Source organism: Streptomyces sp. NPDC007164 (assembly GCF_040634135.1).
Taxonomy (GTDB): domain Bacteria; phylum Actinomycetota; class Actinomycetes; order Streptomycetales; family Streptomycetaceae; genus Streptomyces; species Streptomyces sanglieri.
In genome coordinates this window covers 170,539-227,199 of record NZ_JBEYFB010000007.1, presented here as the reverse complement: position 1 = coordinate 227,199, position 56,661 = coordinate 170,539, and the positions used below count along the sequence as shown (strand labels likewise).

Sequence of the window (56,661 nt, the reverse complement as noted above, 5' to 3'; positions counted from 1 at the left end):
GCCCTGCTGGTGCACGAGGTCGTGGTGGAACAGGTCGCGGAGCTGCTCGGGCTCGCCCCGGAGTCCGTGGACCCCCGGTACGGGCAGGAGTAGCGGGGCCGAAACAGGGCACGGACGTACGGAAGGGGCCGGTGTTCCGGTCCCGCCCGCACGTCCGTTGCGTCGCCCTCGTCCTGGACTGCGTCGCCCTTGTCCTGGACTGCGTTGTCCTCGTTCTGGGCTGCGTTGTCCTTGTCCTGGAATGCTCAGTCGTCCAGGACAGACAGGTCCTGTTCGGCCGCCGGCACCTCGACCGTTCCGTTGTCGTCCGACAGGGTCTGCACGGTGAACATCTGGATGCCGCCCTGCGTGACGGTGAGCATGCGCGAGGCGTGGACCGGGCCGCCCGACTCCGTCTCGACCGTCAGTGCGTAGCCGCCCTTGAGCCCGGCCGGTACGGGCGGGGTGACCGCCAGCGTCGTACCGCCCTTGACCGTGTACTTCTTGACGGTCTGTTCGCCGCCCCCGCTGCCCGCCGACGCGGTGACCTTCACCGTGGCGGTGGCCCCCGGCGCGGCGAGCGAGAGGATCGAGCCCTTGTCCCGGTTGTCGGCCACGGTCGCCCGCGCGCCCACCGGGCCGGTCGCCGGGATGTAGCCGACCTCCTGCTTGTCGCCGGTGCCGCGGACCACACGCAGTGCGGCGACCACCGGGGTGCCCTTCTCGCCCTTGGCCGGGGTCAGCAGCAGGGAACCGGCCTCGCCCTTGGTGATGTCCTTCAGGTCGACGCCCGCGGTCATCCGGGACTTGACGTGGAGCTGGTTCTGCCCGACCGGCGAGAACGAGCCGGTCTTGCCCATGAGTTTCACCGTCAGGTCGGCGTCGGCGTCGCCCGGTGCGAAGGCCACGAGACGGACCGAGGTGGCGTCCGCGGGGATGCCGGGGAGCACCAGGGTGCCCGTCGGGGTGGCGGAGGCGGCCAGCCAGTCGCTGCCGGTCTTCTCGTCCGCGGTCCTGATGACCGCGCCGACACGTCCGGTGCGGGTGGTGACGTGGACGGTCACGTCCTCGGTGACCTCGCTGGTGAGCGTGGAGATCAGGACCGGGACGCCGGACCGGGCCGGCACCGTGATGCCCTCGCCGACGTCCGACTTGAGCGAGCCGTCGGGGCCGTACAGCTCGACGTCGGCGACGGCCGCGGTGTCGTCCGGGTTGGTCAGCTGTACGTAGTCCTCGCGGGACTTCGATGTGCTCGCGGCCGGGAACCAGAAGTCGGTGTCGGGGGCGGTGCAGCTGACACCGAGCAGGCCGCGGGCGCTGCCGGCCTCGACCATGGTGGTCTGCTGGGTGGTCCAGCCGGGGGCCAGCCGGCCGGTGGCGGTGCCGACCAGGGCGGGGGTGTCGGCGCCGGACTCCTCGGCCGTGACCGGTTTGCCGGTCTCCTTGAGCGAGACGACCGGCTTTCCGGGATCCGCCTTCTTCCCGCCCTTGTCGTCCTTCTTCCCGTCCTTGTCGCCCTTGTCGCCCTTCTTCCCGCCGTCGGCCGTGGTCGCGGTGGCCTTCTGCAGTTCGGCCGCACCGGCCTCGCCGCCGCTGCCCGCCGGGGTGAAGGAGGTGTAGGTCGTCTCCGCGAGTTCCGAGAGACCGGGGGCCGGGCAGAGCAGGCTGGACCGTTCCACTGGCAGCTGTGCGGCGGTCTTCGCCTCTGCCGTGCCCCCGTCGCCGGGCGCGGTGAGCGCGGCGAATCCGGTGACTGCGGCGAGGGCGACGGCGCCCGCGATGAGGGACAGGCTGCTGGATTTCACTCGGACTCGCCTCGCGATGCGTTACCGGTCGGCCACGGGTTCTGGCCCGGGGCGGGGTTCTCGTCGGGGTTCTCGTCGGGGTTCCGCGGGTCGTACTGGGGCTGCTGCCCGTACTGGGCCTGGGGGTCGTACGGCGCCTGGGGGTGGGCCTGGGGGTGGGCCTGGGCCTGGGCCTGTGGGTCGTACTGCTGCTGGGCGTAGCCGTACGGGTCGTAGACGTTCTGCTGGTACGGGTCGGCGGCGAGGTGGTCCTGCTGCGTGCCGTACTGGCCGTCCTGGTACTGCTCCCCTTGGTACTGCTCTCCCTGGTACTGCTCCTGTTGGTACTGCTCCCCCTGGTACTGGCCGTCCTGGTACTGCTGGTAGCCGGTGCCCTGGTACTGCTGGGTGTCCCATTCGCCGTACTGCTGCTGCGGGACCGCCGCGTACTGGCCGTCGTCGGTCTGCGGGGCGTAGGCGGCCTGGCCGTCGTCGGCCTGGTGCGGCTGTTGCTCGGGGATCTGCTGGTCCGGGGCCTGCTGGGCGGGGTCGTACTCCTCCGTCTGCTGGGCGGGGTCGTACTCCTCCGTCTGCTGCGACGGGGTCTGCCGACCCGGGTCGTAACCCCCCACCTGCTGCGACGGAATCTGCTGGGGCGGGTCATACTCCCCCGCCTGCTGCGACGGGATGTACTGCCCCGGCGCCTCCGGCGCCCCCGGTGCCTCCGGTGCTTCCTCGGTCTGTTCGGCCTCCGTGCCCGCATCCGTCTCCGCCTGGGCGGCCGCGCGGAGCCTGCGGGCCCGGCGGCCCTCGCCGGCGACCGGCTCCGCGGGGACCGGCACGGTCTCCTCGGGAAGGTCGTCGTCGATCTCCCGGCGTCGGCCGGGCAGCGCGAGGACCAGCAGGACCACGGCCAGCGCCGACTGCGCCCAGATCCAGGCGGTATGGGTGAACGGGGTGTCGTACGTGAGGTCCAGCGTGCCGCCCTCGGCGGGGAGGTCGAAGCCCTGGGCCCAGCCGTCGACGGTCTTGCGGGTCAGCGGCCGGCCGTCGAGCGTGGCCTGCCAGCCGGGGTCGGCGGCGTCCGCGATCCGCAGCACGCGGCCGGAGCCGCCCGCCGGGACCTTGGTGTGCGCCTCGACCGGGAGGGAGCCGACGGGCAGCGGTTCCCCGTCGGTGCCGGACGGCATGATCATGACCCGGGCGACCTGGCGGTCGACCCGCCACAGGGCGCTGCCGTCGAGCTGGCTCAGCCGGCTGAGCCCCGGGGTCGCGTCGAGGACCCGGCTCATCTGCTTCGGGGCGCCGTCGCGGACCAGTACGTAACGGATCGCGAAGCCGCTGAGCTGGCTGCCCTGGTCGGCGCCGGAGCCCGCGACCAGGTTGGCGACGACCTTGTCGAGGTGGCTGTTGCTGCCGCCCGCCTCGGTCAGTTCGGCGTCGCCGAGCCGCGCGCCGGAGCCGCGTACCAGGCTGTACGAGACGCTGGCCGGCGAGGTGCCGCCGAGGACCAGGGTGCGCGGCTGGTCGCGGGTGGTGCTCTCCTCCGCCACGAACGCGGGCACCTGTACCGGGTCGCGGCGCTCCAGCGGGCCCGCCGCGCCACCGATCATCCAGCCCACGGCGGCCAGCGCCGGAGCGAGGCCCGCGGCGAGGGCGATCAGCGCGGCGACCGGCTGCCGCCAGCCGAAGCTGAGTTCGGCGACGCGGATCCGGGCACCGTCCGCGCCCACCAGCGCGGCGGCGATCAGCGCGATGCCGTAGACGAGGGTGGCGGGACCGGCCCAGCCCGAGCCGTTGGCGAGCGCGGCGAAGACCAGTGCCACGAGCGCGACCGCCCACGCGGTGCGTACCGCGAACTGCCGTTCCCCGCGCAGCAGCGCGGCCAGCGCGGCGAGCACGATGCCGAGCAGCAGCACTCCGCCCGCGGCCTTGGGGCCGCCGGGGCTGATGCCGAGCAGGTCGAGCGCGGAGGCCGTGCCCGTACCGATGTCCAGGCCTGCTTCCTTCAGGAAGCCGGACGGACTGGTGAGGAGCGAGAGCGACCAGGGCGCGAGGACGAGCAGCGGGGTGCCGATCACGGCGAGGAAGCGGAGCCCGTACGCGGCGATGTCGTCGCGGCGCAGGGCCAGCACGCCGATGCCGAGGACCGCGGCGAGCGGCCACACGATCGGCGTGAACGCCATCGCGAAGGTGAGGAGCAGGGTGTACGCCCAGGTGGCGCGCCAGCTGCCGCGGGCGTCACCCGCGGCGCGCATGCCGTACGCGGAGGCGGCGGCGCGGGCGATCAGCGGGAGCAGCACGGCCAGTACGGCGGTGCCGAGGCGGCCGGTCGCCAGGGCGCCGGTCGCGGCGGGCAGGAAGGCGTACGCGACGCTCGCCCAGGCCCGCAGCAGCCTCGATTCCAGCAGCGGCCGGGAGACGAAGTAGGCGGTGAGTCCGGCGAGCGGGACCGAGCAGACCAGCAGGAGCGTGAGCGCGAAGCCGGTCGAGCCGAGGAACAGCGCGGACAGTGCCGAGAGCACGGCGAGGTAGGGCGGCGCGGTCTGCGTGCCGCCGGTGCCGACCGTGTGCCAGCCGTCCGCGTACTTGCTCCACAGGTCGGAGACGTCGGCGGGTGCGGGCAGCAGTGCGCCGCCGGCCAGCGCCCCGCCGCCGAGGAGGCCGCGGCAGGCGACGAGCGAGACGAGGAGCAGCACGGCGAAGAGCACCGGACCCGGCTTGCGGCCGATCCGCTTGAGCCGTGCGAACTGCTCGATCTCCAGGAAGTCGGCGTCGTCGCCGCCGGGGCCGGACTCCACGGCGCCGTGCCGGGAGCCGCCCGAGTCGGCGTCGGAGCTGCCGAAGTTCCCGGCGACCTGGTCCACGGTGGCGCGGACGGTGGCGCCGGGCGGCGGGAAGAGTCCGCGCAGTTCGGTCTGGTCCACCACGCCCTTGCCGCGGCTGCGCCGGGCCGCGAGGATCCGGCCGGGCCGCAGCAGGGTGCCGAAGAGTCCGGCGACCTCGTCGACTGCCTGGCCGGGCACCTTGCCGACGAGATAGGCGAGGGTGCGCAGCAGGGTGCCGACGACCAGCCGGAGCATCACCCAGGGCAGTGCCTTGGCGCGGGCGTTGACCAGCATCGTGTAGACGGCGCCGGCCTTGTCGACGCGGTGCGGGGAGGCGACGGAGCGCCCCGCGCAGTCGATGGGGCGGCGCTCGCGGGCGGATGCCTCGGCGTGCCTGAGGATGGCGTCGGGGGCGACGAGCACTCGGTGTCCCGCGACGTGTGCGCGCCAGCACAGGTCGACGTCGTCACGCATCAGGGGGAGCCTGCGGTCGAACCCGCCGAGCTCCTCCCAGATGTCACGGCGGATCAGCATGCCGGCGGTGGAGACGGAGAGCACGGTACGGACCTGGTCGTGCTGGCCCTGGTCCTGTTCGCGCCGGTCGAGTCCGGTCCAGCGGCGTCCGCTGTTGGCGATGGAGACGCCGACTTCGAGCAGCTGCTTGCGGTCGTACCAGCCGCGGAGCTTGGGGCCGACGATCGAGGCGTGCGGGTCGGTGTCGACGACGCGCAGCAGTTCGGCGAGCGCGTCGGGTTCGGGTGCGCAGTCGTCGTGGAGCAGCCAGAGCCACTGCACCGGTTCGCCGTGCGGCAGTTCGGGCAGGTCGTAGGCGTCGTCGCGCCAGCTCCTGCTGACGGGGTCCCAGCTGCTGGGGCGCTTCAGGTACGGCAGGTCCTCGGGGGTGAGGACACCGGCCGTGCGGGTCGCCTCGTCGACGGCGGTGCCGAAGCTCGTACGGCGCGCGAGGTGCAGGACCCGTTCGGCGCCGAGCGCCTCGGTGACCAGTCGCGCGGAGTCGTCGGCGCTGCCGGTGTCGGCGGCGACGATGTTCTGTACGGGGCGTTCCTGCCCGAGCAGCCCGGCGAGCGCGTCGGGCAGCCAGCGTGCGCCGTCGTGGGAGACGAGCACGGCGGTGACGACGTGCCGGGGGAACTCTGGGGTGGCGGCGGCCGCGTACGGCGCCGCCGATTGGCTGTGCACGGACATCGAGGTACGGGCCCTCCGGCCGGGTCCGGGGGGCGTCACCCCGGGGGCTGCATCGGTGTACGCGCGCGCCCCGTCGGGGCGTTGGCGCGTCTCGGACGGGGCCCCACACTAACGGTACGGATAACCGCGATGGCGCCGAGCGCTCGAACGGGGCGGTGGCCGGGCGGGGGTGGAGCCGCGGCGGGCACGGCGATGGCCCGTCGTCTGCGGGCCGGGTGCAGGCGGCGGGCCATGGTCGGTCGTGGTCCGGATGTGCGGTTGTCAGGAGGGCCGGACGGTCCGGGGGTTCCGGGGTTTCCGGGCGCTCCGGATATTCCTGCCGGGAGGCGTTCCGTGGTCGCGGTGTTTCGCGGCGGGACGGTGGTCTGCCTCAGATGGCGGCCTTCTTCAGCCGTCGCCGTTCACGCTCCGAGAGGCCGCCCCAGATACCGAAGCGCTCGTCATTGGAAAGGGCATATTCAAGGCATTCGGACCGGACCTCACAGGCGAGACAGACCTTCTTGGCCTCGCGGGTGGATCCGCCCTTCTCGGGGAAGAAGGACTCGGGATCGGTCTGGGCGCACAGTGCGCGCTCCTGCCAGCCGAGTTCCTCGTCCGCGTCCTCGACCAGCAGTTGCTGGAACAGCTCGGTCATGTGCGCCCCTCGTCTGTCTCTTGCGTCCCGTGATGCGGCCGTTACTGATTGCGGCCGAACGACACGAGTGAAATTACAAGTGTGTAGCTCCGGGCCAGTCAAGCGAAGATCTGCTATTGGCCCCGGTATTCACCCTGCGGAACCAAGCGTATGCGGAAAGTGCGCAAATCACCAAAAACCTGACATATGCCATGGGTCTCGCCGCGTCCTCGTTTCTCACCGAGTGAGACGACCGGGATCACCCCGATGTTTCGATTCGATCACCGAAGCGACCAAGATCACATTCGGGTCACGACGCCTCAACGACGTTTGCGGGCGCGGTTGATGCGCCACATCTCCGGCGCGGTGGCCGCACAAACCTTTCCCCCACCTTCGGTAACCGGATGAGGTGAAACATTACCCCCAAATCGGGCATCAGGTTGACAGCGGAGGATCGAGCCGGTCTCCTTTAATGCATGCCAGCGACTGCCGCGATGTACGCCACCCACCTCCGTGGGTTCCGCACCGCTGTCCAGGCCCGCTGTTGCTGTTCCAGCTGTCGCAGCTGTTGATGCCCCCAGGGCGCCGGCTCCGGCCCAGCTCCTCTCGCAGAACCTCTCCGCAGCGCTTTCCGCAGGTTTTCCGCCCTGCTTCTTCCTCCGCGCGGCCCGAGGCTCTCCCGTCTCCGTGACACCCCGCACATGCACCCCCCATGCCGAGGAACCACCTCATCCATGAACAGCAACAGCGACCTCCAGATCGCCGGCGACATCCTCGAAGTCCAGCACCTCCTCCAGCCCGCCCGCGAGCACCCCGCCACCGTGGCCGAGTTCGTCGGGCTCGCCCGCACCATCGCCGCCGACCGCGCTCGGTGGGAGCCGCTCGTCCGGTACGACACCACCACCCGCTGGTACCACCGGCTGCACACCGGACCGGGCTATGAGGTCTGGCTGCTCAGCTGGGTGCCCGGCCAGGGCAGCGGGCTCCACGACCACGGCCGGTCCTCCGGCGTGCTGACCGTCCTGGAGGGCCGGCTGACCGAGCGCACCGAGCGCGCCGCCCGGGCGCTGGGCTCCGGTGCGCAGCGGGTCTTCGCGCCCGGTTATGTGCACGAAGTGGTCAACGACTCTCTCGAACCGGCCGTCAGTCTGCACATCTACTACCCGGGACTGACCGAGATGCCGATGCACGCGGCGCAGTGCGCCCCGGCGGCCGTGGATGTCGTACCCGCCTGACAAACTGCTGTGCATGCGCATTGTGGTTCTGGCCGGCGGTATCGGTGGTGCTCGTTTTCTGCGTGGCCTCAAGCAGGCCGCGCCCGACGCGGACATCACGGTGATCGGCAACACCGGTGACGACATCCATCTGTTCGGGCTGAAGGTCTGCCCCGACCTCGACACCGTGATGTACACCCTCGGCGGTGGCATCAACGAGGAGCAGGGCTGGGGGCGTACGGACGAGAGCTTCCACGTCAAGGAGGAGCTCGCGGCGTACGGCGTGGGGCCGGAGTGGTTCGGGCTCGGCGACCGCGACTTCGCGACGCACATCGTCCGCACGCAGATGCTGGGCGCGGGCTATCCGCTCAGCGCGGTCACCGAGGCGCTGTGCGCGCGCTGGAAGCCGGGGGTCCGGCTGCTGCCGATGTCCGACGACCGGATCGAGACGCATGTCGCCGTCGACATGGACGGCGAGCGCCGGGCGATCCACTTCCAGGAGTACTGGGTGAAGCTGCGTGCCTCGGTCGAGGCGCAGGCGATCGTGCCGGTCGGCGCCGAGCAGGCCAAGCCGGCTCCCGGAGTGCTGGAGGCCGTCGCCGAGGCCGATGTGATCCTCTTCCCGCCGTCCAACCCCGTCGTGTCGGTGGGGACGATCCTCGCCGTGCCCGGGATCCGGGAGGCCATCGCCGAGGCCGGGGTGCCGGTCGTCGGACTCTCCCCCATCGTCGGTGACGCGCCGGTGCGCGGCATGGCGGACAAGGTGCTCGCCGCGGTGGGCGTCGAGTCGACGGCCGCGGCGGTGGCCACGCACTACGGTTCCGGGCTGCTCGACGGCTGGCTCGTCGACACGGTGGACGCCGGGGCGGTCGGCGAGGTGGAGGCCGCGGGCATCCGCTGCCGTGCCGTGCCGCTGATGATGACCGATGTCGACGCGACGGCCGAGATGGCCCGGCAGGCCCTGGCGCTGGCCGGGGAGGTACGGGCATGAGCGCCGGCGAGGCGCCCTCGTTCCGGGTCTGGGCGCTGCCCGGGATGCCCGAGGTGCGGGCCGGGGACGACCTGGCGAAGCTGATCGCCGCGACCGGTCCCGGGCTGGTCGACGGCGATGTCCTGCTGGTCACCTCGAAGATCGTCTCCAAGGCGGAGGGCCGGATCGTCGAGGCCACCGACCGCGAGGCGGCGATCGACGCCGAGACGGTACGAGTGGTGGCCCGGCGCGGCCCGCTGCGGATAGTCGAGAACCGGCAGGGTCTGGTCCTGGCCGCGGCCGGGGTCGACGCCTCGAACACCCCCGCCGGGACGGTGCTGTTGCTGCCCGAGGACTCCGACGCGTCGGCGCGGGCGATCCGTGACGGGCTGCGGGACACGCTCGGCGTCGAGGTCGGGGTCGTCGTCACGGACACCTTCGGGCGCCCGTGGCGCAACGGGCTGACCGATGTGGCGATCGGCGCGGCCGGGGTCCGGGTGCTGGACGATCTGCGCGGCGGCACCGACGCGCACGGCAATCCGCTGAGCGCCACCGTGATCGCCACCGCCGACGAGCTCGCCTCGGCCGGTGATCTGGTCAAGGGCAAGGTGGAGGGGCTGCCGGTCGCGGTCGTGCGGGGGCTCGGCCATGTCCTGGACGCCGCCGATGCCGAGGGTGCCCGCGCGATGGTGCGGGTCGCGGCCGACGACATGTTCCGGCTCGGTACGTCGGAGGCGGTGCGGGAAGCGGTGACGCTGCGGCGTACGGTCCGCGAGTTCACCGACGAGCCGGTGGACCCGGGGGCGGTGCGGCGGGCCGTGGCCGCGGCGGTGACGGCGCCCGCGCCGCATCACACGACGCCGTGGCGGTTCGTCCTGCTGGAGTCCGAGGAGTCGCGGACCCGGCTGCTCGACGCGATGCGGGACGCGTGGACCGCGGATCTGCGCCGGGACGGGAAGAGTGAGGAGTCGATCGCCAAGCGGGTGCGGCGGGGCGATGTGCTGCGCCGGGCGCCGTATCTGGTGGTGCCGTGTCTGGTGATGGACGGCTCCCACACGTACGGGGACGAGCGGCGGGACGCCGCGGAGCGCGAGATGTTCGTGGTCGCCGCCGGGGCCGGCATCCAGAACTTCCTGGTGACGCTGGCGGGCGAGCGGCTCGGTACGGCGTGGGTGTCGTCGACGATGTTCTGCCGGGACGTGGTCCGCGAGGTGCTGGACCTGCCGGGGACGTGGGATCCGCTGGGTGCGGTGGCGGTGGGGCACGCGGCGGTCGGGCCCGCTCCACGGGCGGTGCGGGACGCGGAGGGGTTCATCGAGGTGCGCTGAGGCCTGGGGGCCTGGAGCGTTTGGGCTCCTGGGGCCCTGGAGGGTTTGGGGGCCTGGGGCCTGGCTCCGGGGGCTTTTGTGCGGGAGCTGCGTGGTCCGGCGCGGGGGCCCGGGTCCGGCGCGGGCGGGGCACTACAGGCGGGCGATGTCACCGCGGGTCATGCGCGGGGCCCGGCGGGCCGGGGTGTGGCCGGACAGCAGGATGAGGCGGGTCACCCGGTGGCGCTGGCCCTCGTAAGGGGCGAGCAGGGCCAGCATCTCCTCGTCGTCGGCGTCCCTGTTGCCCGCCAGGGCGTGGCCGACGATGCCGGGGAGGTGGAGGTCGCCGACCGTGACCGCGTCCGCGGCACCGTTGGAGCGCTGGAGCGTCTCGGCGGAGGTCCAGGGGCCGATGCCGGGGATCAGCTCCAGCCGGGCCATGGCCTGCGGCAGCTCCATGGCCGCCGCCTCCTCCATGCGGCGGGCCACCCGTACCGCGCGCAGGATCGTGCCCGAGCGTTTGGCGTCGACGCCCGCGCGGTGCCATTCCCAGGACGGGATCAGGGACCAGGTGCGGGCGTCCGGCATGACGTGCAGACCCAGCGCGGTGAACGCGGCGTGGTCCGTGGGACCGGGCGCCGGGATGCCGTGCTTCCGGACCAGGAGCCGCCAGGCGCGGTAGGCCTCGTCGGTGGTGACCTTCTGTTCCAGGATCGACGGGATCAGGGACTCCATGACCAGGCCGGTGCGCAGCAGCCGCAGGCCGGGGCGGTGGTGCCGGGTCAGGGCGAGCAGGCGGTGGCGCGGGCGGAAGGCGTCCGGGTCGTCCGTCGCGCCGAGCAGTGTCGGGAGCCGGTCCAGCAGCCACGGTGCGCCGGGGCCCCAGGCCGTCGCCTCGATCCGGCCGCCCCGGGCGGTGAGGCGGAGGGTGCCGGGGCCCGCGGGCGTGCGGCTGGTCCGCCAGGCCGTGCCGTCCCCGGTCATCCGGAAGGTGGGGTCGGCGGGGCCGCGGCGCAGCGGGCCGACGACCAGGCGCAGATCGAAGGGGCCGGGCGGGGTCCACTCACGGGTCAGCGCGTCCGTCGCGGGAGCCGCCGCCTGATGCGGGACGGCCGCGCGAGGGGTGCTGCGGGGGGCGAATCGTCCTGCCACGGTGAGGTCCTCGGTCGTCGGGGTGCCTGTCGAGGGTAAGCGCTGCGGCCGGTGTCCGGCTGCTCGTCGGCCCGCGCGGTTCCGCGATCCGCTTCGGCCGCGCGGTTCCGCGATCCGCTTCGGCCGCGCAGTTCCGCGATCCGCTTCGGCCGCACGGCCTCCGCCGCCGCACGTGCTCCCGCGGTTGCGCCGGCTGCGCGGTGGCGTCTGCCGCTCGGTGGCACGGACCGGCGTCGGCTCCTCGTCGGAGGAGAAGTCGGCTACTCGTCGGAGGAGAAGCGGACGGCCGCGTCCGGGAGGACCGCCCCGCACCAGACGCGGATGCCGTCGCGCAGTTCGTTGTCGGCGCCGACCCGGGCCCCGTCCCCGATGACCGCGCCCGTGAGCACCGTACGGCTGCCGATCCGGGCACCGGCTCCGACCAGCGAGTCCTTGATCACGGCGGCGGGCTCGACGACCGCGCCGGCGAGTATCACGGAGCCGTCGATCCGGGCCCCCTCGCCGATCAGGGCGCCCTCCGCCACCACCGTACCGCCGCTGATCTTGGCGTCGTCGGAGACGGAGGCGGTCGGCAGTACGAGCCGCTCACCGCAGCGGCCGGGCACGGCCGGGGACGGGGCGCGGCCCAGGACCAGATCGGCGGAGCCGCGTACGAAGGCCTGCGGGGTCCCGAGGTCCAGCCAGTACGTGGAGTCGACCATGCCCTGGAGGTGCGCTCCGGCGGCGAGCAGTCCGGGGAAGGTCTCGCGTTCGACGGAGACCGGGCGGCCGGCCGGGATGGTGTCGATGACCGAGCGGCGGAAGATGTACGCCCCGGCGTTGATCTGGTCGGTGACGATCTCCTCGGGCGTCTGGGGCTTCTCCAGGAACGCGGTGACCCTGCCGCTGCCGTCCGTGGGGACGAGGCCGAAGGCGCGCGGGTCCTCGACGCGGGTGAGGTGGAGGGAGACTTCCGCGCCGGATTCGGCGTGCGAGGCCACCAGGGCCCGGATGTCCAGGCCGGTGAGGATGTCACCGTTGAAGATGAGCACCGGGTCGTCCGGACCCGAGGTCAGCCGGGACGCGACGTTGCGTATCGCCCCGCCGGTGCCGAGCGGTTCGTGTTCGGTGACGTACTCGATGTGCAGGCCGAGCGACGAGCCGTCGCCGAAGTACGGTTCGAAGACCTCTGCCAGGTACGACGTCGCGAGCACGATGTGCTCGACCCCGGCGGCCCGGGCGCGCGCCAGCTGGTGGGTGAGGAACGGAACGCCCGCTGCCGGAACCATGGGCTTGGGCGTGTGCACCGTGAGCGGGCGCAGCCGGGTTCCCTTCCCGCCGACCAGGAGGATCGCTTCTTTTGCCTCTGTCACAGCACTGACTCTGCTTCCTGCTGGTGCCTGGCCTGGTTTCGGCTGGCCAGTGTATGCAGACCGGTTCGTCCGTCCCCGGTCAGCGGCCCGCAGCAGGCTTCGTCGATCAGCGGCCCTGGAGCTTGGCGGAGCTGGTCCGGGCCGAGCCGAGCTTCTTGTAGAGACGCGCTCCGGGGCATTCGGTTGCGAAGCCGTCGCGGTGGCCGGAGATGACGTTGAGTTTGACCTTCCTGCCCTTCTTGTACTTGTTGCTGCCGCCCGAGACGAGGGTGACCTTGCCGCGCGGGTTGGCGCCGAACAGGCCGAGTTTCCAGGCGGTGAGCTTCGCGACGGCGTTCACGGCGGCGGCGGGCGGGTTCGACTTGGTGAAGGTGCCGAGCACCGCGATGCCCATGCTGTTGGTGTTGAAGCCGAGCGTGTGCGCTCCCAGGACGGCCTTCGTCACGCCTCCCGCCCGTCCTTCGTAGATGTTTCCGCACTTGTCGACGGCGAAGTTGTAGCCGATGTCGCGCCAGCCGCTGCTCTTGACGTGGTAGCGGTAGATGCCGCGCAGGACCGAGGGCGCCTGGGAGCACTTGTAGTTGTTGCCCGTGGCGCTGTGGTGGATGAAGGCGGCCTTGACCTTGCTGGTGTAGACGAACTTGCGTTCCCTGAGCTTCTCGTCGGCGCCCCAGCCCTTGCGGGTGACGATGCGCGGACGGGGACCGATGTACGGCCGGGCACCGCGCGCGAGGCCGGCCGCCGCCTCGCCCTGTGCCTCGGACCGCGCCTTGCTCAGGGCGGGGAGCACGCTCGGGGCGAGGGCCGCGGCGCGGCCGTCCTCGGTGGCGGCGGCCTGGGCGCCCGCCGCGGACACGGCCTCCGCCGCGGTTGCCACTCCGGCCGCCGCTGCGGTTGCCGCATCGGCCGCGGCCCCGGTGCCCGCCTCGATCCCGGTGCCCGCCCCGGTCCCGGCCTCGGTGCCGGTCGCGGGGAGCTGCTGCGGGTCCTTGCCGGGGTCGACGAGTTCGAGGCGCAGCCCGGCGGGCAGCGGTACGGCGGAGCCGGTCCGGTCCTGCGGGTCGGGGGCCTCGGGGCGTACCCGGACCGCGACGGCGTCCGAGTCGCCGACCCAGAGCGGGGCGGTGGAGCCCCGTACCGCGCCGGAGTCGCGCTCGGCGGTGCCGGGGTCGGCGGAGTGCTCGGCGTTGTGCGTCTCCAGGTCCTGCCAGTCCGACCAGTCTCCGGTGCCGGTCGCGCGGGTGCGGACCTGGACGGTGCCGTGGAGTTCGGTGCCGACGTCGTCCCAGACGACGCCGACCATGGAGAAGGGGTGGACCTCGCGTTCGGGCAGCCCCTGTTCGGGGGCGGCCGCGCGGGTGGGTTCGCCGGTGGACCGGCCGGACGGTGCCGGCAGGGTCCGCATCGGCAGGGACTGCGTCGAGCCCGGCACGTCGACGGGCTCGGCGGACTCGGCGGGGACGGTGCTGGTGTCGGGGGCGGCGCCCGCGGGCACGGCCAGCGGCAGTGCGAGTACGGCCGCGCAGGTGACACCGATCGAGGATGCAATGAAGGCACGCATACCAGTAATCCTGGGCATACTCCGGCAACTCCGGCCACCCGGACGGATCCACGCAATTGACGGCCCGTCTGCCGAACCGGTGCAGCAGGCACCCTTCGCTCCCGCCGGGCCCGCCGCCGCCGCGTAATCTTGCGCGGATGAACGCCACCGACCGAACCCCTGCCGACCTGCTGCGTTCCGCGCTCGCCGCGGACCCGGCCCGCCCCTTGGTCACTTTCTACGACGACGCCACCGGAGAACGCGTCGAGCTGTCGGTGGCCACCTTCGCCAATTGGGTGGCCAAGACCGCCAATCTCCTCCAGGGGGATCTCGCCGCCGAGCCCGGCGACCGGCTGGCGCTGCTGCTGCCCGCGCACTGGCAGTCCGCGGTCTGGCTGCTCGCCTGCTCCTCGGTCGGCGTGATCGCCGATGTGCAGGGCGACCCGGCCGGCGCCGACCTCGTCGTCAGCGGCCCGGACACGCTGGAGGCCGCCCGGGCCTGCCGCGGCGAGCGGGTCGGCCTGGCGCTGCGCCCGCTGGGCGGCAGGTTCCCGCAGGCGCCCGAGGGCTTCATGGACTACGCGGTGGAGGTGCCGGGCCAGGGCGACCGGTTCGCGCCGTTCGCGCCCGTGGACCCGGACGCCCCCGCGCTGGCGGTGGACGGTGTGGAGCTGACATCGGCGCAGCTGGTGGCGCGGGCCCGCGAGGATGCGGACGCGCTCGGTCTGGCCGCCGGATCGCGGCTGCTCACGGGGCGTTCGTACAGCACCTGGGAGGGGCTGAGCGCGGGGCTGTTCGCGCCGCTGGCCGCCGGGGGGTCCGTGGTTTTGTGCAGGCACCTGGACGAGCTGGGCGCGGAAGGGCTGTCGAAGCGCGTCGAGAGCGAACGGGTCACCAACAGCGCGGTATGACAAGCACCCTGAGGACCACTCGTCCGGCCCAAGCCGGGCCGAGTCCTCGGGGCTTCGCGTCAACTCCGGTACATGATCGGCGTTACGGACCACCGGAGACACAACCAAGCGTGAGGTTCAGCCGTCTACTTCTGCGACCGGCGGCCCGACGCGCCGCCGAACGTGAAGGATGGACGCAGACGTGAGCGAAAGCGCCGGCCCGCCGGACGAATCCGACGAATCGGCGGCGGGCGGGAACGGGTCGCGGTCCGGGAACGGGTCGCGATCCGGGGACGGGCCCGGCGCCACCCCAACACCAGGGGACGCATCCGACGCCACCCCAACGCCTGGGAACGGGCCGGGCGCCACCCCGACACCGGGGGACGCGTCCAACGCCACCCCAACACCCGAGGACGGGCCGGGCGCCACCCCAACACCCGGGGACGCATCCGACGCCACCCCGACACCCACGGCCGCCCACCGGCACCACTGGCTGCGCTGGACCGCGCTCGGCGCCTCCTTCGTCGTCCTGGTCGCGGCGGGCGCCGGCTGGTGGCTGTACAAGAAGCTGGACGGCAACATCAGGACCGACACCTCCGTGGCCGCCGAACTCAAGGCGTACGAGCGGGAGCGGCCCGCCTCCGTGGTGCACGACGCGGAGAACATCCTGCTCATCGGCTCGGACAGCCGGGCCGGTGACAACCGCAAGTACGGCCGTGACGACGGTGGCAGCCAGCGCTCGGACACCACGATTCTGCTGCACCTCGCCGCGGACCGGAAGAGCGCCACCGCGATGTCCCTGCCGCGCGATCTGATGACCTGGATCCCGGTCTGCCACAAGTCGGACGGCACGACCACGAAGAAGCAATTCGCCCAGTTCAACTGGGCCTTCGAGTTCGGCGGCACCGCCTGCACGATCCGTACGGTCGAGAAGATGACCGGCATCCGGATCGACCACCACATGGTCGTCGACTTCAACGGCTTCAAGGACATGGTCGACGCCGTCGACGGGGTCGAGGTCTGCCTGAAGGAACCGGTCGACGACGCCGACGCCCATCTGAAGCTCCCCGCCGGACGCCAGACGCTCGACGGCGAGCAGGCGCTGGGGTACGTACGGGCCCGCAAGTCGATCGGCAACGGCAGCGACACCGAACGGATGGACCGCCAGCAGCAGTTCCTGGGCGCGCTGGTGAACAAGGTGCAGAGCGACGGCGTCCTGCTCAACCCGACCCGGCTCTACCCGGTGCTGGACGCGGCCACCAAGGCGCTGACCACCGATCCGGGGCTGGACAGCCTCAAGGACCTCTACGAGCTGGTGCGCGGCATGCGCAACGTACCGACCGACAAGGTGCAGTTCCTGACGGTGCCCCGGCAGCCGTACGCCGCCAACCGGAACCGGGACGAACTCGTACAGCCCGATGCGAACCGGCTCTTCAAGCGGCTGCGTGACGATGATCCGGTCACCGTGGTCCCGGCGGACCGGCTCAAGCATGACGACGAGAAGAACAACAGGGAAAACAATGCCGGGACCGATACCCAGGACGCTTCCGGCCCCACTCCCACACCGACTTATTCGGGCAACAACGCGGCGGCGGACCTGTGCAAGCAGTAAAGCAATTCCCAAGCAGAAGCCGGTGATCGGCGTGTAATGAGCAGTATGACCAGTTGTAAGGACCGTGGAATTTGTCACGCACGTCGCTCGACGTCGAACTGGGCCGATAGTGTGACGCGATCCGGTGCTGCCGGCCTCCTGGCCGCGCACTTCTGGAGCGAAAGATCGAGCGCCTGATCGGGGGAGGCGCCTCGCGTGGCACCGACGGAGGACTCAAGCAACCGTGGATGCGCAAAGCCGTGGGCGGGCGGACGGAATCGACCCCGCAGACCAGTGGGTACTCAACCCGGAAACCGGCGATTACGAACTGCGACTGAATCATTCCGGAGGGGATTCGGGAGAGTCTTCCCGTACTTCCGGCGCGCGTGTCCCCCATAGCAGAGGGCCCGCCCAGGACAACAGTGCCGGTGGGCGCAGAGCCGCCTCCCGCGAAGCCCGGGGCGAGCGCCGGAATCCGGCCCGCGACGGGCAGGACCCGGGCCCGAAGCGCGAGGTGCCGGGGCAGCGCAGCCGCCGCTCGGCCAACGGCCCGCGCGACCAGGAGAGTTCCGCTCCGGCGGGGCGCCGCAGCCGCAAGGCCCCCAAGGCCCGCCGCAAGAAGGTGCTGCTGTGGACGGGCGGCACGATGGCGTTCGTGCTCGTCGGCCTGTCGGTGGGCGGGTACGCGCTCTACCAGCACTTCAACGGCAACCTGAACACGGTCGACGTGGGCGAGGCCGGCAACAAGAACGTCTTCGACAACGACGCCCCGGTCAACATCCTGATCATCGGTACCGACAAGCGCACCGGCAAGGGCAACGAGGGCTACGGCGACAAGGGCAGCGTGGGCCACGCCGACACCAACATCCTCTTCCACGTCTCCGAGGACCGCACCAACGCGACGGCGCTGAGCATCCCCCGCGACCTGATCAGCAACATCCCGGACTGCAAGGTCAAGCAGCCGGACGGCTCGGAGAAGGTCGTCCCCGGCACCCGGGGCGTCCGCTTCAACCAGAGCCTCGGCCAGGAGGGCCGTAACGCGGGCTGCACCATGGAGACGGTCAGGGAGATCACCGGCATAAAGGTCGACCACTTCATGATGGTCGACTTCAACGCGGTGAAGGAGCTGTCCACCGCGGTCGGCGGGGTCAAGATCTGCCTGGCCAAGCCGGTCAAGGACCCGGACTCGCACCTGAACCTGCCGGAGGGCGAGCACACGATCCAGGGCGAGGACGCCCTGGCGTTCGTACGGACCCGGCACAGCTTCGGCAACCACGGCGACCTGGACCGGATCAAGATCCAGCAGCAGTTCATCGCCTCGATGATCCGGCAGATGCAGTCGGACGACACGCTGACCAGCCCGACCAAGCTGTACAAGCTGGCGGACGCGGCGACCAAGGCGCTCACCGTCGACACCGGCATCGGCACGGGGAAGAAGCTGGCCTCGCTGGCCCAGGAGCTCAGCAAGGTCAATACCAAGAACATCACCTTCACCACCGTGCCGGTGCTCGACAACCCGGCCGAGAAGACACCGGTCACCGTCGTACTGAACCCGCCCAAGGCGGACGCGCTGTTCGCGATGATGCGCGACGACACCTCACTGACCGAGGTGAAGTCGAAGAAGAAGGCCGCGAAGAGCAAGCAGGACGCGCTCCTCAAGGGCTCCAAGGCGGCCGCCGCCGACGTACGCGTCGATGTGTACAACGGCGGCAAGGTCCCCGGCGCCGCGCAGACGACGGTCGTCTGGCTGCAGAACCAGCAGGGCGTGCTCAAGTCCACGAACAAGGCGAACGCCCCGGCGAAGGTCGCGAAGACGACGCTGGAGTACGCGCCGAACCAGGCGGACCAGGCCCGAGCCCTGGCCGCCATGATGGGCCTGCCCGGCTCCGCCATGAAGCAGGGCACCACGGACGCCGAAGGGCTCCAGGCGATGGTGCTGACGCTGGGGGACGACTTCAAGGGCGCGGGCACTCCCATCACCGGGCCGGCGAAGGTGCCGGACGACATTCAGCAAGCAAACGCCGACAAGGCAGAGTGCGCCAAGTGACACCGGGTCACTGCGCGGAACGACGAGTCTGAGCAGCAGGGGGGTCCTGGTGACACGGAGCGGTACGCCCGGGGAGGGGACGCGACCACGCGTCCGGCAGGCCGGCCAACTCGGCTGGGACGACGGTCTCTACGAGGAGGAGCCGGAACAGGACAAGGGCTCCGGCGCCGGCTCCGGTGAGCGCCGGGCCGCCGCCGCGGAGGCCGGGCACCGGCGCGGTGGCCCGAAGCGGCGCGCGAAGAAGGGCAGACACCGGGTGCTCCGCTGGAGCGCGTCGGTTCTCGCGCTGCTCATAATCGGCGGCGCCGGCGCCGGATACCTCTATTACGAGCACCTCAACAGCAACATCAAGAAGGCCGATCTGACCCTCGGCGACAAGAAGATGGCCGGCCACAAGGCCAACGCCGCCGGCCAGACCCCGCTGAACATCCTGCTCCTCGGTTCGGACGCGCGGGACTCCAAGGAGAACCAGAAGCTCGGCGGGGCCAAGGACACCTTCGGGGCACCGCCCCTGGCCGACGTACAGATGCTGCTCCACCTCTCCGCGGACCGCAGCAACATGTCGGTGATCAGCATGCCGCGCGACACGATGCTGAAGATCCCGAAGTGCACCAACCCGGAGACGAAGAGGATCTACCCCGCGACCACCGGCCTGTCGATGACCAACGAGACGCTCGGCCGCGGTGGTCCCGGCTGCTCGGTGGCCACCTGGTACGAACTCACCGGCATCACCATCGACCACTTCATGATGATCGACTTCTCCGGTGTGATCTCGATGGCCGACGCGATCGGCGGTGTCCCGGTCTGCGTCAAGGGCAACGTCTACTCGCACACCAGCACCGGCAAGGGCTCCGGGCTGAAGCTGGAGGAGGGCACCACGAAGATCAAGGGCAAGCAGGCCCTCCAGTGGCTGCGCACCCGCTACGGCTTCGAGGACGGCACCGACCTCGGCCGTACCCACGCCCAGCACATGTACATGAACTCGATGGTCCGCGAGCTGCGCAAGGGCACCAAGCTCACCGACCCGGGCAAGCTGATGAATCTCGCCGAGGCGGCGACGGACGCGCTGACGGTCGACAAGGGCGAAAACGGCCTCGGTTCGGTCAAGAAGCTCGCCGATCTCACGGACGAGCTCAAGAAGGTGCCCACCAAGCGCATCACCATGACGACGATGCCGAACGTCTACGGAACGGGCACGCTCAAGGAGCGGGTGCTCCCCAAGCCCGGCGATGCCGAGCAGCTCTTCCAGATGGTCCGTGACGACGTCCCGCTCGACGGCAAGGCGTCCAAGCGCAAGAAGAAGGCCGCCGCCAAGAAGCCCACGGCGTCCCCCGCCGAGACCCCGGTGACCGTCCGCAACGGAACGCGTACCGAAACCGAGTACGCGGCCAAGGGCCGTGCCACGACGGTCAAGGAGCTGCTGGCCGGGAAGGGCTTCACCCAGGCCTCGATCGACTCGCAGTACGCCGAGGCGGACAAGCGGACCGGAATCCTCTACCCGACCGTGGACATGGAGGGCAACGCCCAGGCGGTCGCCAAGGCGCTCGGCATTCCGCTGTCGGCGGTGAAGAAGTCGACCGACGTCTCGGGCATCACGCTGACCGTGGGGTCCGACTGGCGCGAGGACGGCGGCTACCACGCACCCTCCGCCGACGAGAAGACCCCGGACAGCGCGCGGGCGCTCAACGGCGACGACGACAAGGCCTGCATGGACATCCAGCCGGGCTTCGGCTGGTAGCGCGTCGCGCACCACGCACCGCGGGGGCCCTCCGGCACATCGGAAGGCCCCCGCGGTGTCGTCTGCGGTCAGACGGTGACGGCCGGCCGGCGGCTGGCGATGACCTTCTTCGCGAGCGAACGGGGGCTGGTCAGGAAGCCGTACCCCCACGACATGTGCATGGTCGCGAGGGCCACCGGGATCTGCGCCCGCGCCTTCAGCGACAGCCCCTTGCCCGCCGGTACGGACCCGGCGGCGATCGCCGCGACATACCCGGCGGGGACGACGAACGCCCACGGGGTGACGGCCGCGCCGGCCACGATGCCCGCGGCGATCGCGCAGACGGCGGTGGGCGGTGCCAGGTAGCGCAGGTTGATCGAGCCGGAGTGGTAGCGGGCGACGACGTGGCGCCAGCGGCCGTAGTCCTTGTACTGCTTGGCCAGCGCCCGTACGGAGGGGCGCGGCCGGTACTGCACCTTCAGCTCGGGCGAGAACCAGATCAGGCCGCCGGCCTCACGGATGCGGAAGTTCAGCTCCCAGTCCTGGGCGCGGATGAACTCCACGTTGTAGCCGTCGGCCTTCTCCAGCGCCTCGCGGCGGAAGACGCCGAGGTAGACGGTCTCCGCCGGACCGGCCTGGCCGCCGGTGTGGAAGGCCGCGTTGCCGACGCCGATCCTCGACGTCATGGCCGCGGCGACGGCGTCCTCCCAGGCGTTCTCGCCCTCGGCGTGCATGATCCCGCCGACGTTCTGCGCGCCGGTCTCCTCCAGGAGGCGGACGGCGGTCGCGATGTAGTTCGGCGAGAGCATGCCGTGGCCGTCGACCCGCACCACTATCGGGTGACGGGAGGCCTTGATCGCGGCGTTGAGGGCGGCCGGGGTGCGGCCGGTCGGATTGGGGACGGTGTGGACCCGGGGGTCCTCGCGCACCAGCTCCGCGGCGATCTCGTCGGTGCGGTCCGTGGAGGGGCCGAGCGCGATGACCACCTCCATCTCCCCCGCGTACTCCTGCTCCAGGATGTGCCGGACGGAGTTCCTGAGATGACGTTCCTCATCGAGCACCGGCATGATCACAGAGACGGCGGGGTGATGCGCGGCAGACATGGTGGTCCTCGGGTGGTCCTCGGGTGGCGCCGGGGGTTTCGCACCCCACCGGGCGGCGTTATTCGGCCGCCACGTTACCGCGAATGGGGGACACGGGCGCGCCCCACCGGGTCGCACACCGAGCCGTTGATCATATGGACCTACTGTGCGAACGGTCCCCTCGCACCGCGGAGGTCTCCCCCGTGCCCACACCGCACCGCTCCCCCAGTCCGTCGCGCCCCCACGCGGTTCCGCCCCGGCGGAGGTCCAGAAAGCAGGACGAGCGACCACGCTGGGGCATGCGGATGGCGACCGGCCTGTCCGTGCTGGTGCTGGGGGCCGGCGGGGTCGGCCATGCGGTGGTGACCGGTCTGGAGACCGGGATCGACCGGATCGACCCGTTCAAGGACATGAAGAACCGGCCACCCGCCGGCAACGGCATGAACCTGCTGCTGGTGGGCACCGACGGCCGCGACCGGATCAGCCCCGAGGAGAAGAAGAAGTACCGGCTGGGCGGTGCGCCCTGCCACTGCACCGACACGATCATGCTGGTGCACCTGTCGGCGGACAGGGAGCGCGCGAGCATCGTCTCGCTGCCCCGCGACAGCTACGCCGAGGTCCCCGGGCACACCGACCGGAACACCGGTGAGCAGCACTCCGCGCATCCGGTGAAGCTGAACGCCGCCTACGCCGAGGGCGGGCCGAATCTGACCGTGCGGACCGTCGAGCACATGACGGGCGTCAAGATCGACCACTATCTGGAGGTCGACTTCACCAGCTTCATGAAGACCGTGGACACCCTGGGCGGCGTGAAGATCTGCACGACCCGGCCGCTGAAGGACTCGTACACCGGTCTCGATCTCGCCCCGGGCACCCATGAGCTGAACGGTGGGCAGGCCCTCCAGTACGTACGCTCCCGGCACATCGACGGGGCCGCCGACCTGGGCCGCATGCAGCGCCAGCAGAAGTTCCTGGCTTCGCTGATCGAGCGGGCGACCAGCAGCGGTGTACTGCTGAACCCGGTGAAGTTCCGGGACGCCGCCTCGACGATGCTCAGCTCGGTGCGGGCCGACAAGGGGTTCGGTACGGAGCAGATGCTTGAGCTCGGCCAGGCGATGCGCGGCTTCTCCCCGGCCTCGTCCGAGTTCGCCTCCGTACCGATGGGGAACGTGTCCTACCCGGTCAATGGCATCGGTTCGACGGTCAAGTGGGACGAGACCAAGTCGGAGAAGCTCTTCCGGGCGCTGCGCGAGGACAAGCCGCTCGCCCCCGCGCGGCCCAAGGAGCCGAAGGCGGTGAAGGTCGATGTCGCCCCCCGGCAGATCCGGGTCCAGGTCTACAACGGAACCCCGAAGGACGGGCTCGGGAAGACGGTCGACGAGGCGCTGCGCGCCACCGGCTTCGACACCACGCGCGCCCCGCTCAACGGGGAGGTGCGCGTGAACGGGGAGCTGCGGGGCATCGAGCACACCCTGATCACCTACGACCCGCGCTGGGACCGGTCCGCGAAGTCACTGGCGGCCGCACTGCCCGGGGCCGAGCTGCGGGCGGTACGGGGGCAGGGGGCCACGATGCGGGTGACGGCGGGCGCGGACTTCGAGAAGGCGCGGCGGGTACGGGCCGAGGAGGCGGACTCCGGCGAGTTCGACACGGTCACGGGCGACCAGGTGGCCTGCCCATGACCGCTGGGGCGCCGATTCCGGAGGCTCAGTCCTCGATGCCCTCGGCCGCGCGCCTCTCGCGCAGTTCCTTGATCGCGCGGCGGCGGGCGAGGCGGTGGGTGCGCCGGATCTGCGCCTCCTGGTAGCGCCGCTTGTCGCGCTCCGTCTCCGGGATCACCTGCGGTACGGGGCGCGGCTTGCCGTCCGCGTCGACCGCGGCGAACACCAGATAGGCGCTGCCGACCTGCTGGGCGGGGGTGGATTCGTTCCAGCGCTCGGCCATGACCCGGACGCCGACCTCCATCGAGGAGCGGCCGGTCCAGTTCACCTGGGCGCGGACGTGAACGAGATCACCCACGCGGACCGGCTCCAGGAAGACCATCTCGTCCATCGAGGCCGTCACGGCGGGGCCGCCGGAGTGCCGGCCGGCCACGGCGCCCGCCGCGTCGTCGACCAGCTTCATGATCACGCCACCGTGCACGGTGCCCAGCAGATTGGTGTCACTGCCGGTCATGATGTGGCTGAGGGTGGTCCGGGAGGCGGCGGTCGACTTGCCCGGAATGTCGCCCTCCGGGCGCGGGGCCTGATCTGTCATACCGTCCACCTTATGCGGGGGCTTCGGCCCGGCGGCAATGCATCAGCTTCGCAACAGCCCTGATGCGATTTCCCGCACCCCCTGTAATAGCGGTGCACCTGGCCTGCACACTGGTCCGCATGAACGATTGGCGCGAGGGATCGTCCGACAACAACCGCGGCGGCAACCGCTACGGGCGGGGCAGCGCCGGTGAGCAGCCGGAGGGAGCCCGCTCGATGCCGCATGTCCAGCGGCGCCCCGCCCCTCGGCAGCACCCCGCGCCGCCGAGGCAGCGGCCGATCCCCCAGCAGCCGGGCGGCTACGACAACGGTGGCCCGCAGAGCGGTGGCCCGCAGTACGACAGCGGGTACAACACGGGCCAGGTCTACGGCGGCGGCAACGACGGCGGCCGGGGCAGCGGCCACGGCGGCGGCCCGGGTGACGGCGGCCGCGCCCAGGGGCGCCCGGCGCCCGACTGGCGCCGACGGATCAAGATAGGCTCGCTGTCCCTGGTGGTCGTGGTCCTCGCGGTCTCCATAGGCACGTACTTCTGGGCCGACTCCAAGCTCAAGCGCGAGGTGGACCTTTCCAAGGTCATCGAGCGGCCGTCGGGCGGCGACGGCACCAACTACCTGATCGTCGGTTCCGACAGCCGTGAGGGCATGACGGCCGAGGACAAGAAGAAGCTCCACACGGGCTCCGCCGAGGGCAAGCGGACCGACTCGATGATGATCCTGCACGACGGATCCAACGGGCCGACGCTGATCTCCCTGCCCCGTGACTCCGACGTCGAGATCCCCTCGTTCAAGGGCTCCGACTCCGGCAAGCTCTACCCGGGCCGCGGCCGCTTCACCAAGCTGAACGCCGCGTACGCCATGGACGGCCCCGAACTCCTGGTCCGCACCGTCGAGTTCAACACCGGGCTGCGCATCGACCACTACTGCGAGATCGGCTTCGGCGGCTTCGCCAAGATCGTGGACGCGATCGGCGGGGTGGAGCTGGACATCCCCAAGGCATTCAAGGACAAAAAGTCCGGCGCCGACTTCCAGGCGGGCAAGCAGACGCTGAACGGTGAGCAGTCCCTCGCCTTCGTCCGCACCCGGTACGCCTTCGCCCAGGCGGATCTGGCCCGTACGAAGAACCAGCAGAAGTTCCTCGCGGCGCTGGCGAGCCAGACGGCGACGCCGTCCACGATCCTCAATCCGTTCAAGCTGTACCCGACGATGGGTGCGGGCCTGGACACCCTGGTCGTGGACAAGGACATGTCGCTCTGGTCCCTGAGCCAGATGTTCTTCGCCATGAAGGACGTCACGGGCGGCGACGGCAAGTCGATGAACATGCCGATGTCGGGCTTCAGGAACGGCAACGTGGTCTGGGACAAGGCCAAGGTGAAGCAGCTGGTGGAGCAGCTCAAGAACGACGAGAAGGTCACCGTCACCGAGAACTGACGGCAAACGGCAACCGGAAACAGGGCCCGGACGGCGAACCGTCCGGGCCCTGCCGCTGTTCGCTCATTCGTTGCGGGCGATGTTGCCCCACTCGTCCATCGTGGGATGGATCTTCATGGGGCGCTGCTCGTCGATGTCGGAGGGCCGCGGGCCTTCCGGGCCGGCGGGACCGACCCGCATCATCCGTTCGATCCGGGCGATCTCGAAGCGGCGCCCCCGCACGTTCAGCTCGTTGGGGCGCAGCCGGCGCGCGAACGCATCCGCCGCCCGCGCGTACACGGCGGCCTCCTGCTCGTCGAGTTCCTCGGTCAGCGGCAGGAACGTCTTCAGGCAGTACACCAGTGAACGCCGCGCGTCCTGCGGGGTGGGGTGCTGGCTCGACGCCATGGACCAGGACTTCTCCTCGCGCTCCATCACCCGGAAGACGACCGGCAGCAGCACCAGGCCGGGATGCGTCCGCAACGCCCGTTGCGAATCCGCCAGTACATCCGGCGGGAAGCGCTCCGAGGTGTACGAGACCGGCACCAGGCCCATCCGCGCCAGACCCTCCGTCAGCCCCACCGCCGCCGCGTGGTCGATGACGAAGCCCTTGGTGGTGGAGGGCGTGTGCGCCTGCATGTCCCAGCCCTCCGTGTCGACGTCCGTGGGCCTGGGCGGCTCCAGGCGCCCTTCGCCGGTCCGGGCGAACTCATCGGCGCGCACGATGCGGTAGCGCGTGTCACCGACGGTCAGTTCGTTCACCGGCTCGGTCTCCAGCCGGGCCACCGCGTCCAGCAGGGCGCGCCGCTCCTTGGGGTCGTCCGTCTTGTCCTTGGCCTTGAACCAGAGGTGGGAGTTCAGCGCGTCGCGGGCGTCCTGCGGATAGCCGGTGTCCATGTCGGTCAGCAGCCGCCATCGCGGCCGCTCGCCCCGGCGCTGCTCGGCGACGCCGAAGAGCGGCCCCCGGACCACGATGTTCCCGTACGTCCGGGAAGCGGCGAACGCGTCCGCCTCGGTGACCAGGGACACCGGGTCCTCCCGGTGCCGGACGTTGATGACGAGGTGATCCGGCGGCGCCTGAGGGTGATCGCTCATGCACCCAGTGTGCCGAGGCTGCGGCCGGAGGGTGGGTGGAATACGGGAAGCGGGGGGCAGAACCTTGTCAGTGGCGGCGCCTACAGTCGCACGCATGACCCAGGAACCATCGCTCCCGGACCTCGCGCTCGATCTCGACGCCCTCGCCGCGGCCGTCGGCGAACAGCCCGACAGGCAGGCGGCATGGCGTTTCATCCGCGCCTTCGCCCGCGACTGGAGCCGGAGCCCCCTGGCCGGGACCAACGGCCACGCCCCCGCCGATCTCGACGCGGCACAGGCCCGGCTCGGCCTGCCGCTGCCCGCGGCACTGCGCGAGGCCTACCAACTGCTCGGCCGCCGACCCGACTTGACGGACAATCAGGATTCCCTGCTCGCCCCGGAGGACCTCTGTCTCGACGCGGACCGAGGCGTGCTGGTCTTCCGCGTCGAGAACCAGTCCTGTGCCTACTGGGGCATACGCGTCACGGACCTCGACCAGGACGACCCGCCGGTCGTCGTACGCGCCGACCTCGTCCGCCCCACCGCCGACGACTGGGCCGCGTGGCTGGGCCGGGTCAGCCTCGCGTTCGTCGAGATCGTCCTGTCCGAGGCGCTGTGCGCCGACGATGACCTGATGGGATGGGTGACCCCCTACGACACCGGCCTGCCCGAGGACATCGCCGCCACCTTCAGGCGCCTGCCGCTCCCGGAGTACCCGATCAGCCAGCAGGCGGGCTCACGCTGGTACGCGCACGACGAAATCATCCTCCGCGACGATCGCGGGACCGCGATGTTCCGCGCCCGCACGGAGGCGGCCTTCGACCGCTTCGACTGGGAGGACGAGCAGGAGGACTGACGGAGACCGTCCCGCCTGGGCCGGCTGCCGAGCGATATCAGCGCCCGGCCGCGCACGGCGTCAACGCCCGGCCGCGTGCGGGATCAGCGCTCGGCGGCGTAGCGGACGAAGCCCGCCCAGGCTCCGGAGCCGAAGGCCAGGCGAGGGCCCTGGACGTCCTTGGAGTCCCGGACGTGCACCGTGCCGGGGGAAGCGGCGACTTCGACGCAGTCGCCTTCGTTGCCGTTGCTGCTGTAGCTGCTCTTGAACCAGGCCGACTCGGAAACGTCCTGCGCGGAAGTCCTGCGGATCATGTCTCTCCCAGCATTCGCTCGATGAGGGCCAGGGCCTCTCGGGGAGTGAGAGCCTCGGCCCGGATGGTGCCGTACCGCAGTTCGAGGATACGGAGCTGCTTCGGGTCGGTCACCCGACGCCCGTTGAACGCCCCGTGCGAACACCCAACCGCCGAACCGTCCTTGAACTTCAACACACTGATGTCCCCATCCATGCCGGGATGCGCCTCACGACGCGTAGGCATCACCTGAAGGGTGACATTGCGCAACTGCCCGATCTCCAACAGACGTTCAAGTTGTCGCCGCGCCGGCCCGCAGCCCGGCCGCCTCCCGCCACGCCCTGATCTGGCGGCCCACCGCCGCGACCACGGCCGCCCCCGACTCGTCATCGGGATCGACGTCCCAACCCGGTTCGTCCGCCCCGGCGTCGCCGTGTTCCGTACCGGTCTCATCCGCGCTCATCCGTGCCCCACTTCCGATGCGTCTGCCGTTCTCGGCCCGACCCCTGACGTCCCCGGCACGTCACTCCGGACAGCCGGGACAGCACTGGACAAGCCCTGGACAATCGCCGTACGCAAGCGGCTCGTCGCTGTTCACGGTACGCAGCCACGGCCACGCTGAGCGGCGTGAACCAACACATCACCCGAACCGAACATTCCGCTCCTGCCCGGCAGTTCACGGTGCTGCTCTCCCCCACCCGCCGGGGCGCCAGGCTCGCCCGCCTTCTGACCACGGCGCATCTGAGTGACTGGGGCATCGCCTGCGACCGGGCCGCGCACGTCGTCGCCGAGCTGGCGGCCAACGCCGCCCTCCACGGCCGCGTGCCGGGCCGGGACTTCCGGCTCGGCCTCACCGTCCAGCACGGCGAGCTCCTGCGGATCGAGGTGACCGACACCCGGGACGAGCAACTGCCCGTCGCGTCCGTCCCCGGCCGGCACGCGGAGAACGGGCGCGGCCTCCTCATCGTCGAGGCGCTCGCCGACCGCTGGGGCGTCGACCTCGGACCTGTCCCGCGCAAGACCGTCTGGGCCGAGATCGACCTCGCACCGCACCCCCTGCACCGGGTCGCGGAAACCCACGACCCGGTGAACCGCGTCCCCGCGTTCCACGACGCATAAAGCTTTAAAGAACTTGGGGAAATTACCCTCCCCACCCAGACCCACCCCGGTCCCGTCGCCATCACTCACTCGGGTGACATGGGGCAACTGAGCTGGATTTCATACGGGTTGGCTGGCATATGCTCGCCGCGACAACTCCAGACATGCGACGGCCCCCGACGAGATTCGCACTCTCAACCGGGGGCCTGACCACCGAGGAAGTAGGAGCTTCCCGATGGGTACCCCGCAGATTACCGTGCCCTCGCACGGTCCGTCCCCCGTACCCGGAGACGCCACGCCGTCGTCCGGTGTCATCCACATCAACTTCCGGCATGCCGCGGGCTTCACCGTCATCGGCAACCACCTCGCCCAGCACCGCGGGCTCTCCCTCGCGGCGATCGGGCTGGCCGCCCACATCCAGTCGCTGCCCGCCGGAGCCAGGATCGGCATCAAGCGCCTCGCCGAACGCTTCCCCGAGAGCGAGACCCGCATCGCCGCCGCCCTGCGCGAGCTGGAGGCCCACGGCTACCTCCACCGCAGCCGCGTACGCCTCGCCGGTGGCCGCATCGTCACCCGCACCGTCTCGTACAACCAGCCGGGCGCGGCCGGTCGCCCCGTAACAGCTCCCCGCCCCCGGACAGCCACCCCCAGCAGGCCGAACCCGCAGCCCACATCACCGCCACGCGCAACCGCCCTCGAACCGCGCCCCGCTCCGGCCCCCGCACCGCCCCCGGCGCCCGCGCCGCTGCCGCCCGCACCACAACCGCAGCCCTCCCCCGTCCTCGTGCCCGCCCCCACCGCGCGCACAACGCCGCCACCACCGCTCCCCCAGCCCCAGGAACTCACGCCGGAGCTCCAGCGCGTGGCCGCCGCGCTCCTCGCCGACCTGCGCCGCCACGCACCTCAACTGGTCCTCTCCGAACACGACATCCGCACCCTCGCTCCCGGCGTCGCCACCTGGCTCGAACGCGACGCCCGCCCCGACACCGTCCGCCACACCCTCACCACCGACCTCCCCAGCCCCCTGAAACACCCCGCCAAGCTCCTGCGCCACCGCATCACCACACTCCTGCCACCACCGCTCCCGGGAGCGCAGGACATGGCCGCACTCGCACGCCCCGGCGTCATCGTCATCCCGCTCCAGAACTGCGACGGCTGCGACCGCGCCTTCCGCTCCCGCCACCCCGGCCACTGCCGCGACTGCCTGGCAGACCTCCACACAGCCGCCTGACCGGAACATCACCCACAACCCGAACGGACCTCCATGGTCAGCTCGCCACATGAGGCAATGCACCGCATCTTCCAGGAGTACCCGGGTCTCTTCTCCCGCGTATCCGAAGTACTCGGTGTCGACATCCCACCACCCACCTCGGCCACCGCCCTGCCCACCGACCTCACCGAGGCCCGTCCCGTCGAACGCCGGGTGGACACCCTCCTGCGCATCGAGACGGAGCACGACGGACCCTTCGTTCTCGCCATCGAAGCCCAGGGCAAGAAGGACCCGCGCAAGACAGCCAGCTGGCCGTACTACGTCAGCTACCTCCACAACAGGTACGGGTTACCCGTCCTGCTGCTGGTCGTCTGCCAGGATCAGGCCACCGCCGAATGGGCCGCGCGGCCCATCTCCATCGGGGTCCGTCAATGGCAGACACTCACCCTGAACCCCCTCGTCGCGGGGCCGCACAACATGCCGGTCATCACCGATGTGGCCGAGGCCCGCAAGGACCTCGCGCTCGCCACCCTGGCCGCCATCACACACGCCGACAATCCGGACGTCGGTGCCATACTGAAAACGCTGTCCGTCGCGTTGCGCGACACACCTGAAGCAATCGCCGACCCCATCGTCGAACTCACCGCACAGGGCCTGGGCAACCGCCCGGCCGCACAACAGTGGAGGAACCTGGTGGCCTTGGACACGTCTTTCTACAAGTCCTTCATGTCGGAAGAGATCCGGGACGAAGGCCGGGCAAAGGGCCGGGCGGAAGCTCGGGCAGAAGACCTCTTGCTGGTCCTCGAAGCACGTGGCATCGCTCTTGCCGACGAGACCCGAGAGAAGATCACCTGCTGCGACGACCCCCAGCTCCTGCGCCAGTGGCTCAACCGCGCCGCCACTGCCGCCACCATCGAGGAAGTCTTCACCGGGGAGTGATCCAGTCCCGGTCTCCTCACCTCATACACACGTCCGGCCCCCGACGCGTGCGTCGGGGGCCGGACGTCGAAGCAACAACCGTTACGGCAGGTTCCTCGCCATCACGATCCGCTGGACCTGGTTCGTACCCTCGTAGATTTGCGTGATCTTCGCGTCGCGCATCATCCGCTCCACCGGGTAGTCCCGCGTGTAGCCGTAGCCGCCGAGCAGCTGGACCGCGTCCGTGGTGATCTCCATCGCCACGTCGGAGGCGAAGCACTTGGCCGCGGCGCCGAAGAAGGTGAGGTCGCCGTCGAGGCGTTCGGACTTGGCGGCGGCGGAGTAGGTGAGCTGGCGGGCCGCCTCCAGCTTCATGGCCATGTCGGCGAGCATGAACTGGATGCCCTGGAAGTCGCCGATCGGCTTGCCGAACTGCTTGCGCTCCTGGACGTAGCCCTTGGCGTAGTCGAGGGCGCCCTGGGCGATGCCGAGGGCCTGGGCCGCGATGGTGATGCGGGTGTGGTCCAGGGTCTTCATCGCGGTGGCGAAGCCGGTGCCCTCCTCGCCGATCATGCGGTCGGCGGGGATACGGACGTTGTCGAAGTACACCTCGCGGGTCGGGGACCCCTTGATGCCGAGCTTCTTCTCCGGGGCGCCGAAGGAGACGCCCTCGTCCGACTTCTCGACGACGAAGGCCGAGATGCCCTTGGAGCGCTTGGTCGGGTCGGTGACGGCCATGACCGTGTAGTACTCGGAGACGCCCGCGTTGGTGATCCAGCGCTTCACGCCGTTGAGCACCCAGAAGTCGCCGTCGCGGACGGCCTTGGTCTTCATGCCGGCCGCGTCGGAACCCGCGTCGGGCTCGGAGAGGCAGTACGAGAACATGCCGTCGCCCTTGGCCAGCGGGCCCAGGTACTTCTTCTTCAGGTCCTCGGAGCCGGAAAGGATCACCGGGAGGGAGCCGAGCTTGTTCACGGCCGGGATGAGGGAGGACGAGGCGCAGACCCGGGCCACCTCCTCGATCACGATGACCGTGGCCAGCGCGTCGGCGCCCGCGCCGCCGTACGCCTCGGGTACGTGCACCGCGTGCAGGTCCGCCGCGGTCAGGGCATCCAGCGCCTCCTGCGGGAAGCGCGCCTCCTCGTCGACCGCCGCCGCGTGCGGGGCGATCTTCGCCTCGGCGAGCGCACGCACCGTCTCCCGGAGCATCTCGTGCTCCTCGGCCGGACGGTACAGGTCGAAATCGGTCGAACCCGCCAAGACGCTCACTCCCCAAGACGCTAACTACCGTTAAGTAACCCAATTTTAGAGCGCTGCTCCCGCAATGGCCTATGCAAAGCCCGCGTGAGCTTCACGACAGGGGTGGAGAAACGGGGGCGGGCGGTCGGAAACCGGGCCTTCGGGAGCACGACTATGCTCGTTCACCGCACGTCTGTCCGCATCTCCCAGGAGCGTTCCATGGCCCTCAGGATCACTGTGATCGGCACCGGCTACCTCGGCGCCACCCACGCCGCGGCCATGGCGGAACTGGGCTTCGAAGTGCTCGGTCTCGATGTCGTGCCCGAGAAGGTCGAGATGCTGAGCACCGGCCGGGTCCCGATGTACGAACCGGGGCTGGAGGAGCTGCTGCACAAGCACGTCGAGGGGATCGAGGGGTCCACGGGGCGGCTGCGGTTCACCACTTCCTGGGAGGAGGTGGCGGCCTTCGGCGATGTGCACTTCGTCTGTGTGAACACTCCGCAGAAGCACGGCGAGTACGCCTGCGACATGAGCTACGTGGACAACGCGTTCGAGTGGCTGGCGCCCCACCTGACCCGGCCCGCGCTGGTCGTCGGGAAGTCGACCGTTCCGGTGGGCTCGGCGGCCCGGCTCGCGGCGCGGCTGGCGGAGCTGGCGCCGGTGGGCGCCGACGCGGAGCTGGCCTGGAACCCCGAGTTCCTCCGCGAGGGCTTCGCCGTGAACGACACCCTGCACCCGGACCGGATCGTCGTCGGTGTGGCGAGCGAGCGGGCCGAGAAGCTGCTGCGCGAGGTGTACGCGGTGCCGGTCGCCGAGGGGTCGCCGTTCGTGGTGACGGACTTCCCGACCGCCGAGCTGGTGAAGACCGCGGCCAATTCGTTCCTGGCCACGAAGATCTCGTTCATCAACGCGATGGCGGAGGTCTGCGAGGCCGCCGACGGCGACGTGAAGAAGCTGGCCGAGGCGATCGGGCACGACGAGCGGATCGGCTCGAAGTTCCTGCGGGCCGGGATCGGCTTCGGCGGCGGCTGTCTGCCGAAGGACATCCGGGCCTTCATGGCGCGCGCCGGTGAGCTGGGCGCGGACCAGGCGCTGACCTTCCTCCGCGAGGTCGACTCGATCAACATGCGGCGCCGCGGCCACATGGTGGAGCTGGCCCGGGAGGCCGTGGGCGGCGATTCGTTCCTCGGCAAGCGGGTGGCGGTGCTGGGCGCGACGTTCAAGCCGGACTCGGACGACGTACGGGACTCGCCGGCGCTGAACGTGGCCGGGCAGATCCAGCTCCAGGGCGGCCAGGTCACCGTCTTCGACCCGAAGGGCATGGACAACGCCCGGCGGCTCTTCCCGACCCTCGGCTACGCGGACACGGCGCTGGACGCGGTGCGTGGCGCCGATGTGGTGCTGCATCTGACGGAGTGGCGCGAGTTCCGCGAGCTGGACCCGGCGGCGCTCGGCGAGGTCGCGTCCCGCCGGATCATCCTGGACGGCCGCAACGCGCTGGACAGCGAGCTGTGGCGCGAGGCCGGCTGGACGTACCGGGCGATGGGCCGCCCGACCGCCTGATCCCGTGCGTCACGCGCGCTTCGCGCGGTAGGTGCGCATCTTGGCGCGGGCGCCGCACACCGACATCGAGCACCAGCGCCGCCGCCCCGCCGGACTGCGGTCGTAGTACGCCCAGCGGCAGTCCTCCGCCTCGCACGCCTTGAGCCGGGCCCAGGTGCCGTCGGCCGCCGCGCCGGCGATGGCCGCGGCGACTCGGGCGGTCAGCCCGGCCGGTTCGGTGGCGGGGCGCAGTGCGGCGGCGCCCGCCGCGTCCACGGTGACCCGCAGCGGCGCCCCGGCGAGCAGCCGGTCGAGCGGGGATGCGGCGTCGCCCGGCGGGCGGTGACCGGCGTGGGCGAGGCAGGCGGCACGGAGCGCCTCGCGCAGCTCCCGGGCTTCCGGGACGTCCTGTTCGGTGAGGCCGAAGGCGGCGCGTCCGTCCGCCGTGTCGAGAGTGTCCGCGCCCGTCTCGACGTCCAGCGTGTTGACCAGGGCCTCGATCAGTGCGAGTGCCCCGGGCACGGAATCCTTCTCACTCATGGTGCGACCTCATGGTTGCGACGTTACCTCCTTTGCGGGAGTATGCAGTAACGGTTACCCGTTGAGGGCATCTACAGGTAACCGGCTGTACCCATTCGTCCGGAGGAGGAATTGTCATGGCTGTCGCCACACTCGGTGCCGTCGTCCTGGACTGCCCCGACCCCGCCGCGCTCGCGGGCTTCTACGCCGGGCTGCTCGGCGGTGAGATCACACCCGGTGAGGAGGACGGCTGGCAGGAGCTGACCGGGACCGGGGGCACGCTGCTCGCGTTCCAGGCCGCGCCCGGTTTCGTACCGCCGCGGTGGCCGAACGCGGACGCGTCGCAGCAGATCCATCTGGATCTGACCGTGCCGGACCTGGACGCGGCGGAGAAGGAAGTGCTCGCGCTGGGCGCCACGGTGCTGGAGGCGGAGGACCGGGAGCGGAGCTTCCGGGTGTACGCGGACCCGGCGGGGCACCCGTTCTGTCTCTGCGCCGGGTAGCAGGCGCGCAGACGTGTGTGGGGGGGCGGCCCCGCAAGGCCGCCCCCCCACACACGTCGACGGCTCAGACGGCCGCGCCGTCCAGCTGCTCGATCGTGGCGTGCGACGGGGCGCGTCGGGTGCGCAGCTCGCGCGCCACGTCCTCGGCGTCGCGCAGCACCCGTACGGCGTTGCGCCAGGTGAGCTTGGCGAGGTCGGCGTCGGACCATCCGCGGCCGAGCAGCTCCGCGATCAGGTTCGGGTAGCCGGCGACGTCCTGGAGGCCGTCCGGGAGGAAGGCCGTTCCGTCGTAGTCGCCGCCGATGCCGATGTGGTCGATGCCGGCGACCTCGCGCATGTGGTCGAGGTGGTCGGCGATGGTCGCCACGGTGGCCATCGGGCGCGGGTTGGCCGCCTCGAAGTCGGCGTGGATCCTCATGGCCTGCGCGGTGGTGTCGAGGTGGTGCAGGCCGTGCGCGCGCATGTTCCTGTCCGCGGCCAGCGTCCAGGCCACGGCCTCGGGCAGGACGAACTTCGGCACGAAGGTGGCCATGGCGATGCCGCCGTTGACCGGGAGCCTGCCGAGGACGTCGTCGGGGATGTTGCGCGGGTGGTCGCAGATCGCCCGCGCCGAGGAGTGCGAGAAGATCACCGGCGCCGTGGAGGTGTCGAGCGCGTCGCGCATCGTGCCGGCCGCCACGTGGGAGAGGTCGACCAGCATGCCGGTGCGGTTCATCTCCCGTACGACCTCGTGGCCGAACGGCGAGAGGCCGCCGATGCGGGGCGCGTCGGTCGCCGAGTCCGCCCACGCGATGTTGTCGTTGTGGGTGAGCGTCATGTAGCGGACGCCCAGGGTGTGCAGGGCGCGCAGGGTGCCCAGCGAGTTGTTGATGGAGTGGCCGCCCTCGGCGCCCATCAGGGAGGCGATCCGGCCCTCGTCGCGGGCCGCCTCCATGTCGTCGGCGGTGAACGCGCGCCGCAGGTCGGCGGGGTGCCGGACGATCAGCTCGTCGACCACGTCGATCTGTTCCAGGGTGGCGCTGACGGCCTCGTCGCCCGCCATGTCGGTCCGTACGTAGACGGACCAGAACTGGGCGCCGACGCCGCCCGCGCGCAGCCGCGGGATGTCGGTGTGCAGATGGGCGGACTGGTCCTTGGCGATGTCACGGGCGTCGAGGTCGTAGCCGACCTGCTCGCGCAGCGCCCACGGCAGGTCGTTGTGACCGTCGACGACGGGGTACTCGGCGAGGAGCCGCCGCGCCCGCTCCAGCCGGACCGCCTGCTGTGTCTGCTCCACGGCCGCCTACTTTCCGAAGCCGAAGGAGTCGGCGCCCTGGACCTTGCTGCGGAGCCGCTTGCCCTTCTCCGTCGCCTGGTCGTTCAGCTCCTGCTGGAACTCCCGCATCCGGGCCAGCAGCTCGCCGTCGTGGGCGGCGAGGATCCGGGCGGCGAGCAGACCGGCGTTGCGCGCGCCGCCGACCGACACGGTCGCGACCGGCACACCGGCGGGCATCTGCACGATGGAGAGCAGGCTGTCCATGCCGTCCAGGTACTTCAGCGGGACCGGTACGCCGATGACCGGCAGCGGGGTCACCGAGGCGAGCATGCCGGGGAGGTGGGCGGCACCGCCCGCGCCGGCGATGATCGCCTTCAGACCGCGGCCCGCCGCCTGCTCGCCGTAAGCGATCATCTCGTGCGGCATGCGGTGGGCGGAGACGACGTCGACCTCGTAGCGGATCTCGAACTCGTCGAGGGCCTTGGCCGCTGCTTCCATGACGGGCCAGTCGGAGTCCGAGCCCATGACGATGCCGACGACGGGCGCGGTGGTGGCGGGGGAGGTCATTCGGTGATCGTTCCTCGCAGGTAGTCGGCCGCGTGCCGGGCGCGCTCCCGCACGTCCGCCAGATCGTCGCCGTAGGTGTTGACGTGTCCGACCTTGCGGCCGGGCTTCACGTCCTTGCCGTACATGTGGATCTTGAGCTGCGGATCGCGGGCCATGCAGTGCAGGTACGCCTGGTACATGTCCGGGAAGTCGCCACCGAGGACGTTGGACATGACCGTCCAGGTGGCGCGCGGGCGCGGGTCGCCGAGCGGCAGGTCGAGCACGGCCCGGACGTGGTTGGCGAACTGGGAGGTGATCGCGCCGTCCTGGGTCCAGTGGCCGGAGTTGTGCGGGCGCATCGCCAGCTCGTTGACCAGGATGCGTCCGTCACGCGTCTCGAAGAGCTCGACGGCGAGGTGGCCCACGACGCCCAGTTCGGCGGCGATCCGCAGCGCGAGCTGCTGGGCCTCGCCGGCGAGGCGCTCGTCCAGCTCCGGTGCCGGGGCGATCACCGTGTCGCAGACCCCGTCCACCTGGATCGACTCGACGACCGGGTAGGCGACGGCCTGGCCGTGCGGCGAGCGGACGATGTTGGCCGCCAGCTCCCGTACGAAGTCGACCTTCTCCTCGGCGAGGACCGCCACGCCGGCCCGGAACGGGTCGGCCGCGTCCGCCTCGGAGCGGACCACCCAGACCCCCTTGCCGTCGTAGCCGCCGCGGACCGTCTTGAGGATCACGGGGAAGCCCCCGACCTCGTCCGCGAAGGCCGCCGCGTCGGCCGGGTCCGACACGATGCGGTGCCGGGGGCAGGGCACGCCGATCTCGGTGAGCTTCGCGCGCATCACCCCCTTGTCCTGGGCGTGCACCAGCGCATCCGGGCCGGGACGCACGGGGATGCCGTCCGCCTCCAGGGCCCGCAGGTGCTCGGTGGGCACGTGCTCGTGATCGAAGGTGATCACGTCACAGCCGCGCGCGAAGGCGCGCAGCGTGTCCAGGTCGCGATAGTCGCCCACGACGACTTCGCTCACCACCTGGGCCGCCGAGTCCTGGGGGGTGTCACTGAGGAGCTTGAACTTGATGCCGAGGGGGATGCCCGCCTCGTGGGTCATACGGGCGAGCTGACCGCCACCGACCATGCCGACTACCGGGAACGTCACTCCTCCAGGGTATCCGCCGCCCCGGGAAGCTCCCGACGACGCCCTCCGGCCGCCCCCGGGCCGGGCCGTCGTGTCACAGCATCGCCACATCACTCACGGTGTCCCCGGGCGGCGGGTGGACGGGCTGGTTAGCATGACCGGGTTGACATAACCGACGGACGGGCTGAGCGATCACCATGAGCGAACGGGGCTCACTGCGGACCCGGCTGGAGCTGCTGGCCCGGGAAGTCGCCAAGTTCGGCGTGGTCGGCGGCGTCGGCCTGGTGGTCAACATCGTGGTGTCCAACCTGCTCTGGCGCTACACCGACATCCCGACAGTACGGGCCGGTCTGCTGGCCACCTTCGTCGCCATCCTCGGCAACTACATCGGCTTCCGCTACTGGACGTACCGGGACCGCGACAAGAGCGGACGGACCCGCGAACTGACGCTGTTCCTGCTGTTCAGCGCGGTGGGCGCGGTCATCGAGACCGGTGTGCTGTACACGGCGACGTACGGCTTCGGCTGGAACAGCCCGGTCCAGAGCAATGTCTTCAAGATCCTCGGGATCGGCATCGCGACGCTGTTCCGCTTCTGGTCGTACCGGACATGGGTGTTCAAGGCGCTGCCCGTCCAGGAGCCGGCGCCGGTTGCCGAGCAGCCCGTGGCCGGTGGGGCCGAGGGGTTCCTGAAGCAGGGGCGCACGGAGCCGGTGCCGCGGGTCGGGGCGGATTCCGTACAGCGATAGCGCGCGCGTCCCGCGCCGCTCACCGCACCGGGCGTTCCGGCTCCTGCCTCTTCCGGGCCACCCGGCTGAGGAACAGGGCGAAGACCGCGGGCTGCTGCTGGAGCAGTTCGAGACGGCCGCCGTCCGCCTCCGCGAGGTCCCTGGCCACCGCGAGACCGATGCCCGTGGAATTGCGTCCGCTGATCGTCCGCTCGAAGATCCGGGAGCCCAGGTCGGGGGGAACCCCCGGGCCCTCGTCCGTGACCTCGATCACCACCTGGTTGCCGGTGACCCGGGTGCGCAGCGCGACCGTGCCGCCGCCGTGCATCAGCGAGTTCTCGATCAGCGCGGCCAGCACCTGGGCGACGGCGCCGGGCGTGCCGACGGCCCGCAGCCCCTGCTTGCCGGAGCGGACGATGGCCCGGCCCGCGCTCCGGTAGGCGGGACGCCACTCCTCGATCTGCTGCTTGACCACCTCGTCGAGGTCGAAGACCACGGCGGAGCCGGTACGCGGATCACGGGCGTTGGTCAGCAGCCGCTCCACCACGTCGGTGAGCCGCTCGACCTGGGTCAGGGCGATGTTCGCCTCTTCCTTCACCGTGTCCGGGTCGTCGGTGACCGAGATCTCCTCGATCCGCATGGAGAGCGCGGTGAGCGGCGTACGGAGCTGGTGCGAGGCGTCGGCGGCCAGCCGTCGTTCCGCGGTCAGCATCCGGGCGATCCGTTCGGCGGAGGAGTCCAGGACATCGGCGACCCGGTCCAGCTCCGGCACCCCGTACCGCTTGTGGCGCGGCCGGGGGTCGCCGGAGCCCAAGCGTTCGGCGGTCTCGGCCAGGTCGGTCAGCGGTGAGGTCAGCTTGTTGGCCTGGCGTACGGCCAGGAGCACGGCGGAGACGATGGCCAGCAGCGCCACCGCGCCGATGATCATCAGGGTGCGGCCCACCTCACGGGTGACCGCGGAGCTGGACTCCTCGACGGTGACCTTCTCGCCGCGCTCCCCCTCGGCCGTGCTGCTGATCACACTGCCGGTGGGGCGCTTGCCCAGTTCGAGCGGGGCCCGGCCGGGGATCTTGATCAGTGCGTAGCGTTTGCCGGCGATCTGCTGGGACAGCAGTGCGGGGCTGATCCGCTCGTCCTCCAGCAGCCGGCTCTCGACGACGCTGATCAGCCGCAGCGCCTCGGAGTCGACGCTCTCCTGTGCGCTGTTGCTGATGGTGCGGGTCTCGACGATGACGAGGGAGACGCCGAAGACGGCGATCACCACGAGCACCACGGCGAGCGTGGAGTTGATCAGTCTGCGGCGCATGAATACTTCTGCTCGTCGGCTCTTCCCGGAACGGTGGCCCCCTAGGAACGTCAGCTCTTCTCGAAGCGGAAGCCGACGCCCCGTACGGTCGCGATGTAGCGGGGGTTGGCGGCGTCGTCGCCGAGCTTCTTGCGGAGCCAGGAGATGTGCATGTCGAGGGTCTTCGTCGACGACCACCAAGTGGTGTCCCAGACCTCGCGCATCAGCTGGTCCCGGGTGACGACCCGGCCGGCGTCGCGGACCAGTACCCGCAGCAGGTCGAACTCCTTGGCGGTGAGCTGGAGTTCCTCCTCGCCCATCCAGGCGCGGTGCGACTCGACATCGATCCGGACGCCGTGCGTCGCGGGCTGCGGTGCGGGCTCCGTGGCGCCGCGGCGCAGCAGGGCCCGGACGCGGGCGAGGAGTTCGGCGAGGCGGAAGGGCTTGGTGACGTAGTCGTCGGCGCCGGCGTCGAGGCCGACGACGGTGTCCACCTCGTCGGCGCGGGCGGTCAGCACCAGGATCGGCACGGTGTGACCCTCGGCACGGAGCCTGCGGGCCACTTCGAGGCCGTCCATCCCGGGCAGCCCCAGGTCGAGCACGACCAGGTCGATTCCGCCCTGGAGGCCGGCGTCGAGCGCGGTCGGACCGTCTTCGCGGACCTCGACCTCGTAACCCTCCCGACGCAGGGCACGGGCCAGCGGCTCCGAGATGGATGCATCGTCCTCGGCGAGCAGTACACGGGTCATGGAGTGATGGTAGTCCGCGCGGGGCGGATGCCGTGAGGTGATCCAAAAGCCCTGCGGGTCTGCGAAATAAACGGATCTTCGCCTTTGAATGTGAGGGCATGGTTCCATCAGAACCTGTGATCCAGCTCTCAAGTCCGTTCATATCCGGCTCTGTCGTGTCGTATGGTTGCTCGACGCCTGTTGCACTACTCAAGGACCCTTGGGCAGCTTTTAGCGCCGAGGGTCTCTTTTGTGGGCCGACTGGTACCCGCCAGTCGCGAATTCAGTGAATGACCTGTGGCCGGGCCCGGAGCGTGAGGATGCGCACCGGGCGTGGATCCCGACACGGTCGGTCCCCGTCTCCTTCAGCCGACTCCTCCGTGAGCCGGGTGGTCGGGGCGAATCCCCTCTCGGGCGTGAGGGGTGGGACGTGCCCGTGCCGGTGCCGGCCTCCCCCCACCGGGCGCACCACGCTCACAAGGCGTCGCGTCCCGAGCACACAAGGATCGACCATGGCGTCCAGCCTGACGAAGGACCCGGCCAGTACTTCTGGATCCGCGAAGACCTTCTTCGGCCACCCCCGCGGCCTGGCCACTCTCTTCATGACGGAGATGTGGGAGCGCTTCAGCTTCTACGGCATGCGGGCCCTGCTTCCGCTCTACCTGGTCTCCAGTTCCGGCCTGCACATGAACGCGGCCACGGCCACCGCGATCTACTCCATCTACATGGCGATGGTGTACCTGCTGGCCATGCCCGGCGGCTGGTTCGGCGACCGGGTCTGGGGGCCGCGCAAGACGGTCACCATCTCGGCCGCGATCATCATGCTGGGCCACCTGACGCTGGCGCTGCCGGGCTCGGGCACCTTCTTCGCGGGTCTGGCGCTGGTCGCACTCGGCTCCGGGCTGCTGAAGGCCAACATCTCCACGATGGTCGGCCACCTCTACAACGGTCCGGACGACGCCCGCCGCGACGGTGGCTTCACCGTCTTCTACATGGGCATCAACCTCGGTGCCTTCGCCGCGCCGCTGATCATCGGCACCATCGGCGAGAAGGTGAACTGGCACCTCGGCTTCGCCATCGCCGCGGTCGGCATGGCGCTGGGCCTGGCCCAGTTCCTGATCGGTACGCGCCACCTCAGCGCGCGCAGCAGCGTCGTCCCGAAGCCGCTGTCGGCCGAGGAGCGCCGCACGACCCTGCGCAAGGGTCTGCTGTGGCTGATAGTGGCCGTCGTCTTCTACGGCGTCCTCGTCGCCACCGACGTCTACACGCTGAACTGGGCGCTCGTCCCGATCACCGTCGCCGGTCTGCTCATCCCGGTCGCGGTGCTGGTGCGGATCAAGCGGGACCGGGACCTGTCGAAGACCGAGCAGTCGAAAATGTCCGGCTACATCTGGTTCTTCGTCGCCGCGGCCGTGTTCTGGATGATCTACGACCAGGGCGGCTCCACGCTGTCGCTCTTCGGTGAGTCCTCCACCACCAACAGCCTGTTCGGTGTGGACTTCCCGACCTCCTGGTACCAGTCGGTCAACCCGGTCTTCATCATGGCGCTGGCCCCGGTCGTCGCCTGGATATGGCTGGCGCTGAACCGGCGCGGCAAGGAGCCGAGCACGGTCGTGAAGTTCGGCTCGGGCCTCTTCCTGGTCGGTGTCTCCTTCCTCGTCTTCATGCTGCCGCTGACCATGGCGACGGACGGCGACAAGGTCAGCCCGATGTGGCTGGTGTCGATCTACTTCCTGCAGACGGTCGGTGAGCTGTGCCTCTCCCCGGTCGGCCTTTCGGTCACCACGAAGATGGCGCCCGCGAAGTACGGCAGCCAGATGATGGGGGTCTGGTTCCTCGCGGTCACCGCGGGCGACTGCACCACCAGCCTGATGTCGCTGGCGGGTGTCGACCTGAACAAGAGCGGCATGGTGGGTCTGGAGGCGGCGCTCGCGATCATCGCCGGGTTCGCGATCTGGATGTACCGCAAGAAGGTCTCCCGGCTCATGGGCGACGTGCGCTGACGCGCTGACCGCATTCCGCCCGCGCAAGGGCCTCCGCACCGGTCGACGGTGCGGAGGCCCTTGTGCTGTTGTTGGCGGAGGCCCTTGTGCCGTTGTTACGGGAGCCGGCTCACCTGGTGCCGCGCAGCCTGCGCCACGGGGTGAAGGTGAACACGGCGCCTCCCAGCAGGATCGCCGTGCCCGCGACCAGGCCGAGGGCGCGCAGGGTGCCGTTGTCCTCGGCCCCGGTGGCGGCCAGTCCGCCCGAGGCGGTGCCACCGGCCGCGGAGCCGCCGGTGCCCGTGGAGCCCGAGGTGGCGGAGCCGGAGGCGCCGCCCTGCTGGGCGGTGGTGTCGAGCTCCAGCGACGGGGTCACCGAGCCCTTGACCTTGCACGGGATGTTGATCTTCGAGGCGCCCAGCGTGACGTCGATCGTCAGGGTGCCGGGGCTGAGCGTGGACTTGCCGGACGCGCCGGGCTTGTACGTGCCGGTCATGTCGGCCAGGTCGACCGGCTTGCCCTGCTCCAGCGGTTCGGCGTTGGCCGGGCCGGTGACCTTCACCGAGCCCTTGTCCGCGCCGCCGATGGTGACGTCCATGGACGGCTTGAGCGCACCGGCCGGCAGCGCGGCCGGGCTGTCCATCACGCCCTTGGCCGTCTTGACCGTGAGGGCGTAGCTCCCACCGCTCTTCTTGGCGTTGATCGTCACCTTGGAGGCGATGTCGGGCGGTCCCGGGGACGTACAGGTGAAGTTGACCGAGACCTCCTTGCCGGGGAAGTCGGTCTGTCCGCCGCCACCGCCGGAGCCCGAGGTGGAGCCGCCGGAGTCACCGCCGCCGGAGGTCGTGCCACCCGCGGTGGTGCCCGAGGTCGTGCCGCCCGCGGTGGTGCCGGAAGTGGTGCCGCCCGCGGTGGTGGAGCCGCTCGTCGTACCACCCGCGGTGGTGGAGCCGCTGCCGTCCGTGACCTTGATGGTCGCGCCCGGCTGCACGGTCTCCTTCGGGCTGCACTTGGTGTCCGTGGAGATCGGCTTGGAGACGTTGATCTTGTAGGCGTCCGGCGTCAGCGTGATCTCACCGGCCTTCTCCAGCTTCAGTGTGCCCTTCATGTCGGGCAGCACCATGGCGCTGTTCTTGGGGATCGGCGGGTTCTGCCGCGGGCCTTCCATCTGCACGGTGCCGGTGGCGGCGCCGCCGACCTTGAGCGTGCCGGTCGGCTTGACGGTGTCCTTGTCCAGATCGAGGATGTCGGGGTTCTTGGAGGCGGCCTCGACCGTCTTCCACACCACCTCGACGGTGTCCCCGACCTTGGCCTCGGCGGGCGCGGTCAACTGCACCTTGGTCGTGCCCTGCACGGCCGGCAGCCCCGAGATGGGCGGCGGAATGCACTCCGTCGCGTACGAGACGTCGGCGGCCTGTGCCGGACTCGCGGCCAGCAGCATGCCCGCGCCGCCGAGCATCATCGCGACTCCCGCCGCGACCGTCCTGCGATGCGTACTCACGAATGTCCCTTCGTCGTCGGTCTGTTCTCTGACGGTGCGGAATCGGGTGTGAACCACGGCAGCGCGGCTGTCGTGGAGGCCGGGCCGTCGGTGGGCGCGGCCGTGGGGCCCTCGGCGGGCCTCTGCGTACGGCGCGGCTTCGGGGCCTTCGCGGTCGTACCGGCCCGTCGCAGCGGGCGGCGGCGCCGGGCGCTGCCCGGGGCGCGCGAGGAGCGGGGCCGTACCTTGTCGACGACCGCCATGCCGATCCGGAACACGGCGGCCGGTACGACGAGGCACAGCAGGATCCAGAAGACCGTGACCCCCCAGGGGCGGCCGACCCCCCACGGCTGCTCGGCCAGCACCTTGCCGCCGTACTTGAGCGAGACCTGGTAGTCGCCGTGGGCGCCCGCCGTCAGTTCGACCGGGAGCTTGATCTGCGCCTTGCGGCCGGAGGCGATGGTGCCGCGCCACTGCTGCTCCTCCCACTGCGGGGCGAAGACGCCGTGCGCGGTGCCGACCTCGAAGACCGGGTCCTTGACGGGGGCGGAGCCGAGGTTGCCCACGGTGAGGACCAGTTGCCGGGCGGGCGGGGCGCCGAACCAGGTGAGGATCCCGCTCTCGCCCTCCAGCCGAGTGGTGGCGAGCACCGCGAGCCGGCCGTCCCCGGTCTCCTTCGGCAGCGCGGCGAGCGGGTGGCCCGCGACGACGAACACGGCGTCGGCGGCGGCCTGTTCCCCGGTGACGGTGGCGACGTGCACCACGCAGGGGCAGGGCACGGGCGGTTCGGCGACCGGCATCTTCTTGCGGAAGGCGCCCTTGCCGTCGGTGGTGACGGCCCGGCCCTCGGCGTTGGCGCAGGAGTTGGTGCCGCCGATCACGCCCCGGTCCGGCGTGGACCGTCCGCAGATCAGCATCATCAGCAGGGCGTTCGGCCGCCACCCGCCGCCCTTCACGGTGATCTCACCGCCCTTGCCCGCCTGCTGCTCGGAGAGGGTGACCACGGGCTTCGCCGCCGCCCTGGTGTCCGCCGCGCCGGCCCCGGGTGCGGAGAGCATCAGCAGAGCGGGCAGCAGGGCCACGAGCAGCGCCGCGAACGACGCGGCGCATGGCCTCGTGGCCCTCCGGTGGCTGCCGCTGCGGAGTGCTGCCGGTCCGGCCTGTCCAGTCACGATTCCGCTCCCGCCTTCGCCAAGTGCCTGCTCCCTGAGTGCTGCCGACCGCCTGGCGGCCGTACGGACGGCTCGCCGGCGTCGGTGCCGGTGCCGGTGCCAGTGCCGGCGTCGCCTCGCTGCTGCCGGCGCGCTCGCCTGCGCCGGTACGCGTACGTGCCCGCGCCCGCGCCAGCCAGGACCAGCAGTGCGCCGGCGGTCAGCGGCGCCCACGGGACGAAGACGGCGCGGGCCGTCGCCTCGCCGTGCGCGCCGCCCTCCGCCATGACGCGCAGCCGTACGGTCGCCGAGTCGAGCGCGGGGGCGTCCCGCCACGGCTCGGTGAGCCGGAGGCGCTGTCCGGGCCGCAGCTCCACGGGCAGGGTGCGGGCCCCGCGCCGCAGCAGCGTCCCGAACACCCCGTCGGCCCGGACCGCGAGCCGCGGGGCGAGGACCGCGTTGCCCCGGTTGACCAGCGTGTAGTGGATGGTCCGCCCGGACACGGTGACGTCCTCGACGGTGAGTGCGGCCAGCGTCGGCCCGCCGACCCGCAGCCGGACCGGCACACCCACCGTGCGGTCGCCGCCGCGCACGACGATCGCGGCGGGGCGGTCACCGGGCGTCGCGCCCGCCGGAACCGTGACGGTGAACGGCACATCGGCCCGGGTGCGGGCCGGGACGGTCACCTCGGCGGCGGCGGTCCGCAGCCAGCGCCCGGCCCCGGTGGCGCCCCTGCCTCCGGAACCGCCGCTCCTCGCGTCGTACCTGTCGGCGCCGCTCAGCCGCACGGTGACCGGGGACCGCCCGGGGTTGGTGACGGAGATCCGGTCCTGGAGAACGGTGCCGGGCGGGCCCTCCAGATAGAAGTACGGTCTGCCGCCCGTACCGGAACCGCTCACCGCGGGCTGCGCCGTCCATGAAGCAGCGCCCGTGTGCGGCGGCGTCCGCGGCGCGGCACCGGCGTCCGCCGGTGTCATGGCGAGGGCGCACAGCAGTACGGCGAGGGCGAGTCGGGCGGCGTGACCGGTCGGCGACGGCATGGGCGGCTCCCTGATGCGTGACGGCGGCGGCTGGATCGCGGGACCGGGTCGCTCCGGATCCGGCCCGGCCCGGCAGGAACGGCCCCTATCGGCCCGCGGCCCCCTGCCCGCGCCTGGTCAGCCAGAGCACCCCGGCCGCACCGGTCAGCAGCACCGTGCCGCCCAGCGTGCCGAGCGCCACGGCCGAGTCGAGCGGGCCGGTCTTCGGCAGCTGCCCGCCGCCGTCGTCGTCCGGGGCACCCTGCCCGTTGCCCGCGGCCGTCACATCGAGCTGGAGCGACGGTCCCGGCTTGTTGGCGGGGGTGCAGGTCGTGGTCGTACCGAGCGCCTTGATGGTGAGCACTCCGGCGGTGAAGTCGACCTTGCCGCTCTTCTTCGGGGTGTACATACCCGACAGGTCACTGATCTTGATGGGGGTGTTGGCGGGTATCGCGGCGGAGTTCGGCGCGCCGGATACCTGGACCCGGCCGGAGTCGGCGCCGCCCACCTCGATGACCGCGCTGGGGCTCATCGCGCCCTTGCCCAGTTCGACGGGGCTGGAGGAGACGCCCTTCTGGAAGGACATGGTGAGCCGGTAGCCACCGCCGCTCTTGACGCTCTTGATGTCGATGGGCGACACGGCGCTCTTGTCGCCGATCGGGGTCTTGCACTTGTAGTCGACGTCCACGACCGTGGCGTGGGCGGCGGGCGCGGCCATCAGCACCACCGTGCCCGCCAGCGCGGACGCCAGCGCGAGAGCTGTTCGCTTCTGGTAGGACACCTGAGTTCCCCTCATGCCGGAAGTCGCCGCACGCCGGTTCACACCGACGCGATTTCCTGACGACACATCAGATCGGGCGCTCAAGGTACGCCCGGCAACTTGTGGAGGGAAGACAAAGAGCGCGCCGATCCGGCGCGCTCCTCGGTGCTGCGAACGACGGGGCGGCGCGCCCCGGGGGTCCCGCCGGTCCCAGGGCCTCTTCGGCCCCGATCCGCGGGACGGACCTACGCGGATCCGGCGGACATGCTCGCGCGGATCCCCGCCGGACAGGCCTGCGCGGATCCGCCGGACAGGCCTGCGGGGATCCCCTACGCGGGGGCGGCCAGCTCCGCCCAGACGGTTTTCCCGGACCGGCCGGGCACCCGCTGGACGCCCCAGTCCAGGCAGAGCCGCTGCACAATGAACATGCCGTGCCCGCCGGGCCGCCCGGCCCGGTGCGGGGTGCGCGGGGCGGGCTGTCCCGCACCCGAGTCGGCGACCTCCACCCGCAGCACCTTCGCCGTGCAGGCGATGCGCATCTCCTCGGGCCCGTCGGCATGCAGGCAGGCGTTGGTGACCAGCTCGGAGACGACCAGCAGGACGTCCTCGGCGGCGGCCCGGCCGTCGGCGCTCGAAGCGGGGAGCCAGCCCCATTCGTGCAGCGCCTGGCGGGCGAAGTCGCGGGCGGTCGGCACGATGCCGCTGACCCCGCGCAGCGACAGGGTGAGCCACTGCCGCTCGGCCGGTTCGCAGGAGGCCGCACCGGCACCCGTGTCCGGGTGCGCCTGAACGCCGACGTCCTCCGGCTCGCGGCCGAGGTCGCCCGGCGGATGCTGCCGGGTGGTGCTCATCAGCGCTTCACCTCACCGATTCACCATGTCGCCATCGAACAATTACAAGTACACATACAGAGTGTGGTGGTCGCCCACGGCCCCGCCGGATGACTCCTGCCCGGCCGAATCGTGACAACACCCACTTCGTCTACGCGGATCGCGTGACACGGGCAACACGAGGGGCGCCCGGGGCCGCGAAACGCGCCGCGGTCACACGTCCAGGGCCGCTTCGAGGGAGTCATGGACGGTGAAGACCGCCTCGGCCCCGGTGATCTCGAAGACCCTCGCCACCACCGGCAGCATCCCGGCCAAATGGACCCCTCCCCCGCCCGCTTCCGCCTTCAGGCGGGCACCGAGCAGCACATTGAGCCCGGTGGAATCACAGAATTCGAGTCCCGAGCAGTCGACCACCAGGCGCACCCGCCCCTGCTCGACCGCGTGCTCCAGGGGCTCCCGCAACAGATCCGCCGTGTGGTGATCCAGCTCACCCACCGGCGTCACGACCTCGCTGCGCCCTTCGGTCCGGACCTCGACCTGAAGTCGCCCCCGGTTCGCACTGCCGACCGTCCCGCGGTCCATGCCCGTCCCTCTTCGCCGTTCGTCACTGTCTGCGCCTTCGCGTGCGCAGATACGTATGTGCTGCCTCTGACGTTCTTGAAACAGTACGCGGTCTGTGCGCCACGCGATACCCGAAGACCTCAACAAACCGGACATATAGCGGTAATTGGCGCTTGTAACTGTCCGTCCGAAGCGGGTAAGGGTAGGAGGACACCCAAAACACGGCCGGCTTCGGAGGCGCCGCTTCACCGCAGGAACACGTATGGGCATCGGCAGCCATATGCCGAGAACGATGGAGGAGACCATGTCACCCCGGCTCGACGGACCGCGTCCCCACAACGCGACGTCAGCATGTCCTCAGGGACTGACCCACTCAGACTCCCCTGCCGCGAGCGCCGAGCACGGCACCCGCAGCAGCACCGGTACCGGCACAGGTACCAGCACCACCACCAGCACCATCAGCGCCACCAGTGACACCGCCCACGCCGACGGCTCCGGCCACACCGGCGGCTTCGACCACGGCGTGAGTGACGGTCTCGAAGGACTTCCCGAGATCCCGCCCTATGACGAAGTGGGGCCGCTGGACGCCAGGGCACTGTCGAAGACGCTCTTCGAGCGGCTCGAATCCCTCGAAGAGGGCACCCACGAGTACTCGTACGTCCGCAATACGCTCGTCGAACTGAACCTGGCCCTGGTCAGGTTCGCCGCCTCCCGGTTCCGCTCCCGCAGCGAGCCGATGGAGGACATCGTCCAGGTCGGCACCATCGGTCTGATCAAGGCGATCGACCGCTTCGAGCTCAGCCGCGGCGTGGAGTTCCCGACGTTCGCTATGCCGACCATCGTCGGCGAGATAAAGCGATTCTTCCGCGACACCAGCTGGTCCGTGCGCGTCCCGCGCCGACTCCAGGAACTCCGGCTCGACCTGGCCAAGGCGGGCGACGAGCTCGCCCAGCGACTGGACCGATCGCCCACCGTGGGCGAGCTCGCCGACCGCCTCGGCATCACTCGCGACGAGGTCGTCGAGGGCATGGCCGCGAGCAACGCGTACACCGCGAGCTCGCTGGACGCCAAGCCCGAGGAGGACGATCACGAGAGCGCGCTGGCGGACCGCATCGGCTACGAGGACCACGGGCTCGAAGGCATCGAGTACGTCGAGTCCCTGAAGCCGCTGATCGCCTCGCTGCCACGCCGCGACCGCACGATCCTCTCGCTCCGGTTCGTCGCCAACATGACGCAGTCGGAGATCGGTGAGGAGCTGGGCATCTCGCAGATGCATGTGTCGAGGCTGCTCTCCCGCACCCTGGTCAAGCTGCGCAAGGGACTGACCCTGGAGGAGTGAGCGGACACGCCCCACGGCCCGCTGCGGGAACCGCGTGACAGGAACCGTGTGACAAGAACCGCGTGAAAGGACCCGCCTCGACATGAGGCGGGTCCTTCCGTGTGTCCGACGTTCCGTCACCACCCGGCGACCGGTGACTGGTCACCGGTGACCGATCACCGGCGACTGGTGACTGGTGATCGGTGGTTCAGACGACGCGTTCGCCCCGCTGCCAGACCGCGTGGACCAGCGGGACGCCCGGCCGGTAGGCGAGGTGGACGTGGCTGGGGGCGTCGAGGAGGGTCAGGTCGGCGCGGGCGCCGGGGGTGATGCGGCCGATGTCCGTACGGCGCAGGGCCGCGGCGCCGCCCGCGGTGGCGGACCAGAGGGCCTCGTCCGGCGTCATGCCCATGTCGCGTACGGCGAGGGCGATGCAGAAGGGCATGGACGACGTGAACGACGAGCCCGGGTTGCAGTCCGTGGAGAGGGCGACGGTGGCGCCCGCGTCGAGGATGCGGCGGGCGTCCGGCCAGGTGGCGCGGGTGGAGAACTCGGCGCCGGGAAGCAGGGTGGCGACGGTGTCGCCCTGGGCCAGGGCGTCGACGTCGGCGTCGGTGAGGTGGGTGCAGTGGTCGGCGGAGGCGGCGTCGAGCTCGACGGCCAGCTGGACGCCGGGGCCGTGGCCGAGCTGGTTGGCGTGGACGCGGGGGTGCAGGCCCTTCGCCATGCCCGCGGTGAGGATCGCGCGGGCCTGGTCGCCGTCAAAGGCTCCCTTCTCGCAGAAGACGTCGATCCAACGGGCGTACGGGGCACAGGCGTCGAGCATCGGCCCGGTGACCAGGTCGACGTAGCCGGCCGGGTCGTCGGCGTAGTCCGGGGAGACGATGTGGGCGCCGAGGTAGGTGACCTCCTCGGTGTGCCGGGCGGCGATGCGCAGGGCGCGGGCCTCGTCCTCGACGGTGAGGCCGTAGCCGGACTTGGTCTCGAAGGTGGTGGTGCCCTGGCGCAGCGCCTCGGCGAGGTAGCGGGCGACGTTGGCGGCGAGCTGTTCGTCGGTGGCGGCGCGGGTGGCGGCGACCGTGGTCCGGATGCCGCCCGCGCTGTAGGCGCGGCCGGACATCCGGGCGTTGAACTCCTCGGTGCGGTCGCCCGCGAACACCAGGTGGGAGTGGGAGTCGACGAAGCCGGGGATCAGTGCCCGGCCGCCCGCGTCGACGGCGTTGTCAGTGGCGGGTGCTTTGCTGGATTCACCGGTCCAGACGACCCGGTCGCCCTCGATGACGACGGCCGCGTCCCGGACCGTGCCCAGGGGGGAATCCGGGTGGAGGGAGGGGTCGTTGGTGACCAGACTGGCGATGTTGGTGATGGCGGTCGTCGTCATCGGGGTGCTGCTCTCCTTGCGGGGGTCCGGCATCAGCGGTGCAGGGCGGCGATGGCCGAGGCGAGTGCCGCGGGTACGTCCTCGACGAGTGTGTGCCGCCCGTCGCGCACGATGTGCCGGCCTGCCACGAGCGTGTGCCGCACATCGGCCGCGGAGGCGGCGAATACGACTGCTTCGGCAGCCAGTCGGGGTACCGGCCCTGCTGTTCTGACGGAGTCCAGGGCGACGGTCGCCAGGTCTGCGGGGGCGCCGGGTTCGATGACGCCCGCCTCCGGCCGGCCGAGCGCCGCGTGTCCGTCGACGGTGGCGGCGCGCAGCAGGGCGGCCGCCGTCCAGTGACCGCGTGCCCGGGTGCGCAGGCGCTCATTGAGCTCCATCGCGCGGGCCTCCTCGAAGAGGTCGATCACGGCATGGCTGTCGCTGCCGAGGGAGAGCGGCGAGCCGGCCCGCTGGAGGGCGACGGCGGGGCCGATCCCGTCGGCGAGGTCGCGTTCGGTGGTGGGGCACATGCAGGTGCCGGTCGCCGAGGAGCCGAGCAGCGCGATGTCCTCACCCGTGAGGTAGGTGTTGTGGATGCCGGTGGTGCGCGGTCCGAGGACGCCATGGTCGGCGAGGAGCCGGGTGGGTGTGCGGCCGTGGGCGGCGAGGCAGGCGTCGTTCTCCGCGGTCTGCTCGGAGAGGTGGACGTGGAGCGGGGCCTGTCGTTCCTCGGCCCAGGCGGCCACGGTGGCGAGCTGCGCGGCGGGCACGGCGCGCACGGAGTGGACGGCCGCGCCGATCAGGGCGTGGTCGGAGCCCTTGAGGAGGGCGGCGCGTTCGGCCCAGGCGTCCGCGGTGATGTCGGAGAAGCGCAGCTGGTGCCGGTCGGGCTGCTGGTACTGGGTGGGGCGCTTGCCGAATCCGGCGGAGAGGTAGGCGGTGTCCAGCAGTGTGATCCGGATCCCGGCCTCGCCCGCCGCCGCGATCAGGGCCTCGCCCATCGCGTTCGGGTTGTCGTACGGGGTGCCGCCCGGCGCGTGGTGCAGATAGTGGAATTCGCCGACCGCGGTGATGCCCGCCAGCGCCATTTCGGCGTAGACGGCGCGGGCGAGTTCGTAGTACGAGTCGGGGGTGAGCCGGGCGGCGACCTGGTACATGGTCTCGCGCCAGGTCCAGAAGGTGCCGGAGCCCACCTGGACGGTGGAGCGCAGGGCGCGGTGGAAGGCGTGCGAGTGGGTGTTGGCGAGCCCGGGGACGGTGAGCCCGCGCAGCACCGTTGCGCCCGGCGGCGGGGTGACGACGCCGGTGCGGACGCCCGCGATCAGCCCGCCGGAGACGTCCAGGGCCACGCCCGGCTCGACATGGGTGCCGAGCCAGGCGTGGGACAACCAGTACGTCACGGTGGCGGGCCTGCCCGCCGGTTCCGTTGTCAGCTGCACGCGAGACCTTCCAGTACGTCGGCGAGTGCGACCACCCCGGCCACGCAGTCGTCCTCGGCCGCGTGTTCGGCCGGCGAGTGCGAGATTCCGGTGGGGTTCCGTACGAACAGCATGGCGGTCGGTACCGAAGCGGACAAAATACCCGCGTCGTGTCCGGCGCCGGTCCCGAGGACGGGCACGGCACGGCCGGCGTCGCCCCGGCCCGCGAGGATCTTGCCGAGCTCGTCGCGCAGGGCATGCTCGAACTCCACGACGGGGGTGAAGGACTCCCGTACGACGTCGAGGTCGATCCCGGCCCGCTCGGCGTGTTCCCGGGCGGCCCGCTCGATGCCGGTGACCACGGCGTCCAGGCGGTCCTGGTCGGCGGCGCGGGAGTCGAGCCAGCCCCGTACGAGGGAGGGGATGGCGTTGACCCCGTTGGGCTCGACGGTGATCTTGCCGAAGGTGGCGAGGGCCCCGGCGAGTTCCGCCTCGCGGCGGGCGGCGAGCACGGTCTCGGCGTACGTGAGCATCGGGTCGCGCCGGTCGGCCAGTCGGGTGGTGCCCGCGTGGTTGGCCTCGCCCCGGAAGTCGAACCGCCAGCGTCCGTGCGGCCAGATCGCGGAGGCGATGCCGACCGGGTCGCCGGTGAGGTCGAGGGCGCGCCCCTGCTCGACGTGGAGCTCGACGAACGCGCCGATGCGGGCGAGCCGTTCGGGGTCCGGGCCGATGGTGTCGGGGTCGTACCCGGCCGCCTCCATGGCCCGCGGCAGTGTGATGCCGTCGCCGTCGCGGAGCCGGTGCGCCTCTTCGACGGTCAGCTGTCCGGCGGCGAGCCGGGAGCCGACGCAGGCGAGCCCGAAGCGGGCCCCCTCCTCGTCGCCGAAGTTGCTGATGGCCAGCGGCCGGGTGAACTCCACTCCCCTGCGGCGGAGTTCGTCGAGCGCGGCGAAGGAGGAGACCACGCCGAGCGGCCCGTCGAAGGCGCCGCCGTCCGGTACGGAGTCGAGATGCGATCCGGTGACGACGGCGTCCCCGGCCAGGGGATCGCCGAGCCAGGCCCACTGGTTGCCGTTGCGGTCGACCTCGTAGCCGAGCCCGCGCGCCTCGGCCTGGGTCCGGAACCAGGCACGGCAGTCGACGTCGGCGCCGGTCCAGGCGTAGCGCCGGTAGCCACCGCTGTCCCGGTGCCGGCCGATGGGCAGCAGCTCGCGCCACATGGCGCGGAACGAGGACGAGTCGCCGCGGCCGCCCGCCGCGGCGCCGACGCCGCCCCCGGAGTTCGCCCCGCCCTCGGGGTTCGCCCCGTCCCCGGTCCGAAGGCTCACTGGGTGTCCTCGGTCATCGGCACGCGCACGCCCTTGTCCTCGGCGACGGACTCCGCGATGTCGTACCCGGCGTCGACGTGCCGGATGACGCCCATGCCCGGGTCGTTGGTGAGCACCCGGCGGATCTTCTCGCCCGCCAGCTTCGTGCCGTCGGCGACGGTCACCTGTCCGGCGTGGATGGACCGGCCCATGCCCACGCCGCCGCCGTGGTGGATGGAGACCCAGGAGGCGCCGGACGCCACGTTGACCATGGCGTTCAGCAGCGGCCAGTCGGCGATCGCGTCGGACCCGTCGAGCATGGCCTCGGTCTCCCGGTACGGGGAGGCCACGGAGCCGCAGTCCAGGTGGTCGCGCCCGATGGCCAGCGGGGCGGCCAGCTCGCCGCTCGCCACCATGTCGTTGAACCGTTCACCGGCCCGGTCGCGCTCGCCGTAGCCGAGCCAGCAGATGCGGGCGGGCAGCCCCTGGAAGTGGACGCGCTCGCCGGCCATCTTGATCCAGCGGTGCAGCGACTCGTTCTCCGGGAAGAGCTCCAGCATCGCCTTGTCGGTCTTGTGGATGTCGGAGGCCTCGCCCGACAGGGCCGCCCAGCGGAACGGGCCCCTGCCCTCGCAGAACAGCGGCCGGATGTACGCGGGGACGAAGCCGGGGAAGTCGAATGCCCGCTCGTAGCCCGCGAGTTGCGCCTCGCCGCGGATGGAGTTGCCGTAGTCGAAGACCTCGGCCCCGGCGTCCATGAAGCCGACCATCGCCTCGACGTGCTTGGCCATCGACTCCCGTGCGCGCTGCGTGAAGTCGGCGGGCTTCTCGGCGGCGTACGAGGTCATGTCGTCGAAGTCGACCCCGAGCGGGAGGTACGCCAGCGGGTCGTGCGCGCTGGTCTGGTCGGTGACGATGTCGATCGGGGCGCCCTCGGCGAGCATCCGGGGCAGCAGCTCCGCCGCGTTGCCGAGCAGGCCGATGGAGAGCGGGCGGCGGGCGTCCCGCGCCTCGGTGGCGAGCTGGAGCGCGTGCTCCAGGGAGTCGGCGCGCACGTCCAGGTAGCGGTGCTCGATCCGGCGCTCGATGGCGCGCGGGTCGCAGTCGATGCAGATCGCGACGCCGTCGTTCATGGTCACGGCGAGCGGCTGGGCGCCGCCCATGCCGCCGAGTCCGGCGGTCAGGGTGATCGTCCCGGCGAGGGTGCCGCCGAACTTCTTGGCCGCCACCGCCGCGAAGGTCTCGTACGTGCCCTGGAGGATGCCCTGTGTGCCGATGTAGATCCACGATCCGGCGGTCATCTGGCCGTACATGGTGAGCCCGAGCGCCTCCAGGCGGCGGAACTCCTCCCAGTTCGCCCAGTCGCCGACCAGGTTGGAGTTGGCGATCAGGACCCGCGGCGCCCACTCGTGCGTCTGCATGACACCGACCGGGCGCCCGGACTGGACGAGCATCGTCTCGTCCTGCTTGAGCGTCCGCAGGGTGCGCACCATCGCGTCGAAGGAGCGCCAGTCGCGGGCCGCCTTGCCGGTGCCGCCGTAGACGACGAGCTTGTCGGGGTGCTCGGCGACCTCGGGGTCGAGGTTGTTCTGGAGCATGCGCAGGGCGGCCTCCTGCTGCCATCCCAGGGTGCTCAGTTCCGTACCGCGCGGTGCCCTTACGGGGCGGGGTCCTGACATGGCAATGCCTCCTCGCGACTGTAAGCCTTCTATTCACATCCTGGAGGTCTGAATACTCGTAGTCAACAGCCCCGCACCGTCGCACGTGGACGGGCGACCCGCGCACGGGTCGCCCGGTGCTCCCGACGCGCGCCCTCCCCGCGCCTCCGTACGCCCGGGGCATGTGCCGGTGGAAAATGCCCGAACTCCTTTCCGGCGCAAGCACGTTGCGTAGCCTCGTGGTCACATTCGCACACCGGAGCCGGGCGGGGTGCCCGCATGCCCGCGGCCGCTCCGCCGCACTGGCTCGAAGACGCGCTCAAAAGACACCCGGGAGGTCCCTGTGATCCGAGCACTCAGACTGCGCGCAGGTACGAAGCGGCCGATGGCGGCCGAGGCCGAAGCGGAGGACGTCCTGGCCGAACTCCGGCGATTACGGGCCGGGGCCCCGCTCGTGTCCGGCGCCCTGGTCGCCGGTATCGACGGGCTCGTCCTGGCCCACGACACCCCGGACATGGCGCTGGAGCGAGTTGCCGCGCTGACCGCGGCCGCGCTCGGCGTCGCGACGCGGATGACGGAGGCGACCGGCCGGGGCGGCTTCGGTGAACTTCTCGTACGGGGCGAGTCCGGCTGCGTCGCGTCGTACGCCGCGGGGTCCTCGGCCGTACTCACGCTGCTGGCCGAGGACGGGGTCGATGTCGCCGCTCTCCACCTCGAAGGACGCCGGGCGGGTGACCGTATCGGCGAGCTGATCGACGACGCACGGCGTCGCGCCGCCCGACTCGCGCCCCCGGCCCCCGCTCCCTGGCAGCAACCCCGGTCACAGCCTCCGCAGCCGTCCCGGCGGCAGCCCCCGCAGCCCCCGCAGTCCGACCCGTTGCCGCCCCGCCCCTGACGGCCGAGGTCCGGCGGGCGGATTCAGCGCCGGCGCCGTGCCCCGCCGGGCGCGGCGTCCCCCGCCATCGGCCCGGTGGTCCGGTACCCCTCGACCCGCCTGCCCGCGGGCCGGCCGCGCTCCGCCCAGTCGGTCCGCACCCAGTACAGGGCGTCGTCCCGCTGCTCGCGCCGCCCGATCCGGACGGCCTTGAGCCAGAGCCCGGCGCCCGCCCCGGCGAGCACCATCCCGCCGGCCCCGGGCAGCACGAACGCGCTCGCCACGGCGGCCAGGAACGCCCCGAGCAGCCACCACCGGCGCCCGCGCCGCCAGTTGCGTACGGTCACGGCCCGGTCCTGGAGGAAGTCGGACCGCCCGGCCCGCGTGGCACCCCCGGCCAGCTCCGCGTACCGGCGACCACGCGCGAGCGCCACCACCGCCGCGGTGATCAGGAACAGCGCGGCCCCGGACAGCAGGCCGATCCGGCGCCCGGTGAGCCCCGGCACCAGCGCGCCGATCGCCGCCGCCAGCAGCCCCGGCCACCACAGCAGGGCTGCTCCGGCCCGTACGATCACGGCCACCCTCGCCAACGACTGCGCTCCGCGCCCCACGTCCGTACCCCTCTCCGCAGCTCCTCGTGAGCCTTTCCGGCCCGGAGATTAGTGGCCGTAGATGAGCGATACCTGAGAAGTGACTTCAGAGTGCCGACGAGTTCGCGCGGGAGCCGCCCCGGTCGCACTCTCAGCGCATGATCCCCACCAGTCCGTCGCCGCCCTCGGCGCACCGGAACCGGCCGGCGCAGCAGCGCGCCCAGCCGTCGGACTCCGTGTCGGTCAGGGTCAGTTGTCCCCATGTGTCGCCCACCGGGGCGTCCCCGCCCAGCCGCAGCCCGAGCGCGGGCACGGCCACGGCGGTGGCCGGTTCCGGCAGCCGCACCGTCTCCGGGAGCACCGCGAGCACCTCCTCGGCCGGGTGCCCGAACAGATCGGCCCCGTCCCACACCACGCCCGTCGCGTCCGCGTCCGGCGCCGGGCGCACGCGCCGCACCTCGACACCCGCGAGCCCGCCGGCCGCGTCCGGGCCGCCACCGGCCACGGTCAGCCG

At 71.2% G+C, this 56,661-nt stretch carries 49 protein-coding genes and 1 pseudogene (2 of these 50 cut by a window edge); 20 read left to right on the top strand and 30 right to left on the bottom strand.

The genetic code is table 11. The features are described 5' to 3' along the window. A protein-coding gene (locus ABZ622_RS13605; protein ID WP_360542593.1) for a metallopeptidase family protein crosses the window boundary here: on the top strand, window positions 1–93 show its 3' portion. The gene continues 336 nt to the left of window position 1, outside the view; 93 of the gene's 429 nt are visible here — the last part of the coding sequence; its start codon lies off the left edge, out of view; its stop codon occupies window positions 91–93. 152 nt (window positions 94–245) lie between these two features. Here ABZ622_RS13605 and ABZ622_RS13600 read toward each other — a convergent pair whose 3' ends face one another. The 3 genes from ABZ622_RS13600 to ABZ622_RS13590 all read right to left on the bottom strand — a co-directional run bounded on the left by ABZ622_RS13600 (window position 246) and on the right by ABZ622_RS13590 (window position 6,431). Beyond that, entirely contained in the window at window positions 246–1,784 is a 1,539-nt protein-coding gene (locus ABZ622_RS13600; RefSeq protein WP_360542591.1) for a DUF5719 family protein, read from the bottom strand. Further along, entirely contained in the window at window positions 1,781–5,797 is a 4,017-nt protein-coding gene (locus ABZ622_RS13595; RefSeq protein WP_360542589.1) for a glycosyltransferase, read from the bottom strand. Before ABZ622_RS13595 ends, ABZ622_RS13600 begins: the two co-directional genes overlap by 4 nt. A 370-nt stretch (window positions 5,798–6,167) precedes the next feature. Continuing rightward, on the bottom strand, window positions 6,168–6,431 hold the full coding sequence (locus ABZ622_RS13590) for a WhiB family transcriptional regulator (protein ID WP_003968728.1): 264 nt from the start codon (window positions 6,429–6,431) through the stop codon (window positions 6,168–6,170). Between the two features lie 713 nt (window positions 6,432–7,144). On the opposite strand from ABZ622_RS13590, the gene ABZ622_RS13585 reads away from it, so the two are divergent. From ABZ622_RS13585 to ABZ622_RS13575, 3 genes are read left to right on the top strand one after another with little or no spacing between them, the layout of a single operon-like run. Further along, window positions 7,145–7,645 (top strand): cysteine dioxygenase family protein, encoded by a 501-nt coding sequence (locus ABZ622_RS13585; protein ID WP_360542587.1) that lies wholly within the window; start codon window positions 7,145–7,147, stop codon window positions 7,643–7,645. A gap of 13 nt (window positions 7,646–7,658) precedes the next feature. Continuing rightward, the gene (gene cofD, locus ABZ622_RS13580; protein ID WP_360542585.1) at window positions 7,659–8,615 is read left to right on the top strand and encodes a 2-phospho-L-lactate transferase; all 957 of its coding nucleotides are present in this window, start codon (window positions 7,659–7,661) and stop codon (window positions 8,613–8,615) included. Continuing rightward, on the top strand, window positions 8,612–9,922 hold the full coding sequence (locus ABZ622_RS13575) for a coenzyme F420-0:L-glutamate ligase (protein ID WP_360542583.1): 1,311 nt from the start codon (window positions 8,612–8,614) through the stop codon (window positions 9,920–9,922). Before cofD ends, ABZ622_RS13575 begins: the two co-directional genes overlap by 4 nt. A 132-nt stretch (window positions 9,923–10,054) precedes the next feature. On the opposite strand, the gene ABZ622_RS13570 is transcribed toward ABZ622_RS13575, so the two are convergent. The 3 genes from ABZ622_RS13570 to ABZ622_RS13560 form a co-directional block, all read right to left on the bottom strand. Continuing rightward, window positions 10,055–11,053 carry a DNA-3-methyladenine glycosylase 2 family protein gene (locus tag ABZ622_RS13570; RefSeq protein WP_360542581.1) on the bottom strand — a complete coding sequence of 333 codons (999 nt, stop codon included), beginning with the start codon at window positions 11,051–11,053 and terminating at the stop codon, window positions 10,055–10,057. 260 nt (window positions 11,054–11,313) lie between these two features. Then, complete coding sequence (locus tag ABZ622_RS13565; protein WP_360542579.1) at window positions 11,314–12,405, bottom strand: NDP-sugar synthase; 1,092 nt, start codon at window positions 12,403–12,405, stop codon at window positions 11,314–11,316. Between the two features lie 106 nt (window positions 12,406–12,511). Continuing rightward, entirely contained in the window at window positions 12,512–13,966 is a 1,455-nt protein-coding gene (locus ABZ622_RS13560) for a peptidoglycan recognition protein (protein ID WP_360542577.1), read from the bottom strand. 137 nt (window positions 13,967–14,103) lie between these two features. Between ABZ622_RS13560 and ABZ622_RS13555 the strand changes: the two genes are divergently transcribed. From ABZ622_RS13555 to ABZ622_RS13540, 4 genes are all read left to right on the top strand, one after another. After that, the gene (locus ABZ622_RS13555; RefSeq protein ID WP_360542575.1) at window positions 14,104–14,856 is read left to right on the top strand and encodes a TIGR03089 family protein; all 753 of its coding nucleotides are present in this window, start codon (window positions 14,104–14,106) and stop codon (window positions 14,854–14,856) included. Between the two features lie 181 nt (window positions 14,857–15,037). Next, the gene (locus ABZ622_RS13550; protein WP_360542573.1) at window positions 15,038–16,447 is read left to right on the top strand and encodes an LCP family protein; all 1,410 of its coding nucleotides are present in this window, start codon (window positions 15,038–15,040) and stop codon (window positions 16,445–16,447) included. 223 nt (window positions 16,448–16,670) lie between these two features. Then, window positions 16,671–18,473, top strand: a complete 1,803-nt coding sequence (locus tag ABZ622_RS13545; protein ID WP_360542571.1) for an LCP family protein — start codon at window positions 16,671–16,673, stop codon at window positions 18,471–18,473. 49 nt (window positions 18,474–18,522) lie between these two features. Continuing rightward, on the top strand, window positions 18,523–20,211 hold the full coding sequence (locus ABZ622_RS13540; RefSeq protein ID WP_360542569.1) for an LCP family protein: 1,689 nt from the start codon (window positions 18,523–18,525) through the stop codon (window positions 20,209–20,211). A gap of 68 nt (window positions 20,212–20,279) precedes the next feature. On the opposite strand, the gene ABZ622_RS13535 is transcribed toward ABZ622_RS13540, so the two are convergent. Next, window positions 20,280–21,293 carry a glycosyltransferase family 2 protein gene (locus ABZ622_RS13535; RefSeq protein WP_360542567.1) on the bottom strand — a complete coding sequence of 338 codons (1,014 nt, stop codon included), beginning with the start codon at window positions 21,291–21,293 and terminating at the stop codon, window positions 20,280–20,282. Between the two features lie 278 nt (window positions 21,294–21,571). Between ABZ622_RS13535 and ABZ622_RS13530 the strand changes: the two genes are divergently transcribed. Next, window positions 21,572–22,954 (top strand): LCP family protein, encoded by a 1,383-nt coding sequence (locus ABZ622_RS13530; RefSeq protein WP_360542565.1) that lies wholly within the window; start codon window positions 21,572–21,574, stop codon window positions 22,952–22,954. A 25-nt stretch (window positions 22,955–22,979) separates the two neighbouring features. Here the strand turns inward: ABZ622_RS13530 and ABZ622_RS13525 are convergent, their stop codons facing one another. Further along, window positions 22,980–23,528, bottom strand: coding sequence for an acyl-CoA thioesterase (locus ABZ622_RS13525; protein ID WP_360542563.1), 549 nt, complete (start codon window positions 23,526–23,528; stop codon window positions 22,980–22,982). Between the two features lie 119 nt (window positions 23,529–23,647). Between ABZ622_RS13525 and ABZ622_RS13520 the strand changes: the two genes are divergently transcribed. Then, entirely contained in the window at window positions 23,648–24,955 is a 1,308-nt protein-coding gene (locus ABZ622_RS13520; protein ID WP_360542561.1) for an LCP family protein, read from the top strand. Window positions 24,956–25,018: 63 nt separating this feature from the next. Here ABZ622_RS13520 and ABZ622_RS13515 read toward each other — a convergent pair whose 3' ends face one another. Further along, window positions 25,019–26,029, bottom strand: a complete 1,011-nt coding sequence (locus ABZ622_RS13515) for a DUF5954 family protein (RefSeq protein WP_360542559.1) — start codon at window positions 26,027–26,029, stop codon at window positions 25,019–25,021. Between the two features lie 94 nt (window positions 26,030–26,123). Between ABZ622_RS13515 and ABZ622_RS13510 the strand changes: the two genes are divergently transcribed. Next, on the top strand, window positions 26,124–26,864 hold the full coding sequence (locus ABZ622_RS13510) for an SMI1/KNR4 family protein (protein WP_360542557.1): 741 nt from the start codon (window positions 26,124–26,126) through the stop codon (window positions 26,862–26,864). Window positions 26,865–26,947: 83 nt separating this feature from the next. Here ABZ622_RS13510 and ABZ622_RS13505 read toward each other — a convergent pair whose 3' ends face one another. Both ABZ622_RS13505 and ABZ622_RS13500 read right to left on the bottom strand, forming a co-directional pair. Next, a complete protein-coding gene (locus ABZ622_RS13505) occupies window positions 26,948–27,157 on the bottom strand; it encodes a DUF397 domain-containing protein (protein WP_360542555.1) in 210 nt (69 codons plus the stop codon). Next, a pseudogene (locus tag ABZ622_RS13500) lies at window positions 27,154–27,598 on the bottom strand (Scr1 family TA system antitoxin-like transcriptional regulator). Before ABZ622_RS13500 ends, ABZ622_RS13505 begins: the two are co-directional and overlap by 4 nt. Before the next feature lie 164 nt (window positions 27,599–27,762). Here ABZ622_RS13500 and ABZ622_RS13495 point away from each other — a divergent pair. The 3 genes from ABZ622_RS13495 (at window position 27,763) to ABZ622_RS13485 (ending at window position 30,382) form a co-directional block, all read left to right on the top strand. Then, entirely contained in the window at window positions 27,763–28,254 is a 492-nt protein-coding gene (locus ABZ622_RS13495; protein ID WP_360542553.1) for an ATP-binding protein, read from the top strand. 214 nt (window positions 28,255–28,468) lie between these two features. Beyond that, entirely contained in the window at window positions 28,469–29,464 is a 996-nt protein-coding gene (locus ABZ622_RS13490; protein ID WP_360542551.1) for a helix-turn-helix domain-containing protein, read from the top strand. A gap of 33 nt (window positions 29,465–29,497) precedes the next feature. Further along, window positions 29,498–30,382 (top strand): hypothetical protein, encoded by an 885-nt coding sequence (locus tag ABZ622_RS13485; RefSeq protein WP_360542549.1) that lies wholly within the window; start codon window positions 29,498–29,500, stop codon window positions 30,380–30,382. Window positions 30,383–30,463: 81 nt separating this feature from the next. Here ABZ622_RS13485 and ABZ622_RS13480 read toward each other — a convergent pair whose 3' ends face one another. Continuing rightward, a complete protein-coding gene (locus ABZ622_RS13480) occupies window positions 30,464–31,621 on the bottom strand; it encodes an acyl-CoA dehydrogenase (RefSeq protein WP_266919191.1) in 1,158 nt (385 codons plus the stop codon). Window positions 31,622–31,819: 198 nt separating this feature from the next. Between ABZ622_RS13480 and ABZ622_RS13475 the strand changes: the two genes are divergently transcribed. Next, the gene (locus ABZ622_RS13475; RefSeq protein ID WP_360542547.1) at window positions 31,820–33,163 is read left to right on the top strand and encodes a UDP-glucose/GDP-mannose dehydrogenase family protein; all 1,344 of its coding nucleotides are present in this window, start codon (window positions 31,820–31,822) and stop codon (window positions 33,161–33,163) included. Between the two features lie 9 nt (window positions 33,164–33,172). On the opposite strand, the gene ABZ622_RS13470 is transcribed toward ABZ622_RS13475, so the two are convergent. After that, window positions 33,173–33,682: a CGNR zinc finger domain-containing protein gene (locus ABZ622_RS13470; RefSeq protein ID WP_360542545.1), complete on the bottom strand. Its 510-nt coding sequence runs from the start codon at window positions 33,680–33,682 to the stop codon at window positions 33,173–33,175. Window positions 33,683–33,798: 116 nt separating this feature from the next. Between ABZ622_RS13470 and ABZ622_RS13465 the strand changes: the two genes are divergently transcribed. After that, window positions 33,799–34,164 (top strand): VOC family protein, encoded by a 366-nt coding sequence (locus ABZ622_RS13465; protein ID WP_360542543.1) that lies wholly within the window; start codon window positions 33,799–33,801, stop codon window positions 34,162–34,164. A 64-nt stretch (window positions 34,165–34,228) separates the two neighbouring features. On the opposite strand, the gene ABZ622_RS13460 is transcribed toward ABZ622_RS13465, so the two are convergent. Genes ABZ622_RS13460 through ABZ622_RS13450 form a run of 3 tightly spaced genes read right to left on the bottom strand, consistent with a single transcriptional unit; the run spans window position 34,229 to window position 37,122 of the window. Beyond that, window positions 34,229–35,440, bottom strand: coding sequence for a dipeptidase (locus ABZ622_RS13460; protein WP_360542541.1), 1,212 nt, complete (start codon window positions 35,438–35,440; stop codon window positions 34,229–34,231). Between the two features lie 6 nt (window positions 35,441–35,446). Then, entirely contained in the window at window positions 35,447–35,986 is a 540-nt protein-coding gene (purE, locus tag ABZ622_RS13455; RefSeq protein ID WP_360542538.1) for a 5-(carboxyamino)imidazole ribonucleotide mutase, read from the bottom strand. Then, window positions 35,983–37,122, bottom strand: coding sequence for a 5-(carboxyamino)imidazole ribonucleotide synthase (locus tag ABZ622_RS13450; protein WP_360542536.1), 1,140 nt, complete (start codon window positions 37,120–37,122; stop codon window positions 35,983–35,985). The genes purE and ABZ622_RS13450 overlap by 4 nt, the downstream gene beginning before the upstream one ends. A 176-nt stretch (window positions 37,123–37,298) precedes the next feature. Here ABZ622_RS13450 and ABZ622_RS13445 point away from each other — a divergent pair, with 176 nt between their 5' ends. Further along, on the top strand, window positions 37,299–37,847 hold the full coding sequence (locus ABZ622_RS13445; RefSeq protein WP_360542534.1) for a GtrA family protein: 549 nt from the start codon (window positions 37,299–37,301) through the stop codon (window positions 37,845–37,847). A gap of 19 nt (window positions 37,848–37,866) precedes the next feature. On the opposite strand, the gene ABZ622_RS13440 is transcribed toward ABZ622_RS13445, so the two are convergent. Together ABZ622_RS13440 and ABZ622_RS13435 are read right to left on the bottom strand one after the other, a co-directional pair. Then, a complete protein-coding gene (locus tag ABZ622_RS13440) occupies window positions 37,867–39,132 on the bottom strand; it encodes an ATP-binding protein (protein WP_360542532.1) in 1,266 nt (421 codons plus the stop codon). A gap of 50 nt (window positions 39,133–39,182) precedes the next feature. Then, window positions 39,183–39,860: a response regulator transcription factor gene (locus ABZ622_RS13435; protein WP_072488330.1), complete on the bottom strand. Its 678-nt coding sequence runs from the start codon at window positions 39,858–39,860 to the stop codon at window positions 39,183–39,185. A 491-nt stretch (window positions 39,861–40,351) separates the two neighbouring features. Here ABZ622_RS13435 and ABZ622_RS13430 point away from each other — a divergent pair, with 491 nt between their 5' ends. Continuing rightward, window positions 40,352–41,842, top strand: a complete 1,491-nt coding sequence (locus tag ABZ622_RS13430) for an oligopeptide:H+ symporter (RefSeq protein ID WP_360542530.1) — start codon at window positions 40,352–40,354, stop codon at window positions 41,840–41,842. A 109-nt stretch (window positions 41,843–41,951) separates the two neighbouring features. On the opposite strand, the gene ABZ622_RS13425 is transcribed toward ABZ622_RS13430, so the two are convergent. From ABZ622_RS13425 to ABZ622_RS13400, 6 genes are all read right to left on the bottom strand, one after another. Then, entirely contained in the window at window positions 41,952–43,280 is a 1,329-nt protein-coding gene (locus ABZ622_RS13425; protein ID WP_360542648.1) for a hypothetical protein, read from the bottom strand. Window positions 43,281–43,318: 38 nt separating this feature from the next. Then, complete coding sequence (locus tag ABZ622_RS13420) at window positions 43,319–44,389, bottom strand: hypothetical protein (RefSeq protein ID WP_360542646.1); 1,071 nt, start codon at window positions 44,387–44,389, stop codon at window positions 43,319–43,321. A gap of 80 nt (window positions 44,390–44,469) precedes the next feature. Beyond that, window positions 44,470–45,492 carry a hypothetical protein gene (locus ABZ622_RS13415; RefSeq protein ID WP_360542528.1) on the bottom strand — a complete coding sequence of 341 codons (1,023 nt, stop codon included), beginning with the start codon at window positions 45,490–45,492 and terminating at the stop codon, window positions 44,470–44,472. Between the two features lie 85 nt (window positions 45,493–45,577). After that, the gene (locus tag ABZ622_RS13410) at window positions 45,578–46,252 is read right to left on the bottom strand and encodes a peptidase (RefSeq protein ID WP_360542526.1); all 675 of its coding nucleotides are present in this window, start codon (window positions 46,250–46,252) and stop codon (window positions 45,578–45,580) included. Window positions 46,253–46,560: 308 nt separating this feature from the next. Further along, a complete protein-coding gene (locus ABZ622_RS13405) occupies window positions 46,561–47,082 on the bottom strand; it encodes an ATP-binding protein (protein ID WP_360542524.1) in 522 nt (173 codons plus the stop codon). Window positions 47,083–47,274: 192 nt separating this feature from the next. Continuing rightward, entirely contained in the window at window positions 47,275–47,643 is a 369-nt protein-coding gene (locus ABZ622_RS13400) for an STAS domain-containing protein (protein ID WP_266915448.1), read from the bottom strand. A gap of 283 nt (window positions 47,644–47,926) precedes the next feature. On the opposite strand from ABZ622_RS13400, the gene ABZ622_RS13395 reads away from it, so the two are divergent. Further along, window positions 47,927–48,961 (top strand): RNA polymerase sigma factor SigF, encoded by a 1,035-nt coding sequence (locus ABZ622_RS13395; RefSeq protein WP_360542644.1) that lies wholly within the window; start codon window positions 47,927–47,929, stop codon window positions 48,959–48,961. Window positions 48,962–49,148: 187 nt separating this feature from the next. On the opposite strand, the gene hutI is transcribed toward ABZ622_RS13395, so the two are convergent. The 4 genes from hutI to hutU form a co-directional block, all read right to left on the bottom strand. Next, on the bottom strand, window positions 49,149–50,321 hold the full coding sequence (gene hutI, locus ABZ622_RS13390) for an imidazolonepropionase (RefSeq protein ID WP_360542522.1): 1,173 nt from the start codon (window positions 50,319–50,321) through the stop codon (window positions 49,149–49,151). Window positions 50,322–50,353: 32 nt separating this feature from the next. Beyond that, window positions 50,354–51,739 carry a formimidoylglutamate deiminase gene (locus ABZ622_RS13385; protein WP_360542520.1) on the bottom strand — a complete coding sequence of 462 codons (1,386 nt, stop codon included), beginning with the start codon at window positions 51,737–51,739 and terminating at the stop codon, window positions 50,354–50,356. Then, window positions 51,730–52,938 (bottom strand): allantoate amidohydrolase, encoded by a 1,209-nt coding sequence (locus ABZ622_RS13380; protein ID WP_360542642.1) that lies wholly within the window; start codon window positions 52,936–52,938, stop codon window positions 51,730–51,732. The genes ABZ622_RS13385 and ABZ622_RS13380 overlap by 10 nt, the downstream gene beginning before the upstream one ends. A gap of 104 nt (window positions 52,939–53,042) precedes the next feature. Beyond that, on the bottom strand, window positions 53,043–54,704 hold the full coding sequence (gene hutU / locus ABZ622_RS13375) for a urocanate hydratase (protein ID WP_360542518.1): 1,662 nt from the start codon (window positions 54,702–54,704) through the stop codon (window positions 53,043–53,045). Between the two features lie 364 nt (window positions 54,705–55,068). Between hutU and ABZ622_RS13370 the strand changes: the two genes are divergently transcribed. Further along, a complete protein-coding gene (locus tag ABZ622_RS13370) occupies window positions 55,069–55,578 on the top strand; it encodes a roadblock/LC7 domain-containing protein (RefSeq protein ID WP_360542640.1) in 510 nt (169 codons plus the stop codon). Window positions 55,579–55,601: 23 nt separating this feature from the next. Here ABZ622_RS13370 and ABZ622_RS13365 read toward each other — a convergent pair whose 3' ends face one another. Beyond that, entirely contained in the window at window positions 55,602–56,168 is a 567-nt protein-coding gene (locus ABZ622_RS13365) for a hypothetical protein (protein ID WP_360542516.1), read from the bottom strand. A gap of 130 nt (window positions 56,169–56,298) precedes the next feature. Next, window positions 56,299–56,661, bottom strand: partial view of a hypothetical protein gene (locus ABZ622_RS13360; RefSeq protein ID WP_360542514.1) — the 3' portion only. The gene runs 246 nt beyond the window's last position; 363 of the gene's 609 nt are visible here — the last part of the coding sequence; its start codon lies off the right edge, out of view — the gene reads right to left on this strand; its stop codon occupies window positions 56,299–56,301.

Excerpts from the sequence above, each read along its gene's own strand:
- ABZ622_RS13595 (WP_360542589.1), bottom strand. The coding sequence starts at position 5,797 with ATGTCCGTGCACAGCCAATCGGCGGCGCCGTACGCGGCCGCCGCCACC.
- ABZ622_RS13590 (WP_003968728.1), bottom strand. The coding sequence starts at position 6,431 with ATGACCGAGCTGTTCCAGCAACTGCTGGTCGAGGACGCGGACGAGGAA.
- ABZ622_RS13585 (WP_360542587.1), top strand. The coding sequence starts at position 7,145 with ATGAACAGCAACAGCGACCTCCAGATCGCCGGCGACATCCTCGAAGTC.
- cofD (WP_360542585.1), top strand. The coding sequence starts at position 7,659 with ATGCGCATTGTGGTTCTGGCCGGCGGTATCGGTGGTGCTCGTTTTCTG.
- ABZ622_RS13575 (WP_360542583.1), top strand. The coding sequence starts at position 8,612 with ATGAGCGCCGGCGAGGCGCCCTCGTTCCGGGTCTGGGCGCTGCCCGGG.
- ABZ622_RS13560 (WP_360542577.1), bottom strand. The coding sequence starts at position 13,966 with ATGCGTGCCTTCATTGCATCCTCGATCGGTGTCACCTGCGCGGCCGTA.
- ABZ622_RS13555 (WP_360542575.1), top strand. The coding sequence starts at position 14,104 with ATGAACGCCACCGACCGAACCCCTGCCGACCTGCTGCGTTCCGCGCTC.
- ABZ622_RS13535 (WP_360542567.1), bottom strand. The coding sequence starts at position 21,293 with ATGTCTGCCGCGCATCACCCCGCCGTCTCTGTGATCATGCCGGTGCTC.
- ABZ622_RS13530 (WP_360542565.1), top strand. The coding sequence starts at position 21,572 with ATGCGGATGGCGACCGGCCTGTCCGTGCTGGTGCTGGGGGCCGGCGGG.
- ABZ622_RS13525 (WP_360542563.1), bottom strand. The coding sequence starts at position 23,528 with ATGACAGATCAGGCCCCGCGCCCGGAGGGCGACATTCCGGGCAAGTCG.
- ABZ622_RS13520 (WP_360542561.1), top strand. The coding sequence starts at position 23,648 with ATGAACGATTGGCGCGAGGGATCGTCCGACAACAACCGCGGCGGCAAC.
- ABZ622_RS13515 (WP_360542559.1), bottom strand. The coding sequence starts at position 26,029 with ATGAGCGATCACCCTCAGGCGCCGCCGGATCACCTCGTCATCAACGTC.
- ABZ622_RS13510 (WP_360542557.1), top strand. The coding sequence starts at position 26,124 with ATGACCCAGGAACCATCGCTCCCGGACCTCGCGCTCGATCTCGACGCC.
- ABZ622_RS13505 (WP_360542555.1), bottom strand. The coding sequence starts at position 27,157 with ATGATCCGCAGGACTTCCGCGCAGGACGTTTCCGAGTCGGCCTGGTTC.
- ABZ622_RS13490 (WP_360542551.1), top strand. The coding sequence starts at position 28,469 with ATGGGTACCCCGCAGATTACCGTGCCCTCGCACGGTCCGTCCCCCGTA.
- ABZ622_RS13485 (WP_360542549.1), top strand. The coding sequence starts at position 29,498 with ATGGTCAGCTCGCCACATGAGGCAATGCACCGCATCTTCCAGGAGTAC.
- ABZ622_RS13475 (WP_360542547.1), top strand. The coding sequence starts at position 31,820 with ATGGCCCTCAGGATCACTGTGATCGGCACCGGCTACCTCGGCGCCACC.
- ABZ622_RS13470 (WP_360542545.1), bottom strand. The coding sequence starts at position 33,682 with ATGAGTGAGAAGGATTCCGTGCCCGGGGCACTCGCACTGATCGAGGCC.
- ABZ622_RS13465 (WP_360542543.1), top strand. The coding sequence starts at position 33,799 with ATGGCTGTCGCCACACTCGGTGCCGTCGTCCTGGACTGCCCCGACCCC.
- purE (WP_360542538.1), bottom strand. The coding sequence starts at position 35,986 with ATGACCTCCCCCGCCACCACCGCGCCCGTCGTCGGCATCGTCATGGGC.
- ABZ622_RS13445 (WP_360542534.1), top strand. The coding sequence starts at position 37,299 with ATGAGCGAACGGGGCTCACTGCGGACCCGGCTGGAGCTGCTGGCCCGG.
- ABZ622_RS13440 (WP_360542532.1), bottom strand. The coding sequence starts at position 39,132 with ATGCGCCGCAGACTGATCAACTCCACGCTCGCCGTGGTGCTCGTGGTG.
- ABZ622_RS13435 (WP_072488330.1), bottom strand. The coding sequence starts at position 39,860 with ATGACCCGTGTACTGCTCGCCGAGGACGATGCATCCATCTCGGAGCCG.
- ABZ622_RS13430 (WP_360542530.1), top strand. The coding sequence starts at position 40,352 with ATGGCGTCCAGCCTGACGAAGGACCCGGCCAGTACTTCTGGATCCGCG.
- ABZ622_RS13425 (WP_360542648.1), bottom strand. The coding sequence starts at position 43,280 with ATGCTCGGCGGCGCGGGCATGCTGCTGGCCGCGAGTCCGGCACAGGCC.
- ABZ622_RS13415 (WP_360542528.1), bottom strand. The coding sequence starts at position 45,492 with ATGCCGTCGCCGACCGGTCACGCCGCCCGACTCGCCCTCGCCGTACTG.
- ABZ622_RS13405 (WP_360542524.1), bottom strand. The coding sequence starts at position 47,082 with ATGAGCACCACCCGGCAGCATCCGCCGGGCGACCTCGGCCGCGAGCCG.
- ABZ622_RS13400 (WP_266915448.1), bottom strand. The coding sequence starts at position 47,643 with ATGGACCGCGGGACGGTCGGCAGTGCGAACCGGGGGCGACTTCAGGTC.
- ABZ622_RS13395 (WP_360542644.1), top strand. The coding sequence starts at position 47,927 with ATGTCACCCCGGCTCGACGGACCGCGTCCCCACAACGCGACGTCAGCA.
- hutI (WP_360542522.1), bottom strand. The coding sequence starts at position 50,321 with ATGACGACGACCGCCATCACCAACATCGCCAGTCTGGTCACCAACGAC.
- ABZ622_RS13380 (WP_360542642.1), bottom strand. The coding sequence starts at position 52,938 with ATGTGGCGCGAGCTGCTGCCCATCGGCCGGCACCGGGACAGCGGTGGC.
- hutU (WP_360542518.1), bottom strand. The coding sequence starts at position 54,704 with ATGTCAGGACCCCGCCCCGTAAGGGCACCGCGCGGTACGGAACTGAGC.
- ABZ622_RS13370 (WP_360542640.1), top strand. The coding sequence starts at position 55,069 with ATGGCGGCCGAGGCCGAAGCGGAGGACGTCCTGGCCGAACTCCGGCGA.